Annotated in this window: 57 protein-coding genes and 7 tRNA genes (1 of these 64 cut by a window edge); 33 read left to right on the plus strand and 31 right to left on the minus strand. The window is 43.1% G+C overall.

Going from position 1 to position 56,689, the window contains the following annotated elements:
• Positions 1-150: 150 nt before the first annotated feature.
• The 10 genes from HZC34_00925 to HZC34_00970 form a co-directional block, all read right to left on the minus strand.
• A complete protein-coding gene (locus HZC34_00925) occupies positions 151-480 on the minus strand; it encodes a transposase (GenBank protein MBI5700399.1) in 330 nt (109 codons plus the stop codon).
• A gap of 22 nt (positions 481-502) precedes the next feature.
• Entirely contained in the window at positions 503-898 is a 396-nt protein-coding gene (locus HZC34_00930; protein ID MBI5700400.1) for a hypothetical protein, read from the minus strand.
• A 12-nt stretch (positions 899-910) separates the two neighbouring features.
• Positions 911-983: transfer RNA gene (locus HZC34_00935), tRNA-Thr, on the minus strand.
• 69 nt (positions 984-1,052) lie between these two features.
• Positions 1,053-2,519, minus strand: coding sequence for a tetratricopeptide repeat protein (locus HZC34_00940; GenBank protein ID MBI5700401.1), 1,467 nt, complete (start codon positions 2,517-2,519; stop codon positions 1,053-1,055).
• A gap of 13 nt (positions 2,520-2,532) precedes the next feature.
• Positions 2,533-3,123, minus strand: a complete 591-nt coding sequence (locus HZC34_00945) for a hypothetical protein (GenBank protein MBI5700402.1) — start codon at positions 3,121-3,123, stop codon at positions 2,533-2,535.
• Complete coding sequence (locus HZC34_00950; protein ID MBI5700403.1) at positions 3,120-3,713, minus strand: hypothetical protein; 594 nt, start codon at positions 3,711-3,713, stop codon at positions 3,120-3,122. The genes HZC34_00945 and HZC34_00950 overlap by 4 nt, the downstream gene beginning before the upstream one ends.
• Before the next feature lie 179 nt (positions 3,714-3,892).
• Positions 3,893-3,965, minus strand: a tRNA-Phe gene (locus HZC34_00955).
• A gap of 35 nt (positions 3,966-4,000) precedes the next feature.
• Positions 4,001-4,975 (minus strand): ADP-glyceromanno-heptose 6-epimerase, encoded by a 975-nt coding sequence (gene rfaD / locus HZC34_00960; GenBank protein ID MBI5700404.1) that lies wholly within the window; start codon positions 4,973-4,975, stop codon positions 4,001-4,003.
• Between the two features lie 11 nt (positions 4,976-4,986).
• Positions 4,987-5,062 (minus strand) — tRNA-Asp (locus HZC34_00965).
• A gap of 11 nt (positions 5,063-5,073) precedes the next feature.
• Positions 5,074-5,146: transfer RNA gene (locus tag HZC34_00970), tRNA-Lys, on the minus strand.
• A gap of 147 nt (positions 5,147-5,293) precedes the next feature.
• On the opposite strand from HZC34_00970, the gene HZC34_00975 reads away from it, so the two are divergent.
• The 3 genes from HZC34_00975 to HZC34_00985 all read left to right on the plus strand — a co-directional run bounded on the left by HZC34_00975 (position 5,294) and on the right by HZC34_00985 (position 5,870).
• Positions 5,294-5,380: transfer RNA gene (locus HZC34_00975), tRNA-Ser, on the plus strand.
• A gap of 100 nt (positions 5,381-5,480) precedes the next feature.
• Positions 5,481-5,565, plus strand: a tRNA-Ser gene (locus tag HZC34_00980).
• Positions 5,566-5,796: 231 nt separating this feature from the next.
• Positions 5,797-5,870, plus strand: a tRNA-Arg gene (locus HZC34_00985).
• A 1-nt stretch (position 5,871) separates the two neighbouring features.
• Here HZC34_00985 and HZC34_00990 read toward each other — a convergent pair.
• The gene (locus HZC34_00990) at positions 5,872-7,512 is read right to left on the minus strand and encodes an S-layer homology domain-containing protein (GenBank protein MBI5700405.1); all 1,641 of its coding nucleotides are present in this window, start codon (positions 7,510-7,512) and stop codon (positions 5,872-5,874) included.
• Between the two features lie 32 nt (positions 7,513-7,544).
• Here HZC34_00990 and lepA point away from each other — a divergent pair, with 32 nt between their 5' ends.
• On the plus strand, positions 7,545-9,329 hold the full coding sequence (lepA, locus tag HZC34_00995; GenBank protein MBI5700406.1) for an elongation factor 4: 1,785 nt from the start codon (positions 7,545-7,547) through the stop codon (positions 9,327-9,329).
• 10 nt (positions 9,330-9,339) lie between these two features.
• Positions 9,340-10,521, plus strand: coding sequence for a radical SAM family heme chaperone HemW (gene hemW, locus HZC34_01000; GenBank protein MBI5700407.1), 1,182 nt, complete (start codon positions 9,340-9,342; stop codon positions 10,519-10,521).
• Positions 10,522-10,523: 2 nt separating this feature from the next.
• Here the strand turns inward: hemW and HZC34_01005 are convergent, their stop codons facing one another.
• Positions 10,524-10,811, minus strand: a complete 288-nt coding sequence (locus tag HZC34_01005) for a hypothetical protein (GenBank protein MBI5700408.1) — start codon at positions 10,809-10,811, stop codon at positions 10,524-10,526.
• A gap of 123 nt (positions 10,812-10,934) precedes the next feature.
• Here HZC34_01005 and HZC34_01010 point away from each other — a divergent pair, with 123 nt between their 5' ends.
• From HZC34_01010 to HZC34_01030, 5 genes are read left to right on the plus strand one after another with little or no spacing between them, the layout of a single operon-like run.
• Positions 10,935-11,663 carry a hypothetical protein gene (locus tag HZC34_01010; protein MBI5700409.1) on the plus strand — a complete coding sequence of 243 codons (729 nt, stop codon included), beginning with the start codon at positions 10,935-10,937 and terminating at the stop codon, positions 11,661-11,663.
• The gene (gene grpE, locus HZC34_01015) at positions 11,656-12,132 is read left to right on the plus strand and encodes a nucleotide exchange factor GrpE (protein MBI5700410.1); all 477 of its coding nucleotides are present in this window, start codon (positions 11,656-11,658) and stop codon (positions 12,130-12,132) included. Before HZC34_01010 ends, grpE begins: the two co-directional genes overlap by 8 nt.
• Positions 12,125-14,026: a molecular chaperone DnaK gene (gene dnaK / locus HZC34_01020; GenBank protein MBI5700411.1), complete on the plus strand. Its 1,902-nt coding sequence runs from the start codon at positions 12,125-12,127 to the stop codon at positions 14,024-14,026. The genes grpE and dnaK overlap by 8 nt, the downstream gene beginning before the upstream one ends.
• The gene (gene dnaJ, locus HZC34_01025) at positions 14,016-15,101 is read left to right on the plus strand and encodes a molecular chaperone DnaJ (GenBank protein MBI5700412.1); all 1,086 of its coding nucleotides are present in this window, start codon (positions 14,016-14,018) and stop codon (positions 15,099-15,101) included. Before dnaK ends, dnaJ begins: the two co-directional genes overlap by 11 nt.
• Entirely contained in the window at positions 15,085-15,837 is a 753-nt protein-coding gene (locus tag HZC34_01030; GenBank protein ID MBI5700413.1) for a 16S rRNA (uracil(1498)-N(3))-methyltransferase, read from the plus strand. The genes dnaJ and HZC34_01030 overlap by 17 nt, the downstream gene beginning before the upstream one ends.
• A gap of 126 nt (positions 15,838-15,963) precedes the next feature.
• Here the strand turns inward: HZC34_01030 and HZC34_01035 are convergent, their stop codons facing one another.
• Positions 15,964-16,686, minus strand: a complete 723-nt coding sequence (locus HZC34_01035) for a hypothetical protein (GenBank protein MBI5700414.1) — start codon at positions 16,684-16,686, stop codon at positions 15,964-15,966.
• Between the two features lie 198 nt (positions 16,687-16,884).
• Between HZC34_01035 and HZC34_01040 the strand changes: the two genes are divergently transcribed.
• Complete coding sequence (locus tag HZC34_01040; GenBank protein ID MBI5700415.1) at positions 16,885-17,694, plus strand: transposase; 810 nt, start codon at positions 16,885-16,887, stop codon at positions 17,692-17,694.
• A 136-nt stretch (positions 17,695-17,830) separates the two neighbouring features.
• Here the strand turns inward: HZC34_01040 and HZC34_01045 are convergent, their stop codons facing one another.
• Together HZC34_01045 and HZC34_01050 are read right to left on the minus strand one after the other, a co-directional pair.
• Complete coding sequence (locus HZC34_01045; protein MBI5700416.1) at positions 17,831-19,336, minus strand: hypothetical protein; 1,506 nt, start codon at positions 19,334-19,336, stop codon at positions 17,831-17,833.
• A gap of 64 nt (positions 19,337-19,400) precedes the next feature.
• Positions 19,401-21,383, minus strand: a complete 1,983-nt coding sequence (locus HZC34_01050; protein ID MBI5700417.1) for a hypothetical protein — start codon at positions 21,381-21,383, stop codon at positions 19,401-19,403.
• An 83-nt stretch (positions 21,384-21,466) separates the two neighbouring features.
• Here HZC34_01050 and HZC34_01055 point away from each other — a divergent pair, with 83 nt between their 5' ends.
• From HZC34_01055 to pyrF, 7 genes are all read left to right on the plus strand, one after another.
• Positions 21,467-23,170 (plus strand): hypothetical protein, encoded by a 1,704-nt coding sequence (locus HZC34_01055; protein ID MBI5700418.1) that lies wholly within the window; start codon positions 21,467-21,469, stop codon positions 23,168-23,170.
• Positions 23,171-23,256: 86 nt separating this feature from the next.
• On the plus strand, positions 23,257-24,069 hold the full coding sequence (locus HZC34_01060) for a hypothetical protein (protein MBI5700419.1): 813 nt from the start codon (positions 23,257-23,259) through the stop codon (positions 24,067-24,069).
• A 100-nt stretch (positions 24,070-24,169) separates the two neighbouring features.
• Complete coding sequence (locus tag HZC34_01065; protein ID MBI5700420.1) at positions 24,170-26,110, plus strand: hypothetical protein; 1,941 nt, start codon at positions 24,170-24,172, stop codon at positions 26,108-26,110.
• A complete protein-coding gene (locus tag HZC34_01070) occupies positions 26,094-27,023 on the plus strand; it encodes a glycosyltransferase family 2 protein (protein ID MBI5700421.1) in 930 nt (309 codons plus the stop codon). The genes HZC34_01065 and HZC34_01070 overlap by 17 nt, the downstream gene beginning before the upstream one ends.
• Positions 27,023-29,506, plus strand: coding sequence for a DUF2079 domain-containing protein (locus tag HZC34_01075; GenBank protein MBI5700422.1), 2,484 nt, complete (start codon positions 27,023-27,025; stop codon positions 29,504-29,506). The genes HZC34_01070 and HZC34_01075 overlap by 1 nt, the downstream gene beginning before the upstream one ends.
• A gap of 23 nt (positions 29,507-29,529) precedes the next feature.
• Positions 29,530-30,888, plus strand: a complete 1,359-nt coding sequence (locus tag HZC34_01080; GenBank protein MBI5700423.1) for a S1 RNA-binding domain-containing protein — start codon at positions 29,530-29,532, stop codon at positions 30,886-30,888.
• 8 nt (positions 30,889-30,896) lie between these two features.
• Positions 30,897-31,670, plus strand: coding sequence for an orotidine-5'-phosphate decarboxylase (gene pyrF, locus HZC34_01085; GenBank protein ID MBI5700424.1), 774 nt, complete (start codon positions 30,897-30,899; stop codon positions 31,668-31,670).
• A gap of 1 nt (position 31,671) precedes the next feature.
• Here pyrF and queF read toward each other — a convergent pair whose 3' ends face one another.
• From queF to trpB, 4 genes are read right to left on the minus strand one after another with little or no spacing between them, the layout of a single operon-like run.
• The gene (gene queF / locus HZC34_01090; protein MBI5700425.1) at positions 31,672-32,061 is read right to left on the minus strand and encodes an NADPH-dependent 7-cyano-7-deazaguanine reductase QueF; all 390 of its coding nucleotides are present in this window, start codon (positions 32,059-32,061) and stop codon (positions 31,672-31,674) included.
• A 14-nt stretch (positions 32,062-32,075) separates the two neighbouring features.
• Entirely contained in the window at positions 32,076-32,612 is a 537-nt protein-coding gene (locus HZC34_01095; GenBank protein MBI5700426.1) for an HDIG domain-containing protein, read from the minus strand.
• The gene (locus tag HZC34_01100) at positions 32,602-33,372 is read right to left on the minus strand and encodes a tryptophan synthase subunit alpha (protein ID MBI5700427.1); all 771 of its coding nucleotides are present in this window, start codon (positions 33,370-33,372) and stop codon (positions 32,602-32,604) included. Before HZC34_01100 ends, HZC34_01095 begins: the two co-directional genes overlap by 11 nt.
• Positions 33,347-34,504 (minus strand): tryptophan synthase subunit beta, encoded by a 1,158-nt coding sequence (trpB, locus tag HZC34_01105; protein ID MBI5700428.1) that lies wholly within the window; start codon positions 34,502-34,504, stop codon positions 33,347-33,349. Before trpB ends, HZC34_01100 begins: the two co-directional genes overlap by 26 nt.
• Positions 34,505-34,572: 68 nt before the next feature.
• Between trpB and HZC34_01110 the strand changes: the two genes are divergently transcribed.
• From HZC34_01110 to HZC34_01130, 5 genes are all read left to right on the plus strand, one after another.
• The gene (locus tag HZC34_01110) at positions 34,573-34,944 is read left to right on the plus strand and encodes an S-adenosylmethionine decarboxylase (protein ID MBI5700429.1); all 372 of its coding nucleotides are present in this window, start codon (positions 34,573-34,575) and stop codon (positions 34,942-34,944) included.
• Positions 34,922-35,743: an agmatinase gene (speB, locus tag HZC34_01115; GenBank protein ID MBI5700430.1), complete on the plus strand. Its 822-nt coding sequence runs from the start codon at positions 34,922-34,924 to the stop codon at positions 35,741-35,743. The genes HZC34_01110 and speB overlap by 23 nt, the downstream gene beginning before the upstream one ends.
• A 1-nt stretch (position 35,744) precedes the next feature.
• The gene (locus HZC34_01120; protein ID MBI5700431.1) at positions 35,745-36,449 is read left to right on the plus strand and encodes an rRNA pseudouridine synthase; all 705 of its coding nucleotides are present in this window, start codon (positions 35,745-35,747) and stop codon (positions 36,447-36,449) included.
• A gap of 100 nt (positions 36,450-36,549) precedes the next feature.
• Positions 36,550-37,086 (plus strand): L,D-transpeptidase, encoded by a 537-nt coding sequence (locus HZC34_01125; protein ID MBI5700432.1) that lies wholly within the window; start codon positions 36,550-36,552, stop codon positions 37,084-37,086.
• Between the two features lie 105 nt (positions 37,087-37,191).
• Positions 37,192-38,460: an ATP-binding protein gene (locus HZC34_01130; protein ID MBI5700433.1), complete on the plus strand. Its 1,269-nt coding sequence runs from the start codon at positions 37,192-37,194 to the stop codon at positions 38,458-38,460.
• 20 nt (positions 38,461-38,480) lie between these two features.
• Here the strand turns inward: HZC34_01130 and HZC34_01135 are convergent, their stop codons facing one another.
• Genes HZC34_01135 through rsmH form a run of 3 tightly spaced genes read right to left on the minus strand, consistent with a single transcriptional unit; the run spans position 38,481 to position 41,035 of the window.
• Positions 38,481-39,908, minus strand: a complete 1,428-nt coding sequence (locus HZC34_01135) for a glutamate--tRNA ligase (GenBank protein MBI5700434.1) — start codon at positions 39,906-39,908, stop codon at positions 38,481-38,483.
• Positions 39,909-40,169: a hypothetical protein gene (locus HZC34_01140; protein ID MBI5700435.1), complete on the minus strand. Its 261-nt coding sequence runs from the start codon at positions 40,167-40,169 to the stop codon at positions 39,909-39,911.
• Entirely contained in the window at positions 40,166-41,035 is an 870-nt protein-coding gene (rsmH, locus tag HZC34_01145; GenBank protein MBI5700436.1) for a 16S rRNA (cytosine(1402)-N(4))-methyltransferase RsmH, read from the minus strand. The genes HZC34_01140 and rsmH overlap by 4 nt, the downstream gene beginning before the upstream one ends.
• A 36-nt stretch (positions 41,036-41,071) precedes the next feature.
• Between rsmH and trpC the strand changes: the two genes are divergently transcribed.
• Complete coding sequence (gene trpC / locus HZC34_01150; protein MBI5700437.1) at positions 41,072-41,851, plus strand: indole-3-glycerol phosphate synthase TrpC; 780 nt, start codon at positions 41,072-41,074, stop codon at positions 41,849-41,851.
• A gap of 198 nt (positions 41,852-42,049) precedes the next feature.
• On the opposite strand, the gene HZC34_01155 is transcribed toward trpC, so the two are convergent.
• Positions 42,050-43,243, minus strand: coding sequence for a hypothetical protein (locus HZC34_01155; GenBank protein ID MBI5700438.1), 1,194 nt, complete (start codon positions 43,241-43,243; stop codon positions 42,050-42,052).
• An 85-nt stretch (positions 43,244-43,328) separates the two neighbouring features.
• Between HZC34_01155 and HZC34_01160 the strand changes: the two genes are divergently transcribed.
• The 4 genes from HZC34_01160 to ruvA are packed head-to-tail and all read left to right on the plus strand — an operon-like array spanning position 43,329 to position 48,545.
• The gene (locus tag HZC34_01160) at positions 43,329-44,312 is read left to right on the plus strand and encodes a 6-bladed beta-propeller (GenBank protein ID MBI5700439.1); all 984 of its coding nucleotides are present in this window, start codon (positions 43,329-43,331) and stop codon (positions 44,310-44,312) included.
• A gap of 7 nt (positions 44,313-44,319) precedes the next feature.
• The gene (locus HZC34_01165; GenBank protein ID MBI5700440.1) at positions 44,320-47,409 is read left to right on the plus strand and encodes a hypothetical protein; all 3,090 of its coding nucleotides are present in this window, start codon (positions 44,320-44,322) and stop codon (positions 47,407-47,409) included.
• 12 nt (positions 47,410-47,421) lie between these two features.
• Positions 47,422-47,898 carry a crossover junction endodeoxyribonuclease RuvC gene (gene ruvC / locus HZC34_01170; protein ID MBI5700441.1) on the plus strand — a complete coding sequence of 159 codons (477 nt, stop codon included), beginning with the start codon at positions 47,422-47,424 and terminating at the stop codon, positions 47,896-47,898.
• Positions 47,899-47,948: 50 nt separating this feature from the next.
• Positions 47,949-48,545 (plus strand): Holliday junction branch migration protein RuvA, encoded by a 597-nt coding sequence (ruvA, locus tag HZC34_01175; GenBank protein ID MBI5700442.1) that lies wholly within the window; start codon positions 47,949-47,951, stop codon positions 48,543-48,545.
• Positions 48,546-48,602: 57 nt separating this feature from the next.
• On the opposite strand, the gene HZC34_01180 is transcribed toward ruvA, so the two are convergent.
• The 5 genes from HZC34_01180 to mdh form a co-directional block, all read right to left on the minus strand.
• On the minus strand, positions 48,603-49,118 hold the full coding sequence (locus tag HZC34_01180; GenBank protein MBI5700443.1) for a YqeG family HAD IIIA-type phosphatase: 516 nt from the start codon (positions 49,116-49,118) through the stop codon (positions 48,603-48,605).
• Between the two features lie 77 nt (positions 49,119-49,195).
• Positions 49,196-49,414 carry a hypothetical protein gene (locus tag HZC34_01185; GenBank protein MBI5700444.1) on the minus strand — a complete coding sequence of 73 codons (219 nt, stop codon included), beginning with the start codon at positions 49,412-49,414 and terminating at the stop codon, positions 49,196-49,198.
• A gap of 89 nt (positions 49,415-49,503) precedes the next feature.
• A complete protein-coding gene (locus HZC34_01190; GenBank protein ID MBI5700445.1) occupies positions 49,504-50,064 on the minus strand; it encodes a fumarate hydratase C-terminal domain-containing protein in 561 nt (186 codons plus the stop codon).
• 8 nt (positions 50,065-50,072) lie between these two features.
• Positions 50,073-50,909 carry a fumarate hydratase gene (locus HZC34_01195; protein ID MBI5700446.1) on the minus strand — a complete coding sequence of 279 codons (837 nt, stop codon included), beginning with the start codon at positions 50,907-50,909 and terminating at the stop codon, positions 50,073-50,075.
• A 215-nt stretch (positions 50,910-51,124) separates the two neighbouring features.
• Positions 51,125-52,048, minus strand: a complete 924-nt coding sequence (gene mdh, locus HZC34_01200) for a malate dehydrogenase (GenBank protein ID MBI5700447.1) — start codon at positions 52,046-52,048, stop codon at positions 51,125-51,127.
• Between the two features lie 140 nt (positions 52,049-52,188).
• On the opposite strand from mdh, the gene HZC34_01205 reads away from it, so the two are divergent.
• From HZC34_01205 to HZC34_01220, 4 genes are all read left to right on the plus strand, one after another.
• Entirely contained in the window at positions 52,189-53,322 is a 1,134-nt protein-coding gene (locus HZC34_01205) for an ATP-binding protein (GenBank protein MBI5700448.1), read from the plus strand.
• Positions 53,323-53,500: 178 nt separating this feature from the next.
• Positions 53,501-53,674 (plus strand): hypothetical protein, encoded by a 174-nt coding sequence (locus HZC34_01210; GenBank protein ID MBI5700449.1) that lies wholly within the window; start codon positions 53,501-53,503, stop codon positions 53,672-53,674.
• A gap of 6 nt (positions 53,675-53,680) precedes the next feature.
• Entirely contained in the window at positions 53,681-53,881 is a 201-nt protein-coding gene (locus HZC34_01215; GenBank protein ID MBI5700450.1) for a transposase, read from the plus strand.
• Complete coding sequence (locus HZC34_01220) at positions 53,811-54,086, plus strand: transposase (GenBank protein ID MBI5700451.1); 276 nt, start codon at positions 53,811-53,813, stop codon at positions 54,084-54,086. The genes HZC34_01215 and HZC34_01220 overlap by 71 nt, the downstream gene beginning before the upstream one ends.
• A 242-nt stretch (positions 54,087-54,328) precedes the next feature.
• Here the strand turns inward: HZC34_01220 and HZC34_01225 are convergent, their stop codons facing one another.
• The 3 genes from HZC34_01225 to HZC34_01235 form a co-directional block, all read right to left on the minus strand.
• Positions 54,329-54,910 (minus strand): SUMF1/EgtB/PvdO family nonheme iron enzyme, encoded by a 582-nt coding sequence (locus tag HZC34_01225; protein ID MBI5700452.1) that lies wholly within the window; start codon positions 54,908-54,910, stop codon positions 54,329-54,331.
• A gap of 277 nt (positions 54,911-55,187) precedes the next feature.
• Positions 55,188-55,619, minus strand: coding sequence for a DUF86 domain-containing protein (locus HZC34_01230; GenBank protein MBI5700453.1), 432 nt, complete (start codon positions 55,617-55,619; stop codon positions 55,188-55,190).
• 1 nt (position 55,620) lies between these two features.
• Complete coding sequence (locus tag HZC34_01235) at positions 55,621-56,055, minus strand: nucleotidyltransferase domain-containing protein (GenBank protein ID MBI5700454.1); 435 nt, start codon at positions 56,053-56,055, stop codon at positions 55,621-55,623.
• Between the two features lie 446 nt (positions 56,056-56,501).
• Here HZC34_01235 and HZC34_01240 point away from each other — a divergent pair, with 446 nt between their 5' ends.
• Positions 56,502-56,689, plus strand: partial view of a hypothetical protein gene (locus HZC34_01240; protein ID MBI5700455.1) — the 5' portion only. The gene runs 4 nt beyond the window's last position; only the first 188 of its 192 coding nucleotides appear in the window; its start codon is at positions 56,502-56,504; its stop codon lies beyond the right edge, outside the window.

Below are 56,689 nucleotides of genomic sequence, written 5' to 3' on the forward strand. Positions count from 1 at the left end.
GCAGTCAGCCGCGGGCTGCCATAGAACGGGGTTCGGGTATATTGCTCGTCAATCAGATTTATTAACAACTGGTTATATTCGTTTTCCGGTTGCAATTCGTAGTAATAGGTGGACCGGTTCAGATCCAGCAATTCACATTGCTCCCTGATGCTAAGCTCCGGATGATTGTTTCGCACCATGATTATCCTGTCCCTCACGTCCCGGCCGGATAGACCGTTTTTTTTGTAATTCATTCTCGACTTTTAGTCTGCCGATCTGCGCGTAAAGATCGGCAAGCTCCTGTTCGTGGCTTTCTTCCATTGGTTTGGCGCCCCGGGCAAAAAAATCTTTCATCCCTACCAGCGCTCGCCGTTTCCAAGCGGCAATCTGTGTGCCGTGCACTTTATACTCCGAAGATATTTCCGCAATGGATTTGTCTCCCTTTATCGCCTCCAGCGCCACCCGCACCTTGAATTCCCAATCAAACTTCTTTCGTATCATTGTTTTTTCCTCCCTCAAAATTTTACCAGTTTTTATATCTTAACTGGTGGTCCAGTTTTTTTTGATTATTTTTTGGGCCAGAAACCCTCAGATTAATTGTCGCGGTATTTCTAATGCTCTTTAATGGGATGAAATATATTATATCATTTTCCGGATTATAAGCTGCCACAAAATCAAGTTCATTTTTATTATACTTTACAACTTTCCAATTATTGGCGCTTCTAAGAGGAACTGTCAGATGGCCCATTTTAGGAGCGACGTATTTAACTTGAATTTTTACGAACAATCCGTTCTTTTCTGCAACCAGATCGTATCTTTGATTTTCTCCCCATGGGATTAGGACATTAAAGCCTTTTTGAATTAAAAAAGCCGCTACTTTAATTTCCGCTAAATTTCCTTTTTCTTTTGTTAATCCCATAAAAAAACATTTAGCCGACGGTCGGAATTGAACCGACAACCTGCGCATTACGAATGCGCTGCTCTACCAACTGAGCTACGTCGGCATTGCGACTCGCTTCGTTCGCTCAATGCTCCACAAAAAAATTAGACATCAGTCGGCTCGATCGCGGCCTCTACCAACGATTCATCAGAAGCTTCGAATTTTCGGACATCGCAACTATACTACGCTTATCGGTATCGACTTTCCAATCAAAATTTTCTGTTTCGGTCTTTCCGTTGCGCTCCTGCCTGCAAACATATCTTACGATAAAATCTTTGCCTTGCTTATTAACATGCCATCCGTCCTCTGATATCTTCGTGCCCAAAGACCGCGTTAACGCAAGAACCGATTTTACTGCCGATTGAACCATCGTCCCTTTCGAAGTCTTGGAGTTTTGCACAAGCACGACAGAATCCTTGACAAAATCGTTTGCAATTTTCGTATCAAGCGGTATTTTTGCCGCAACTTCAGTATATTGCCTAAGATTTTTTTCGGATGCAACAGGCACAGAGTCCTTAGCAAGCCCAAGAAGCGCCTTAACCTCGCGATTCTCCGGGTCAACCCTCAATGCTTCGGTGTATGCCAAATATGCGTCGCCAATTAATCCCATCTTATTATATGTTTCGCCAAGCTTGACCCATGCGGAAAGCATTGTTGGGACCAGGTCAAGGGACCTCTTGAAATGCGCTATTGCACTATTGTAATATCCCAGATTGTAGTTGTTAACTGCGCGATTAAAATAGTTGCGAGAGATAACATACGCAAGGTCGCGGGCTCCAGGGTGCGACGGGTCGGCCCGCAAAACTTCTCTAAGTTGGATAGCCGCGTCATCTTCTTTTCCAAGTTTTTTGTATGTGCTTGCCAGGTAAAAGTGCGCTTTGACATTGGACGGGTCCAAAGCTATCGATTGCAAATAATAATTTTCAGCCTGCTTATATTTTTTTTCCAAAAATGACTTATAACCGAGCAAGTTTAGCTGTTCAGTAGGCTCTTCAACCCTTGAGGCTTCAACCCATCCCTCCCTGCTGTCCGAAAGAACAACACGATAGAAAGGCGCCTTAAATAGAGCCAAGACTTTAACGCCGGGAAGAAGCTGGCGGACTATTTCGCCCTCATCCATCACGGAGGCGGTCTTCAGCACAGAAACCGCATATGAAGGGGAGCTCGCGTAAACTGATCGGCCCTTTACAACCGCAAAATCAAGAGTGCGAGTGATCTTCCCGCAGCTCTTTCCCTCAATTATTATTTTTGCGATATGAACCCCGGTGGATATTTTTTCGGGGGTCTTGAAAACTTTGCTCCAGTTCGTCCCATTGTCGGAGATAAGCTCAATTCTCTCGCTTACTGAATTATAATCGAATTCCGCAACCACTTTCTTGACTTTTGACGTAAGTTTCACTTCGACAAATACTTCCTGGCCTTTTTCAATATTTTTTGGATATAATGCCGCTTCAACCCAAGCGATCGACAATCCCTCGATAGGTTCTGTAGGCCCTGCCTTGAGGCTCACGCCCGCAAAATCCATATCCTCAAATGAAACTGCAAATGCGGCAGGGGCAGCCAAAAGCAAAAGCCCTAATACCAAAAATATTTTTTTCATCTATCCACTCCCTTTAATATGTAAATATCAAATTATCAATTGTTAGGCCAACGCTGCCTTTCTCGGACGAAGCAACACAGATCAATTGTATTTTGGATATCTTCCCGCCTTTTTTCGAATGAAATAAAGCCTGGTTGTTCCGATCGAGCCTAAATGAAGAAAACGGTATTGAGAACCTTGAAAACCCTTCACCCAACACAGGGACTTCGGCTATCCATTTTGCTTCTTCCGTTGATTGTTCTGATTTCTTCTCAAAAAGCTCAATTTTTAGCTTGCCCAAGCTTTCGGTGCCGTAGACATCTATTGAAAATCTAGAATACTCTACCGCATCAACATCGAGGATCGTCCCTATGCCGCCAACGTACCAATTGTCGGCTGCACCCGCGATCTTTAATGATTTATCCCCGCAAGAATCACCTATCGAGTCTTTGTCCTGTTTTGCCGGGTTATCTACAGCGGATGCTTTTATATTATCAAACACATACCATTTGGAAAATGTCCCGTCCTCGAAATTGTCGACCATGTAGAACGTCAAAAGCGCATTCGCCGCAGCAAAAGACAAAATGACCGTCAAAACCCAAAGGATCCCAATTGATTTTTTCATTTTCTCCTCTTTTTCGAACTAGCTCTGGAAGCCCCGGGCTTTTTCCTTGATAATATCTTTTTTTTATGATCTTTTGAAGAAGTTTTCTTCTGCTTTAGATCGGTTTCATTTTTGGTGGCGGTCGGCGCATCTGATAGGATCGGGACTTCAAGAGGTTTTTTCAGCTCAAGGGTCATCTGCTTTAATAAATCCTCGCCATTGATCCTTTCTTGTACAGATTTTTCCAGGCTGTAAATTTGCGCCCTTAAAGTTTCCGTCTCTACGTTCTTGCGGCTGATCACGGATTTTAATTCTGCCGCCTCAGATTTAAGCAGATCGATCTCGGAATTATCAAATTCCATTTTTGGTTCCTCTTTTTTGCATTGCGACTTTTTGAAAACTTCATAAGCTTTTGCAAGCGACAGGGTGCTTAGTGATAAAGCAAAAAAACCAAAAACAAGAAAGCTCCAATCAGTTTGGGGAGATTGTTTCTTTAAGACCTCGGCCAAGTCAGGCGCATGGGTCTTAGCAAAAACGCTTGCCGCAGAAACAAGGATCATAATTGAAGCAATTGCGATCGATCTTACCCGGATCTTTGAAAATTTTTCCATTATTCACTCCTTAGTTTTCTAAGATAACAACAACAATAACAAGGACAGGAATGCCTCAGGGCGTCCTACTTCGCTAAAGCTTCGTAGGACTTTCCTGTTAACAATATTTAAAAAACTTTCTCTTCAACTGGCTAAATAAATTCTCCGAAGCCCCGAGCGAAGCGAGGGGCGAAGGAGAATGCCTCAGGGCGGAATTGAACCGCCGACACAGCGCTTTTCAGGCGCTTGCTCTACCAACTGAGCTACCGAGGCTTACATCAAAATGATATGCATGATAATAGAAAATTTTACAGTATTGCGAAGCTTTTTTCAAGGTAATTATTAACATAGTCGGAAACAGAATCTTCAAGAGGCGTAAAGCGGCTTGTAATGCCACTTTTTTTCAATTTTGAAAGGTCGGCTTGAGTAAAATATTGGTATTTGTCCCTTATATTTTCCGGCATTTCTATATATTCTATATTAACTGGCATCTTTAGTGCTGCAAATATTGCGGAAGCCAGATCGTTCCATGTTCTCGCTTTCCCTGTGCCGATATTATATATCCCTGACACGTTTCTTTTCCTGTAGAATTCATACATAATATTTACAACATCTTTCACATAAACAAAATCCCGCTTTTGTTCCCCGTCCTTATAATCCGGCCTGTACGATTTGAAAAGACGGATCTTTGAATCTCTTTTAATTTGTTCGTATGCTTTTACAATTAATGAGCGCATATCCTCTTTGTGATATTCGTTCGGCCCAAAGACATTGAAATATCTATAACCCACAACTTTACCAACTAGTTTGTTTTTGATAAGCCATATATCGAATATATGTTTTGAGTAGCCATAAAGGTTCAAAGGTTTTAATTTTAACGTCAGATCGTCATCGTCGGAATACCCGAGGCTCCCATCGCCATAAGTCGCGGCGGAGCTCGCATAATGGAACGGGATATTATTATCGAAAGCGAGTTTCGCCAAAGTTTTTGAATACTCAAAATTATTCGACATCAAATAATCAAGATTGATTTCTGTAGTTGATGAGCATGCGCCAATATGAAAAATAGCACTTTTACTATCTAATTTAAATTTCCCGCTTTCAACCAATTTTATAAACTCGTCTTTCTCAATATAATCGGTGAATTTTTTATTCGAAAGATTTTTCTTCTTAAGCGGGGAATTTATGTGATCAACTACAAGGATGTCGGTTTCGCCTTCGGAATTTAATTTCCAAAGAAAGCAATTGCCGATAAATCCAGCGCCGCCTGTGAGTATGATCATAATATATTAAACGGGCCCGAAGGGATTTGAACCCTCGATCTTCTGCGTGACAGGCAGACGTGTTAAACCGGGCTACACTACGGGCCCCCGTAAAAAATTGAGCCGCGTGGGACTCGAACCCACCACCACTTGCTTAAAAGGCAAGTGCTCTACCAGATGAGCTAGCGGCTCGCGAAGATTTAATTGTACCAAAATACCCTTAATTAGACAAGAAAAAGCTTATGATATATAATAAAAATGACCAACGATGTAAATTATAATATATACAATAGTTGGGATTTGGAAATCGGGATTTGGATTTTACGAGTCTTACGAGTTGGAGGGATGGCCGAGTGGTTGATGGCGCTAGTCTTGAAAACTAGTATACCTGAAAGGGTATCGAGGGTTCAAATCCTTCTCCCTCCGTTTAAAAAGTCATACGGTTGAGGTTGCGTTATGAGAAACGGCAAGCGTGATGCGTTATACGTTTCACCCGATGCAACCGCATGACGCATGACTCTTTCAAGGAGGAGTACCCAAGTGGTTCAAGGGGACGGTTTGCTAAACCGTTAGCGGCTTTGCCGGCGCGAGTTCAAATCTCGCCTCCTCCGTTTTTCAATACAATTTAGGAGGGAAATATTATGAACAAGAGAACTGGTTTATTTATAGTTTTTGCGATCGTCATGCTCTCAATTGCCCTATCGCTTGCATTTATCGATAAAGCGGCCGCGGATAGCCTGATCTGCATGGACCGTATGGACAGGATCGATTCTTATTATGACCAGAGATATTGGAACCAGACTTTATACCAGCCATGGAACAATCCAAATATCTATTATTACGCGCCTGTAGCTCAGATGGATAGAGCGTCTGTCTACGAAACAGAAGGCCAGGTGTTCGAATCACCTCAGGCGCAATTATTTTTTGAGGAGTTCTTTGATCTTTTCTTTTGCAAATTCAGTTTTGCTCAATACTTCCGCCGCTTCGGCCCTGGTGAAAGATTTCTCGGGTTCAAAATTATACCCGCTTAAATATTCAAGAAGGCCTGCCTGCTTTGCCGCGGTGATAAATCTTGCGGCCCAATGGTTTTGGGTGATATCCGGAAACGGATTTGTAGAAATCGATGAGGGCTCCATAAGGCCGGCAAACTTAGAAAAGACAACTATCGCCTCCGCTCGAACCACCTCTTTCCAAGGCCTGAATTTCAGGTCAGGGTAGCCCGAAATATATTTTCGTTTCAGCGCCATATCGATATATGGAGCAGCCCAGTGATCGATATTGACATCAGGAAATAGGTCCTGGTCGGGTTTTGCAGCTTCAAACCCTTTAGCTTTAACAAGAAGAGCCGCGAGTTCAGCACGTGTTAGAGGCTGTTCCGGATGGAAAGAATTATCCGGATAACCTGCCATGATTCCCAGTGCAGCCAGGTATTCTATCGAGTCTTTCGCCCAATAATCTTCGTCAATATCATTAAAATGCTTCAATCCTTTGGCTTCTTTTAATTCAGTTTTGAATATTCTCTCGACTTTCTCTTTAATTATTTCTTTCAATTTTTTGGGTTCCTTTTCTGCCTGGAACCCGATCGAAAAGAAATGCGCGATATTGTCCGTGAGGTCCCCATATTGGTGGTATGCGTAATCAAAACTGAACCCGCGGTGCTTGAGGGTCACGCCGCCAGTCATGTTATTGTCGATCCCAATGCCTGATTCTGTAGCCTTTGGCTTTTGGTCAAGGCCTGCCCTTAAAGCAAGCCACGGATTAAGCCAATACTCGAGCCCCGCATGCCAAACCCCCGGCCTGGGATGCAGCGGCATCATTTCAAGATCGAGATTAAATAATAATTTTTGGTCGCGGAAAGCACGGAACCCGTCATCGCCCAGTACATTAAATGAACTGCCAACCTTAACAACTGCAGGGATCGCTTCTTCAAAGCCGCTCTTCCATGAAAATTTGCCGCCGAAGGTCGTCGGCAAAATATTCTGCAGCATGATGCCCGCAGAAATAGCATTCCTCGGCTTCCATTTTATCCCAAAATCAAGATCAGTGCCAAGACCCGTTCCGCCTTCAAGAGACCCTGTGGTTTGAGAGAACCCCTGGGTGAATACTTTTATATTTGTTCCATAAGATAAATTACTGGTTAGGTTGTTCGCAAATGATAAATAATATATTGCAGAAGAATAATCGGTTGCCCCGTACTGGTTTATAACCACCTCGGTTGTAGTTACTGAAAGCGTCGTAAGCGGGATCCCGGATGTCCCCGCATTAATATAGCCAAAACCCAAAGTCCCGAATGACACAGGGTTTGTGATCCCAAGGGATATGTATGAAATTTCATTCAACAGCTTGCCTGACATCGAAATGATGTTCATTTCAGAATTTTCGCAGAGGCCTGCCGGGTTTAAAAATATTGCGGACGCATCGCCTGCAAATCCGGCATAAGCTTTCCCTAAGCCTAAAGGCCGGGCGCCGACGCCGATCTCGCCGATGTCGGCCGATATCGCCCACGAAAACGAGCATATTAAAACAATAAATACCAGAAGAAACAAAAATTTCTTCATTCTGCCGCAATTATATATGATAAAATCATCACATGTCCACCGAAAAGATAAGAAATTTTTCAATAATCGCACATATTGACCACGGCAAATCGACCCTCGCCGACCGCCTTCTGGAATATACAGGGACGATCGAAAAAAGGCAGATGAAAGAACAGGTGCTCGATACGATGGATCTTGAGCGCGAACGCGGCATTACTATCAAGGCCCAAGCGATACGCATCGAATATAACGGGTATATTTTAAATCTTATAGATACGCCTGGGCATGTAGATTTTTCTTATGAAGTTTCAAGATCGCTTGCCGCATGCGAAGGAGCTATTTTGATCGTTGACGCGACGCAAGGCATCGAGGCCCAAACCTTAGCCAACGCCTATCTCGCGATAAATAATAATTTAACGATAATTCCCGTCATAAACAAGATCGACCTTCAGAATGCCGAAGTCGACAAAGCTTTAGAAGAATTGAAAAATGTTTTTGGGTTCAAAAAAGAAGAAGCAATATTGGCCTCCGCAAAAGAAGGTATTGGCATAAAAGAAATACTCGATGCCGTGATTGAAAGGGTCCCCCCGCCGGTTGGAGACGAAAATGCGCCCCTCCAGGCATTGATATTCGATTCACATTACGATATTTATCGCGGTGTAGTTGCGTATGTGAGGATCGTGAACGGAACTTTCAAGACGGGATCGCGCATACGGATGATGGGATCCGACTTGGATTATGAAGTTTTAGAGCTTGGGACGTTAAAGATTGGCCTTGTAAAAAGAGATTCATTAAGCGCGGGTGAAGTCGGATATTTTATTTCTGGTGTACGCAATGTGAGAGATTGCCGTGTTGGAGATACCGTGACCGACAAAAGCCGCCCTGCTTACAAGCCTTTGCCGGGATATAAGCCTATTAAGCCCATGGTCTATTGCGGAATATTCCCTGTAAATGCAGGAGATTTCGAACACCTGCAGGATTCGCTCGAAAAATTACAGTTAAACGATGCGGCATTGTTTTACGAAAAAGAAACCTCATCGGCTCTTGGCTTCGGGTTCCGATGCGGATTCTTGGGCCTTCTGCATTTGGAGATAATCCAAGAAAGATTGGAGAGGGAATATGATCTCGACCTGATCGCGACCGCTCCAAACGTTATTTACAAGATCAATTTCAAGAACAAAGAACCGATTTTTATTGATAATCCCGCCGATTTCCCAGACCCGTCAATCATAGATTCCATAGAAGAGCCTTATTGCAAATTAACTCTCTTTACCCCAAGCCAATATGTCGGGCCTCTTATGGAAATTACTAATGACAAACGCGGGCAATTCAAGGGTATGGAATATCTTGATCCGACAAGGGTAATGCTTAACTATGAGATCCCTTTGTCGGAATTGATATCGGAATATCACGATCAGATGAAATCATCATCTCGAGGATATGCGTCGCTCGACTATGAACTGACCGGATACAAAGTTTCCGACTTGGTTAAAATGGATATAATGCTTAATGCGGAGCCTGTCGATGCTCTTTCGACGATAGTTCATCGCGAAAAAGCTTATTCAAAAGGAAAACTGCTCGTTGAAAAATTAAAAGAAGTGATCCCTCGCCACCAATTCCAGATCCCTGTCCAGGCATCGATCGGAAGCAAAATTATCGCGCGCGAAAATATTGCCGCAATGAGGAAAGATGTTTTGGCCAAATGCTACGGCGGGGACATTACTCGAAAACGAAAACTTTTGGAGAAACAGAAAGCCGGTAAGAAGAGAATGAAGCGCATAGGATCCGTAGATGTTCCGCAAGAAGCGTTTATGGCTGTGCTGCGCCTGGGGAAATGACCAAATCCCAATGACCAATGACCAACATGGTATAAATTCTATATATATACACATTCCTTTCTGCAAGCAAAAGTGCTCGTATTGCGATTTTGTTTCGTATGCGGGAAAAGATGATCTAATAGATAAATATGTCGATGCTCTTTGCGAAGAGATCTCCACCCCCTCTTCTTTTCTCCTCCTTGGTAAGGGGGAGAATGCCGAGCAGAGCGAGGCAAGTGGGGGCACCATCTACTTTGGCGGCGGAACCCCCACTCTACTCAAACCAAAGCATTTTGAAAAGATAATCAAAGCCCTCACCCCTTCGCTTCGCTCTTCCCCTCTCCCATTGGGAGAGGGGTTAGGGGTGAGGGCACTTGAGGTCACAATAGAAACCAATCCCGGCACGGTCGACAAAGAATATCTTGTTGAATTAAGAAAACTTGGTATCAATAGAATTTCGTTCGGCGCGCAGAGCTTCAACGAAAAACATTTGAAACTTTTAGGCCGAATCCACGATTCTAAACAAATTTTTAATGCGGTCGAAGACGCGCGGGCGGCTGGATTTGATAATTTGAGCCTTGATCTCATCTTTGCGATCCCAGATCAAACTCTTGATGAATGGAAAGAAGATCTAAGAGCCGCCACGTCGCTTTGTCCCGAGCATGTTTCTACCTACAATCTACAGATCGAACTTGGGACTCCACTTTTTGATCGCGTCTCGCATCACGCATTACGCATTACGTCGGAAGACCTCGATGCTGATATGTACGAATACTCAATAGAACAGCTTACAGCAAACGGCTTTCGGCATTATGAGATCTCAAATTTCGCGAAACCTGGTTTTGAATGCCAACATAATATCAATTATTGGAAAATGAGGAATTGGATCGGTATTGGCGCCGGGGCGCACTCTCATGTAAACGGGAACAGGTGGAATAATACTGGATCGGTAGAAGAATACATCTCTACCCCCTCTTGTCTCGCAAAGCTCGACATTCTCCCCCTTGATAAGGGGGAGAAAAAAAGTGGGGGTGAAGTCATTTTCATGGGACTTAGGCTTCTTGAAGGGTTAGACATATCAAAGTTCGAGGGTTTCGAATCCGAAGTAACTGACTTAAGAAAAGACGGCTTGCTTGAAGAATCCGATAACAAGATACGGCTTACCAAGAAAGGCCTATTCCTCGGAAACCTCGTTTTCGAAAAGTTCGTATAGCCCTATTTCAAAGTAAATGCCGCGGTCTTACTGGCGCTTTGCCCGCTAACTTTGTCGCGAACAATAAGCGTGATCTGGTATTTCCCCGGTTTGGAATTTTTCGCGGGAGTAAATATGCCGTATGGCGATTCGGCCATCCCGTTTTTTTCGACAGCTTCACGGCCCTCGCTTTCCGGAAGCAGGCCTTTCTTTTCAAGAATGGACTTCCCATCGGGGCCCTTAACGGTCAAATCAACATCCAAAATGTATGCGCCATCGGAGCCTTTTTTGAATTTTCCGACATTTAACATCACAATTACGACATCTTCGTTCTTGCTGAAAACAGGATTTCCTTTGTTCTGTCAACCATCAATCTTGACAAGACCGCAAAAATAATGCTAATATTAGCACTCGCAATAGGAGAGTGCTAACAAGTGACCCCTTCGGAATTATCAGAAAGAAGACAAGCGATACTTGAAGCTATTGTCCGTGATTTTGTTGACACAGCGGAACCGATCGGATCGTTTGCCATAAGCAGGCACTATTTAAAAGATGTGTCCCCTGCAACGGTGCGAAACGAGATGAAGGAGCTCGAACAAACAGGGTATATCACCCACCCCCATACTTCTTCCGGCCGCATCCCGACCGATAACGGCTACAGGTATTATGTCGATAATATCATGGAAACAAAAAATATCTCCGGCCATGATATCTCCCTTATAAAAAATGGAATAAAAAAGATAGGCAGCGGCATTGAAGATATCGCCCACGGGACGGTAAAGCTCCTTGCATCAATATTAAATTATGCAGCGGTATTTGTCTCTTTTGGAAAAAAGAAAGTCGTTCAGGCGGCGGGGATCTCTAATATGCTAAAACACCCTGAATTCCAGAAGATCGATTATGCAAGGCATGTTGTTGAAACGGTTGAAAGGGAAGACATGATCGCTCGGGCTATTTATGAATACTCAAAAGCAAGCAATATCACGATAAAGATCGGGAATGAAAATCAATATAAAGATATGAAGGACATGTCTATTGTCGTCGTAAAGTACGACCTTCAGGGAATGGAGCCTGGAGCAATCGGGATCGTAGGCCCAACCCGAATGGAGTACGCAAAAGTCAAATCGGTCCTCAATTGCATTGGAGAAACCCTTAATGGCTGAAGAAGAGAACAACAAAGAAGCTGTGAACGAAAAGACAGAACTGGATATCCTAAAGGATAAATATCTTCGCGCACTGGCCGATTTTGATAATTACAAGAAGCGCCAGGCGGTAGAACAGGAAAATTTTGTCCAGTTCGCCAATGAAAACATCATTAGGGAATTGCTTCCGATCCTGGATAATTTTTCAAGGGCGATAGTCTCGTCGAAATCCCACAAAGATGCGCTCATAAAAGGAATTGCTCTGGTAAAAAAACAATTGGAAGACACGCTTAGCAAATTCGGGGTGAAGGAAATCCAATCAATGGGGCTTTTATTTGACCCGAATATCCACGAAGCGATCTTGCAGAAAGAATCCGATCAGCCTGAAAACACAATAATCGAGGAAACACAAAAAGGATATTTATTGAACGGCCGAGTTATAAGGCCGGCAATGGTCATAGTAAGTAAAGGAGGAAAAAGTAATGGTTAAGGAAAAAATTATCGGTATCGATCTGGGTACGACAAATAGCTGTGTGGCGGTAATGATGGGCGGAGAACCGGTCGTAATCCCAAATACCGAGGGAGGACGCACGACCCCTTCCATTGTGTCGTTTTCTAAAGAAGGCGAAAGGATCGTAGGACAGGTCGCAAAACGACAAGCGATAACAAACGCGCAAAACACTATATTTTCGATAAAAAGGTTCATGGGGCGGAGGTTCAATGAGGTCGGACAAGAACTCAAGTATGTCCCTTATCAAGTGATCGAAGGGCAAAATTCCGCGGCATCGGTTAATATTTCGGGAAAAACATATTCTCCTCCGGAAATATCCGCAATGATCCTCCAAAAATTAAAGCAATCAGCGGAAGATTACCTTTCAGAAAAAGTGGCAAAAGCCGTGATCACAGTGCCTGCATATTTCAATGACGCGCAAAGGCAGGCCACCAAGGATGCCGGCACAATTGCGGGACTTGATGTAGTTAGGATCATTAACGAACCGACAGCGGCTTCCCTTGCCTACGGCCTCGACAAGAAAAAGAACGAAAAGATCGCGATCTATGATCTCGGCGGCGGGACATTTGACATCTCGATCCTCGAGATCGGCGACGGCGTTTTTGAAGTAAAGTCGACCAACGGCGACACGCATTTGGGCGGGGACGATTTCGACCAAAAGATCATCCAATGGCTCGCGGAAGAATTCAAAAAGGAAAGCGGTATCGACCTTTCGCGGGACCGAATGGCCCTGCAAAGATTAAAGGAAGCTGGAGAAAAAGCAAAGATCGAATTATCGACCGCCGTAGAAACAGAGATCAACTTGCCCTTTATTACCGCGGATGCTTCGGGGCCTAAGCATCTTGTCGTTAAACTTACACGCTCAAAACTGGAACAGATCGTCTCGGACCTTATCCAAAGATCAATAATCCCTTGCAGGCAGGCATTAACAGACGCTGGCGTCAGCGCAGCTGAAATAGACGAGGTAATCCTCGTCGGCGGCCAAACCCGCATGCCGCGCGTTCAAGAAGAGGTCAAGCAATTTTTCGGGAAGGAGCCGCATAAGGGTGTTAATCCTGACGAAGTCGTGGCAATTGGCGCCGCGATCCAGGGAGGAATACTCGCAGGCGAAGTCAAAGAACTGGTCCTGCTTGACGTGACGCCTTTAACTCTTGGGATCGAAACTTTAGGCAGCATTATGACCCCGATCATTGAGCGCAACACAACAATACCTACAAGCAAGTCGCAAGTATTTTCGACGGCGGCTGACGGGCAGACATCAGTTGAAATACACGTCTTGCAGGGAGAACGCCCAATGGCCGCGGACAACAGGACACTTGGACGGTTCCATTTGGACGGCATTCCTCCGGCGCCGCGCGGCATCCCGCAAGTCGAGGTCACATTCGATATAGACGCGAACGGGATATTGAACGTCAAAGCAAAAGACAAAGGCACGAATAAGGAACAAAAGATCACGATCACATCGTCATCCGGGCTTTCAAAAGATGACATTGAAAAGATGAAAAAAGAAGCCCAATCCAACGAAGCAGACGATAAAAAGAAAAAAGAAGAAATTGAAACGCGGAACCAGGCGGACACCATGGTATATTCCGTCGAAAAAACACTTAAAGAATCAGGGGACAAGGCGGACCCGGCGACAAAAGAAAAAGTGGAAAAAGAAGTAAATGAGATGAAAGAGGCCTTGAAAGGCGGAGATCCAGGGAAGATCAAGTCACAGCTTGAAAAAATGCAGCAGGCAGTGTATGAGATGTCGGCCCAAATATATAAAGCGCAGGAAGCTCAAAAAGGCTCGCCCTCCGAAGCTCCGACGGATGCCGGGGCGCAGGAGGGGAAAACAGTTGATGCCGAGTACGAGATGAAGGATGACAAGTAAAAAAGATTACTACGAATCCTTGGGGATCTCAAAAGGCGCTTCCGATTCCGATATCAAAAAAGCGTTCAGGAATATGGCGCGCAAGTACCACCCTGATGTGAACAAAGAATCCAGTTCTTCCGAAAAATTCAAAGAAATTAACGAGGCCTACCAGGTCTTATCCGACCCTAGAAAGCGACAGCATTACGACAATTATGGGTCTTCAGGATTTGAAGGCGGCGCTCAAGGATTTTCAGGGTTCGACTTCGGCGAAAATTTTTCTAATTTTGAGGGCTTTTCCGATATTTTTGATGTATTTTTCGGCGGCGGGCGCGGCAAGAAAAGGTCCGGCAGACAGCCTGGCGACGACCTTCGCTATGACCTTGACCTATCATTGGAAGAAGTCTTAAAAGGCATTGAAAAAGAAATAGAGATATCACACTTAACCTCATGCCAAACATGCAAAGGGTCAGGCGCAAAACCCGGGAGCAATCCTGTCAAATGTTCTCAATGCGGAGGTTCGGGGCAAATAAGGCAAATGCAAAGAACCCCGCTTGGCGCTTTTACATCTGTTGTCACCTGCCCTGCCTGCCGCGGCAGGGGCGAAACAGTTTCAACGCCATGCCCTGCATGCAGCGGATCGGGAAGGGTCAGAACAAAACACAAGATCAAAGTAAAAGTGCCGGCTGGCGTTGAAAGCGGAATAAAGCTTAGGGTTAATGGCGCGGGAGACACTGGTGTACACGGTGGAACGCCAGGCGACCTATATGTATTCTTAAATGTCAAACCTCATAATATTTTTGAGCGCGAGGGAATGAATATTTATTATAAGAAAGTGATTACCTTTGTCACAGCGGCGCTCGGATCAGAGATCGATGTCCCGACTTTAGACGGAAAAGCAACGCTTAGGATACCGGCCGGGACCCAGAATAATACAACCTTCAAATTTAAAGGGAAAGGGCTTCCAAGCCTCGAAAACCGAGGATATGGCGATCTGCTTATAATTGTTGAGATAGAAACCCCAACAAATTTAACATCCGAACAGAAAGAAATACTGGAAAAATTCGGAAAACTTCGCGGTGAGGCTCGTGCATAGGTTTTTTGTCGGGTCTGACCAAATCTCAAATAATATTATTACAATCTCCGGCAGCGACGTTAACCATATCAAGAATGTTTTAAGAATGAAGCTAGGTGATCAGATCGAAGTTTTCGACAGCAAAGAAAATTCTTACTTAGCCGAAATCACTTTATTTTCGCCGAATAACCAGCGGCTAAACGCCGCGGTTATAAAAAAACTGAACCGCCCCGATACCACATCGGGGCAGGAGCCCAACATCACCCTCGCACAATGTCTTCCTAAAGCAAAGAAAATGGATCTTATCGTCCAAAAAGCGACCGAACTTGGTGTTAATTCCATATTCCCCGTAACATCCGAAAGATCGGTCCCTAAGATCGAAGAAAAATCCGACAAGAAGATTTCACACTGGCAAAAAATAGCTAAAGAAGCATCAGAACAGAGTGGCCGCTCAAGAATTCCAAAGATCGAGCCGCTTACTAGTTTTTCTGATCTCGTCAAAACAGGTAAGAATTACGATCTAGCATTGATACCATGGGAAGGTGAAAAGACAAATAGATTAAAAGACATAGTGACAAAGAAACATAGCGGCAAAATATTAGTTGTCATAGGGCCTGAAGGTGGTTTTTCAAAAGAAGAAATATCAATCGCACAACTTGAAGGTTTAATCTCAATTAGCCTCGGAAAAAGGATATTGAGAACTGAAACTGCTGGAATAGTTCTGCTGTCTCAACTGTTTTATGAATTTGATATTTAATTTTTATTTGGTCATTGGGATTTGGCCATTGGTCATTCTTTTTTTGCTCTACAAAAAAAGGAACGAGGGCAACTCGCTCTTCATAAGTTTCCATGTTTCCTTAAGAAAAACTATGCCCTCGCTCGCTTAGAAATATATATTCTGACCTACTAACACTGAAACACTCTTTGATGAGTGTACAGGTGCAGTCGTGCCTGATTTCACAATTGAGTAACCAAGCTCTGCGTAAGTCTTTCCGCCTAAGCCGATATCGCCCTGCGCGCCAGCGTATACTTGGCCGCCGACAGTCCCTGCTTTGGAACCTGAACGTGTAACTACATAATTTAAACCTCCACCAATGAAGGTTTCAATCCCTCCCATCATATCGGCAGGTAAATTGATTACGCCGTCGAATACGACTGGAACTGCTCTCCAGGATTTGCTTGCTGAGTCGTTTCCTGTGACATAACCTGCTCCAAGTTTCCATTCGATCGCTTTATCTGACAAGCCGATCATTGGTCCTAGGCCGATCACATCCGAGAGAACTATGTTGCCTGTAACCCCCATCATACCTCCAACCAATCCAACTTCTGCTGCTGTCTTCAATCCTAGTCCCAACAATCCTGCTGGAGCCGCGGATACAGGAGCAACTTTAACTGGAGCTGGTGGCGGCGGCGGCGTTACAACTGTTGGCGCAGGAGGTGGAGGGGTAACTACTGGAGCTACCGGTGCAACCTTCTTTACCGCCTTCTTTACGACTTTTTTAACAGCCGCTTTCTTCATGCCTTTTTTAGCCGGAGCCGAAAAAGCTGGAGCAGCAGTTGTGGCCACAAATGCTAACACTACTAATAATGCAAATACTCTTTTCATTTAAATATCACCTCTCTTTGCCTAGAGTTAGGCAGATATAATCATACGTTACCCCATATTTTTGTCAAGGGGTATTTTCAATGCCCAAAACCCGATATAGGAATCAAGTAAAAAGGGGCTGTCTCCTCTGATATAATTGCAATTATTCACGATTGCGATTGCACCCAATGGGTGATAACCAAAAGGAGGCACAGCCCGATGATAAATATACAAGAAAAACTGCTCGATTTCCCAAAATCCAATCGCGGGCTAAAACCGGCTGAATATGTCATGCCTTTGGCTCTGATGTTTTGCGGCGGTGGTCGAACGATGGAAGACATCCGGGAAATCGAAATAGACAGGGGATTGCGCAAAATTTGCGGGCTGACAAAAGTCCCTGGTTCGGACGCGATCGGCCAATGGATTAGAAAAACTGAAAATCTCGCGGGGTTGAAATCTATCAACGAACGGTTGGTGAAAGAGATTATTGCGCGCAGTGGGAAAAACAATTTCACTCTGGATACGGACGCGACTTTGATCGAAACTGAAAAAGAGTGCGCGGAAATGCACTACGAAGGATTTACAGCTTTTTCCGTTTTGTTGAGTTTTCTGGCTGATCTCGGCCTGTGCGTTTGCAGTGATTATCGCAATGGCGCTGTCCATGCCGGGGTCGGGACAAAAGACCAAATTGAGCGCGCCGATGACCTGCTGAAATCTCTGGGGAAAAAGCTCAAATACTCTAGAAGCGATTCGGCCGGATACAGCGCGGACGTTTTCAACTCCTGTTCTGACAGGGGCATTATCTTTACTATCACTGCCGACCAGGACGCAGCGGTTAAGCGGCTATTTCTGGAGGGAAATTGGGCGGTGAAAACCATAGCCACCCTGCGCTGGCAGTTGATCTTCATCGCCGGCAAAGTAATTGAGCACGGCCGGCAATTATTCCTGAAAGTCGAAGACGCCTATTTTCTTCTGCTAAAAACTATTCGAGACAAGATTCGTTCGTCACTGGCGCCGGCCCCCGTCTGAAATTTTCTTCTAGTTGAAACCGCGACTTCAGTCGCAGGTTCCATTCCTATATCGGGTTTTGGGATTGTTTGGTAGAATATGCTTAATGCATGTTCGTCCCGCTTATCGGGAAATACGGTTGGCCTAGATAAAGAGCTTACATTCCTGACGGAGCCATTGTAACCCCTGATGGCAACACAAGCCCAGAACCAAGGTTTACTCCACTTGGGATCACCATGCCAGAACCAAGGTTTACTCCGCTTGGGATCACTAAGCCAGAGCCAAGGTTTACTCCGCTTGGGATCACTAAGCCAGAGCCAAGGTTTACTCCGCTTGGAATCGCTAAGCCAGAACCAAGGTTTACTCCGCTTGGAATCGCTAAGCCAGAGCCAAGGTTTACTCCGCTTGGAATCGCTAAGCCAGAGCCAAGGTTTACTCCGCTTGGAATCGACAAGCCAGATCCAAGAATTACTCCGCTTGGCATTGATAGACCAGGATTTAGGACTACTCCGCTTGGGATAGACAAGCCAGGTCCAAGAACTACTCCACTTGGCATTGATAGACCAGAATTTAGGACTACTCCGCTTGGGATAAGAAAGCCTGATCCAAAGAATATCCCGCTTGGCATAACGATGCCAGAGGGTATGCCACAACCGCTTCCAAAAAAAGCGCCCGAAGGCATTCCACTGTTATATGCAGAAGGAATCGTAAAACCGGACATAAAACTTATGCCTGAAGGAAGCGTAAACCCGCTTGGAAGGAAGCTTGCTCCCAATGGTGAATAGCTGAACACTGCCCCAACCGGGATTGGAAACCCCGTAGGAATGACAAATCCGCTGTATCCAACAGGCATCGTCATCCCTGTCGGGAATGTTGCGCCAGAAATCGCTAAAGTTGTTACGTTAGATTGAAACGATGCCAGGTCAGAAGCCCATGAGCCCAATGACGACGCGGATCCGAACTCCGTAGCAGTTTTCCCGCTTATTTGCTCATACTGGAGTTTTTGAATATCAGCTAATGTCAGGCCCGATGAGCTGTAGGCTAAAGTCGGGATATTCCCCGAAGTGATAGTTCCGATAATTGATTTAGCCTCCAAAAACATCTTTTCCATCAAAGCCAAAATACTGGCCTTTTGCGCGGCGTCAAGGGTTGAGGCCTTTGAAAACAAGTCGCCGGCTTTTGTCGCCAATTCTTCTTTTAGCTTGGCGGTGGCCATGGTTGTCCCTGCATTGATGTTTGCCTCTTCGGAATTCGAAGACAAGGTTTTTACCAAGATAGTTGTACCGCCTGTAGTCTTGCTTGCAACAAAAAGAATCTTTCCTGATGCCGGAAGATTTGTCTTGTCGATTGTAAAAGCGCCGCTTGCATTTGAAGCAACTGTCGGCGTTCCTGTGATTTGCAATTCGGTAACAGGATCGCATGCAATAATTGAAGCCCCGCTTACGGCAGTATCTGAAACCCCGTCATCCGCGGTAGCCGATGCTTTGACACCCTTGATCCCAAGGCTTGAGATAGAGGAACTTGGCACCAATATTGAACCTGAAACGGTGCTTGAAGCAAGCGTAGTTGTTGTTGTTGAAGAAGTGCTTGAAACATTTCCGCAGCTATAAACAAAGAAAGCCAACAAAACCAAAACTGCCGCCAACAAAATATTTTTATTCATAATAGACTCCTTCTTTTGCCAAGGTCTGGCACTACCGAATAGTGTATCTCATTGTTTACAAATGTCAATATGTTTTTTTGCCGGGACCAAGTTCTTTAATAATCCAAAAAATCCCAATGATCGAGAACACAATACCCAAGTAATCAATAAATGTCTTTTCATATGACAATCTTATTTCGCCCTTGCCATAGATCAGCATCAGAGAGGGCGCAACTTGATATATTTTTATCTGCCGCCCATTTTTATAAGCTTTCCATCTTGGGAAATATGAAATTTTTATCAGAACAGGGATCTCTTTATCCGACAAGATATTAAATCTCAACCGGGCGGGAGAAATGCTGTTCTCGATAATTTGAATTGAATCGTTCTTGCCCGCAAGGTTTGGGGGAAGGGTTTTGGCCTTTACTAGGATCTTTGGGTCGATCCCTTCGGCCCAGGCCTTGACCGAATTGCCCCAATTTTCTTCGGTAAATAATGGCTTCTCCATTATCTTCTCTACGAGCTCGCTTGAGCCCGTGCTGTATAAATAGAAATCGGGCTTATCGCTCCGTACTGCGACCCTTTTTACCAATTGAGCGTTATTTATGGAATATTCGCTCAACAAGAAATTAATATTGAACAAATTGAACAATTTGTTGATATTTTGAAGTCGCCAAAACAACTCCAATTTCTTTGACGGATCGTTCGGGAAAGAAAAAAGGCCCAGCATTTTTGCCTGCAGAGCCTCAAGATAAGGAACATTCCCAAGATCGCCAAAAAGCCCCTTTAGCGTAAAATTGCCGGTTTTTAGCGATATTAAATGCGACATCGCCCTTGGCGTAAGAGGGTATGAGCCTTCCAAGAGCATGAGCCTTCCATTGAGTTTCTCGAGGCCGAATTTTTCAAGGAACGGGACCTGGGCTTTTTGATAAGAAAATAGGTGGTTATAATTTATCTCGATCCTTGGATTATTATTAAGCAGAATTGAAAATTGCCAAACCATTAAGACCGCGAACGCCGCAACAAACCCGATCTTGATGTTTACATCCTTTATACTATTGAACAAAAGCTTTACAGGAAGCATCATGCCAAAGATCATAAAAAATAGAACAAAACGGTATGCGTGCATCGGAAGGCCTACCTGCCCGAAATCTATGAAAAGGAGTACGCCAAAAGATGCAAGAAGCATAAAATAAGACTTATCAAACCTTGTATCGGCATCCAATATGCTTGCGGCACCGCCGAGGACCATCAATAAGAACATGGGTATCGTCAAAAAGAAACCCATTGATAAAATAGTACTGCTATTTATCGACAAACCGGAATACGCGATAAGCGGAACAAAGAAAAAACTCGAAAGCAGGAACGTAATCGCGGAATGCTTCAACGCGAACGCTATGACTTTCTTGCTAAGGTTATTAGCGGTTAATAGTAGGCCGGCCAGGATTGCGGCAAAAGTTACCACAAAATGGGTCAATACTATTGAAGCGGCAAGCAGGGAAAGCATGGCGAAATCAATTTTAGAAATTCTTTCAATTTCTCCTTTCCCCAATTTTTCAATTTGCTCTTTAAGTTTGCCGAAATAAACCAGAAAGATCGGAAGGCCCAGCGCGTTTGTCCCAAGACCAACTATGAATTGGGAAAAAAGCGTCCCGCCGCATGCAAGCGAAAGGCCGCAAACCGGGATCATGGCCAAGAATGTAATTACCGCGGATTCATCAGGATCAAACTTAAATTTTCGTGCAAGGTAAAATAAACAGAAAGGCAAAATTGCTATTGAAGCAACTGTTGCAAATTTAAACGCAAGATCAAGCCCCAAAGGGAAACTAAATAATGCAATTATATAATGGTATATGGGGGCATAATATGTATCCTGGGGGTATCCGCAGAAAAAGAACGGGTTCCATCCGAAAGGATCGGGGAATGAGTATGTCCTTAAAAACCAAGCGGCAAAATAATGCCCTATCGCATCCCAAAACAAGAACTGATCGTATTTTATATAAGGAATTAAGACATATGAAAATAAATACGCTTCAATTGCAATAAAAACAACCGCGGCAAAAATCATGGCGTGATTATACCATAAATTATGTATTGACAAATATATTTTGGAGCATATAATGCTGTATAATATTAAATCGGGAGGGAATCATGAAAAAAATGAATAGAGTGATGTGTGGCGAATTGCGCGTGATTGGATTATATTTGGTCATTGGGATTTGGTCATTGGGATTTGCCGCGTTAGTGGCAGGTTGCGGCCAGACCACATCATCGGCCACAACAACAACAATCGCTGCAACTACTACTACAACTACTACTACAACTACTACAACGACATCAAGCACGACCACAACTACAATGGGACTCGAAACAGTTATTGCAGGAACAGCGGCAACAAGTACAACCAGCCTTTCCGTGTCAAACATAAGAAGTTCGGCTGCATCCCTAACGGGCGCAGCCGTGAAAATATATACCGGATCATCCGGAACTGACGAGATCGCTTTAGCCGGTACCGGCACTTGCGCCGCCGATGGGAGCTATTCGGTCAATGTCCCCGTGACCTCTCTTGCAAGCACTACGGCAACTTCCGGCCTTGCGGCAAATCTTATGGTTGAAATATCATTATCCGATGGGACAACGCTTGGAGCCGTCATTCCTGCAATAAGCCCAGAAGCCGGAGTTACAAACTATGCCCCTGCCTGCAACCCGGGCGGATATAAAAAATCATTAATAACCCGAACTGCTTTCAAAAAGGGCAGCGATCCAAAGAGTTTCGATTATACTGGAGGCGTTGGTAATAAATATTCTGATGACGCGGTAAAAGACTGGGATTCGACAAAAACTGCCGCAGCCGGAGATGCTTCGTACAACGCCGAAACCGCGGAATCAAGCATTGGTGCAGGGCTAGGGATCAGTTCTACCATCCTTTCACAATTAAGACAGAAAGGCATCCAATTGTTCAAGACCTATTTAGAGCCGATCATGCAGTCGGCTCATGCGACAAAAACACCTCCGAACAAGGCGCTCATAGACCTCGCGTCTTCTTCCATGGAGGCTGAAATGCTCACATATGCTACTTCACTTGGTCTAACAGCACAGCAATTGTCAGATCTTAAAGCCATGAAAGACAAGCAATTTGAAAATAAAATGAGCGAATCGGGGTCATTTACTGGCGACGCAGGGTTTGAGGAATCAAAACGCCGAATGAAAGGAGCAAAGATCGTCTCGCTATTTCTTTCACAGCATGCCGCCGCTAAAACCCTTGCAGATGTTTCTACGGCGACAAAATCAAGCTTTGCGATCGCGCAACCTGTAATATATTTGCAATTTCTTGCCACAAAAGAAACAATAGTCAACAGACTCAATGCATATGTTACAGACGGCAGCGGCATAAGCGGCGATATCGGGTCTTATCTTCGTACCGCGTTTTTTGACGCTTACCTTTTTCCCTCTGCGACCGACCAGTCGGGAGTTTCAAAAGAAGTGATCATGTTGACTTTCAAAGGCAACAGGATAATGATGTATTTCATGCAGACATTCTTTTCGACAGCCGATGCCGGGACTGTTTTCACCGCCATGGGGTCAACAATGCAGGTTGTATTTTCAAACAGGTTCTCAAATGCTTCATCCGCGTATTACATGGGCGAGCAATTCTGGAACGGAACAACGCTTGGGCATAGGCCGACCGCAGCGGAGATCCAAGCAAGGCTTGCTTTATTTGATACCGCTTTAACAGATGCAGTCGATAATAATGTTACGGTAAAAACGATATTTACCAATATTTTTAGCGCAACCACTACGACAAGCCTGTTAAAAGCATTAAGGATCATAAGCGCGCCGCCGGACGCATTTTAGTTTAATTATTTTAATTATAGGGCCCTGAAGAAATATCAGGGCCCTTATTGTTTGTGAAACCGCAATATATATAGTATAATTTTTTTATGCCAAAGAAATATTTCCCCGTGATGCTTCTATTGATGTTTTTTCTACAATCATTTTCTTTTGCCTCTTATATCAGCTTGAACACGACAACAACGGTATCCTTTGAGAACAACATGCTTTTAGTCAATGTTCGATCACAAAACAAAGGGGACGAATCCGCCCATAATGTCCAGGCGGAATTTTTTTTTATGGGCAAGAGAACTATATCCGAAAAAAAACAGGAATTAAAGGTCAATGAAAAGATAGTTTATGATGCGCCAATAAGAACAGGAGTTTTAAGCCCCGGCCAATATCCTGTGATACTGATATTGCATTATACCGATGCCAACCAATACCCCTTTTCGGCACTGTCGGCCCAAACAGTAAATATCAATTCCCCTTCGGTCATAAGCGATGTATTCGGGAAATCCCACAGCGCAAGCTTTTGGAAAGAAGGTGAATTCAAGGTCGACCTAAAGAACATGTCTGACATCCCAATAAAAGCCAAGACAACGCTTTTTGCTCCGCGGGAGCTGGATACCCAAAACAATCCGCAAGAGACAATAATTAACGGCAAAGCAGAGGTCTCCTTATCATATAAAGTCAGGAATTTTTCGGCGCTTTCGGGAAGCTCCTACCAAGTAGTTGCAATATCGGAATACGACAGCAATGATGCGCATAAAACGGCAATAACTCCGGGGACGGTCATTATTTCCGAAACAAGAACAATTGCGGGGATCGGGACCAATACTCTTATGCTTGTGCTGATTTCATTGGCAATAATATTCTTGTCCCTGCAATGGCTTCCATTTTTCAAAAGTGAAAAGAAATAACTTAATAGACCTCATAATATTGGCATTTTCTTTAATATTCATCTTCTCATATTTGGATCTCCGATATATATTTTCATTAACCACAACAACCGGCGGGGATATGGGCTCCCATTACCCAACTGCGGTCTACTTGAAAGAAGTTTTATTCCCTCATGGAAAAATAATGGGCTGGATGCAGGGGAATTATTCCGGCTTCCCTCTTTTTTACCATTATTTCCCTCTCCCATTTATATCTATTGCGCTATTAAGCTATGTGATCCCTATGCAAATATCATTTAAACTTATAACAATTCTTGGGACTTTATTATTGCCGATCTGTACATATTTTACGCTTAGGCTCATGAAATACCCCTTCCCTATCCCCTCGATCGGAGCCGTCTTTTCGATAATATTTTTATTCAACGAATCAAACTCCATGTGGGGAGGAAATATCCCAAGCACGCTGGCAGGCGAATTCTCATATAGTTTAAGCCTAGCGCTCATGGTCCTATTTATTGGCTCGATCTACTATGGGATAAATAACAACAAAAACATCATCATCAATGCTCTGCTTATTTTTCTGCTGGGATTCAGCCATGGGTTCACATTGATATTTTCATTTGTCATCTCATCGTTTTTTATCTTCACAAAGAAAATGTTCTTAAATAATTTTAAATATTTATTCAAGATATATTCTTTGGGCGGCCTCTTGCTATCCTTTTGGTTCCTACCGTTTATTAGCACGCTTCCGTTCGTGACCGAATATGTCGATAGGTGGCGCATAAATTCGATCCTAGAAGTGCTTCCAATAATAATGATGCCCCTTGTCATCTTAGGCGTAATTTCGCTCTTTATGAATATTTTCGACAGAAGGACCTGGTATTTCGCCTATTTGGTCGCGGCATGTTTTTTGCTTTATCAAATAAGCCCGTCGATCGGCCTGCTTGATATTAGGTTTGTGCCATTTATCCAATTGTTCTTATTGGCTTTTGCGGCAACTTTTCCACTCATATTTCTTGGCCAGGTCAGGTCAAAAGAAATGCTTCCGATGATTGTTTTTCTTATCGTAATACTTTGGACAGCCGCCAACACCGCATATATTAAGAACTGGGTGAAATGGAACTATGAGGGATTTGAACAGAAGGCGTCGTGGCAATTATTTTCAAATATCAATGCGCACTTATCACAAACATATGCCGGCCGTGTAGTTTATGAACACTCCCCCCTCAACAATTCGTTTGGGACGGAGCGGGCATTTGAAAACCTACCCTATTTTGCCAAAAGAAACACTCTTGAAGGCCTTTATATGCAGTCATCAATAAGCTCTCCATTTGTTTTTTATATTCAATCCGAGATATCCAAAGTCTGCTCTACCCCTTTCCCGCAATACAAATACAGCAATTTAAATCTGCCTGCGGCAATGGAACATCTTGCCCTATATAATGTAACGCAATATATTGCAAGAAGCCCCGAAGCAAAACTTCAAGCCAGATCAACCCCGGGATTAAAGCTCGAAAAGACATTCGATGATTATGAAATATACAGGCTGGCAAATAGCGATGGCCATTACGTTGTTCCTCTAAAAAATGAACCCATCCTTCTTGAGACGTCAAATTGGAAAAAAGATTTTTTTGAATGGTTCATAGATGCGAATAATTTGAACATTCCCCTGGTCTATTTAAAGTATCCGTCAATGAAAGACAAAGACAGATTCAAATACAAAGCAGTCGACCTGTCAAGGCTTATAACAAATCCGATCAAGTCCCCTAAGCCGATCATCAAGGAAGAACTTAAGGCCGAGGAGATCGATTTTACGACAAATCTCACAGGATATCCTCATATGATCAAAGTTTCATATCATCCCAACTGGAAAGTCGAGGGGGCCGACAAGATATATCTTGTATCCCCTTCTTTTATGCTGGTTTATCCGAATAAAGACCATGTCAGATTATATTTTGGAAAAACGGCATTCAATTACGTTGGCGAGGCCCTAAGCCTTATTGGGTTATCAATCATTCTTTTTTCTGTTATAATTAGCTTTATAAATGCAAGAAAATCCTAAAATATCGGTTATCGTCCCCATATATAACGAAGAAGAAAGCATTGTCGAATTTTATAACAGGCTTAAATTAGCCCTAAAGGATATTGCACACGAAATTATCATGGTCGACGACGGGTCGACAGACGCTTCGCTTGAACTGATCAAAGAACTTAATAATAAGGATCCCATGGTTAGAGCGATCAGCTTCTCAAAGAATTTTGGACATATGGCCGCCCTATCGGCCGGCCTTGATTTTGCTAAGGGCGATGCGGTGATCACAATCGATGCCGACCTCCAACACCCGCCCGAATTGATACCGGAACTTATAAAAAAATGGCAGAGCGGAACAGAGATCGTAAACACAATAAGAATAGAGACAAAAGGCGCAGGCTGCCTCAAAAACATCACGGCGAACATTTTTTACTGGGTCATGAAAAAGACCGCAAAGATCAACCTGCCGGCAAACGCGGCCGATTATCGATTGATCGACAGGAAAGCCGTCGAAGCCCTAAAAACCATCAAAGAGCGGTCGCGTTTCCTGCGCGGGCTTGTAGGATGGATTGGATTTAAGCAGGAATCAATAGAATATAAGGCGGACCGAAGGTTTGCGGGCAAAACAAAATACAGCATTGGGCGCATGTTCGCTTTTGCAGTGGACGGGATTACTTCATTTTCAACTTTTCCATTAAAATTATCGATGTATTTTGGGCTAGCGATCGCGTTTTTAAGCTTTATATATATCCTTTACGCGATCTATATTAAACTTTTTACGGACCAAGCGATCGCAGGTTGGACGTCAGTGCTTGTGGCTGTATTATTCATCGGCGGGATACAGCTTATCTTCCTTGGGATTTTAGGGGAATATTTGAGTAGGGTTTATGATGAAACAAAGCAGAGGCCTCTTTATATCGTAAGCGGGAAAGTCGGGTTTTGATGGAAAAAGAAGGCCCTACCGTTAAAAGCACTCTGGATAATTACAAAAGATTTTTCAGCTGCGCAGGGAACCTGTTCAAAAATATCGATCTCAACGATGTTCCCTTCTATTTATTATTGTTTTCAATAGCCTATTATATAGCCGCATTCTCCTTGTTCTCGATCTTCACCCATGAGAACTTTTCTTTTGGCGCCCACGATGCTGGCGTCTATGACCAGGGCATCTGGCTATTAAGCCGATTCATGTCACCCTATTGTACGCTTGGCGGGACACTGCTTTTTGGCATCCATGTATCAGGTTATTGTATCTTTCTTGCGCCTCTTTTTTGGCTATGGCCTAGCATCCATATTCTTTATGTCGCCCAAACCGTGCTGCTGGCTGTTTCGGCAATTCCGTTGTTCAAATATGCCAAAACAAAACTTAAGAATCCATTTCTTGCGCTTGTCGTCGGTTTATCGTTTTTACTGTATCCAGCCCTACAGAATATGAATTTAGAAAACTTTCATCCAGAAGTCTTGGTCGTATTCTTTTTAACTTTGGCGATATATTTCATGTTAACCGAGAATTTCAAATATTTCTTTATTTTCGCGGTTCTATCAATGTTTGGCAAGGAAGAAATGGGACTAGTCGTTGCCTTCATGGGCCTCTACCTATTGCTCTTTAAAAAAGGCAGGGCAAAAGAGGGCTTTATCGCTTTAGGCGCAGGGATAGCATGGTTCTTATTGTGTTTCAGGGTTATTATGCCACTTTCAAACCATGTTGGCTTATTTTCGACTTCAAAACCGCTCGTCTATTCCCATTGGTTCGGGGGATATGCAAATAATTTATTCAATTTTTCTTATTATTGGAGCAGTTTTTTTAATCCCCAAATAGCGGGATACTTGGGAAATTTATTTGGGCCAATTTTATATATTCCTCTGTTTAGTTCGCAAATCCTCATAATGGCATTGCCTGAATTTGCATTAAACGTGTTGAGCAACAGCGGATATTTCACTTCGATCAATTATCATTATAATTATGTGATAACGGTAGTATTTTTCTTTGCTTTGATCGAGAGCCTCTCGCTAATAACTGCATTCAAATTCAAATCCGCAAAGACTAGGGCTTGGGCAATGATATTCATCGGGGCAATGTTTTTCCTCAACAGTTACATTCAAAGCAACAAATTGAGCGGATTTCCCGTAAATAAACATTTTGCGATTATAGCCGACAGGCTTAACGGCTCGCGATCTGTCGGAGCGCTCGATAGATTTGACGGGTTAAAATTGATCCCCAAGGATAGCCCCGTTTCCGCATCATACTCCCTATTTTCACATCTAAGCCACAGGAAAGAAATATATATTTTCCCGAATCCATTCATGGAAGCATTTTGGGATAAGGATCCACGCCCAAATGTCGAGCATGCAGACTATATCGCTTTGGCTTTAGGCAATCATTCCGAAGAAGAAAAACAAGTGATAGGATTCCTCGCTAAAAGCAATTATTACAAACAAATATATAATGAAGGAGACGTGATCATATTAAAAAGAGACAGAGGCTATAAAAAGAGCTCGTATTTAGGCGCAAATTATATCCTAAACTCAAAAACAAAAGGCATCATTCCAACTCTTTTCTTTCCCGATTCTGGACTTGAGCTAAAAGACCTCCTGGGAGAATTGATCCCGACATATAACGGGATCAGCCTAGAAATATTCGGATATCTGTTCATACCCGAGACAAATGAATATCAGATCAATCTTTCAAGCGACGCGCCATCCCAAATTGAAATAGATAATAAATTCATAAGAAATACCGCTCATCTAAGCCAGGGATTCCATAAATATGCGATCAAATACATGAACAACGGGACAAGAAGATACAACTTAAAATTATTGTTAATTCCGAAAAATGGCAGTCCTTATATCATATCCGATAAAGACCTATTCTTGGAAAATGATCCGGTCCGGTTTGGAAAACATATCCAAGAATACAATGAACTCAAGAGAGAAGCGAAAGAATTTTCAGCCCAACAGCCTAATCTTATAAAAAACGGCGATTTTGAGGACATTATAGGGAACCAGGCCAAAGACTGGCAAACAGAAGGTTGGCAAGACGAAAAAACAATACGTTTATTTGAAGCTGATCGGTCGACAAATGTTTCTGGCAAGTATTCCTTAAAAATCACCCACAAAGGCTTGGCCGATTCCCGATTATTCCAGGGAATTAATGTTAAGCCTAGTGCTTATTATAAGCTTTCCGGCTGGATCAAAACAAAAAGCATTCAAAATAAGGGGGCCGGCGCTTATCTAATGCTGGAAGGGACATCTCTTAGAACGCAGCCAATCACAGGAGACAATGACTGGAAATACGTTGAAACAACGGGAAAAACAAGCAGGAACCAAAAAATATTAAGTATAATTTGCCGCATCGGCGACTACGGCGCCCCTAATGAAGGCACAGCCTATTTTGACGACGTTGCTTTTAGGGAATTGCCGAAGGAGTGATATTATGCTAAAATACATGAATTATGGCAGAAGAACTTGGAGCAACTTCATTTAATTCGGGCAAAGGCGCCTCGGGCGAATATGATGTCGATGCACTGATAGCCGGAGCCCTAAAAGAACTTGAAGAAAAGAAGCCGGTACAAAAAAGATCAGAAGAACCCGCCCTAAAAGCGACTCCAATGAAGCCATCGCGCCTTGACGCAAAAAAACCAGTCCCATCGCAGGATGAGTACGAGGGGACATTTAAGGATTTTAAAGTCGGGGCTATTGTCACTGGCGTTGTTTCAACCATGAACCAATCAGGCGTTCTAGTTGACATAGGCTACAAATCTGACGGATTCGTGCCAAACGAAGAGATCACAATCCCGCTCAAGGTCGGGGACTCTGTTCGCGTCATGATCGAAAATCTTGAAAACAAAGAAGGATATGTGGTCCTATCGAAAAAGAGCGCAGATTTCGAGATTACATGGGAAGAAGTAAACGAAGCCTTTAGGGACAAATCGGTCCTCCAGGCAAAAGTAACTGGCGCGGTTAAAGGCGGGCTTGTTGTCGATTTCCAGGGGATCAGGGGCTTCATCCCGGCCTCGCAAGTTCTAAAAGAGCCTTCTGAATCGCTCGAAAGTTTTGTCGGCAAGATGATCCCAGCAAAGATCATTGAATTAAACCGCAGACAAAGCAAAGTCATCCTGTCCCATAAGTTCGGCGTAAGCGAAAGCAAGCGCAGTGAGGCCCATAAGATTTTTGACGAGCTTGAAGCCGGGCAGGTCCGTCGCGGAATTGTCAAAAGCATCAAGAGCTTCGGGGCTTTTGTCGACCTAGGCGGGGTCGAAGGGCTTATCCACCTGACCGAACTTTCATGGAAGAGGGTAAAACACCCAAGCGACGTATTAAAAGTCGGGCAAGAGCTTGATGTTTTTGTGCTTGGGATCGACCGCGCGCACAACAGGATATCGCTCGGTTTAAAAGAGCTCCAGTCAGACCCCTGGGCGACTGTACTTGAAAAATACAAGGCGGGACAGGTAGTAAAAGTGAAGGTCCTGCGTTTGGCAAAATTCGGCGCTTTTGTCGAGCTCGAGGAAGGCCTCGAAGGGCTGATACATATTTCAGAGCTTTCAAAAGACAAGATCGATTCGCCCGATAAAGCGGTTAAGCCCGGGGACGTAGTCGAGGCGCACATATTGCGCATTATCCCGGACGAGCAAAAGATTGGATTATCCATCAAAGAAGTTCAATTATCGAAAGAAAAAGAACTGGCAGAAGAACAGAAGAAAGAAGAAAGCAAGATCACTATCGGCGAGGTGCTTGCGCAAAAAGAAAAAACAAAAGCAGAACGCGACCTGGAATTCGCGCCGGAAATTACAGAACAAGACCCCGAAGAATAAGGCCTAAAATGAAGTTTGTACAACAGCTGGACCTGACTTCACAAAAAAACAAAGGCCAATTATGTATCGGCCTCGATATCGACCTTTCAAAGATAGATAAGGATATTTTAGCGCAGGAAGACCCCATATTTGAATTCAACAAAAAAGTGATCGACGCAACCCATGACCTTGTTTGCGCATACAAGCCCAACATCGCATTTTATGAGGCTTATGGCATATATGGCATGGAAGCGCTGATGAGTACGATCGATTATATTCAAGAAAAAGAGATCCCAGTTATATTGGACGCAAAACGCGGGGACGTTGGCCACACGGCCGCGGCGTACGCGAAAGCCGTATTCGAAGTCTATAAGGCTGATGCTGTCACGGTTAATCCGTACATGGGCCACGATTCTATCGAGCCATTTTTAAATTACCACAACAAAGGCATCTTTGTCCTTTGCTTAACGAGCAATATCGGCGTATCTGACTTCCAAAAAGTCGGCGATCGCGAACCGCTATATATTTCCGTCGCAAAACATGTTAAAGAATGGAATCATTACGGCAATTGCGGATTGGTCGTTGGGGCCACAAAACCCGACGAATTGAAAGAAATTAAAAAGATCGTCGGAGATATGCCGATTCTCATTCCCGGTGTCGGCGCACAGGGTGGGAGTTTGGAACAATCCGTAAAATTTGGTGGAAGAAGAGCAATTATCAATGTTTCAAGAAATGTGATTTTTAGTGACAATCCTAGATCTGCGGCAGAAGAATTCAGAAGCAAGATCAACGCGGCTTACTAAACTATTTTCTAGGAAATCTCGCTATAACCGTAGTGCTCAATCCTCCGCGTGCCGTAAATTCGCCCAATACTTCTGCCCATTCGGGATTGCAAGCGGACACAACATCATCTAGTATCCTATTTACGACATTCTCATTAAATATCCCAAGATTTCGATAGCCAAGAAGATACATTTTAAAAGATTTGAGCTCGATACATGATTTTTTGGGCATGTAATGGATAATAATTTTACCAAAATCCGGAAGCCCTGTTTTTGGGCAAATAGAAGTAAATTCCGGCATATTGATCTCGATCTCGTATTTCTTGAAGTGGTTGGGAAATGTTTGGATAGGCGGCAGTTTCACCTGCAATCCGCTTAATGAATGTTCTTTTGTATATTTTTCGTGTTTCATTTGAAATTTGTCATTTAATACGTGCTATCCGCTCGATCAAGAAGGTCCATATAAACATCGCCTTTTATTTTACGCGTATCATGGTCTGCGACTTCTCTTATTATATCCTGATTTTCGCCAATTCTTTCGAGCATCTTAGCCCCTATCATGCCGTGATGCTTGTGGACATAATATTTCCTAAAAGATCTGCTCGCATTTTCCGGTTCGCCCTTCTGTGCCAAGAAATTATAAAGCGGCGGTATCGCCCGATGCAAAACCACAAGAATAGTTTTGTCGAAAATTGAAAGCCTGACCGCGGCCTTTCCAATATCATGAAGCAGCCCAAGCCTTATAAGCTTTCTCTGGTCGACGCTTTTCATTCCTTTGGCAAACCCCGCCATCTTTTCGGCGACAACGACTGCGTGTTTTTGTTCGAATGGCGGGAGGCTAAAGAACAAAGCAGATTCTTTGATATCAAGATATTGCCTAGCAAACGCCGTATCGCGATCGTGCATGCGCGCTGACATTGAAAAAAGGAACTGCTGTATCCTATAAATTATCCTAGATAGCATTTAATGCCTTTCTCATTTTAGAAACCAATAGTTTGGCGCCTTTGTAATTCTTTTGGCCGATCAAATTAACGATAGCCGACCCTACTATCACGCCGTCCGCAATTTGCGCCGCTTCTTTCGCCTGAATAGGATTCCCTATCCCAAAACCGATCGCAATTGGCTTGTCGGTATATTTTCTAATATTAGAAACGATATCTTTCAGATCGTGAGAAACGCTTGCCCTTTTTCCGGTCACACCTGCGACTGAAACCAAGTAAATAAATCCGGAAGAAGCGTCAGCGATCTCTTTGATGCGTTCTTCTTTCGTCGTCGGAGCAATGAGCCTAATCCTATCAATCCCTGCTCCTCCTCGCCTCTCCCTCTTAATCCCTGCTACTCCCTGATCCTCATCCGGCACAATCACGCCATCAACTCCGAACTTCCCACAATCTGAATAGAATTTGTCCGCCCCATATCTTTCAATAATGTTCTCGCTCAACATGAAAACTAAAGGGATCCGCGTTTTTTTACGAAGCTTTTTTACTAGATCGAAAACATCGGATATCGAAGTATTACTTTTTAAGGCCCTTAGGTGCGATGCTTGAATGACAGGCCCATCAGCCAGTGGATCCGAAAATGGAATGCCAAGTTCGATGATATCCGCACCGGCTAATTCAAGATCATACACAAGCTTTTCGGTAACTTCTAAATTTGGGTCCCCTGCCGTAATAAAAGGGATAAGAGCTTTACGAAGCTTAAATGCTTCCGATATTTTCGACATCTTTATCTCCTCTTCCGGATAAGCAAACAATAATTGATCTTGATCTATCAAGTTTCGGAGCTAATTTCCGCAAATATGCGATCGCATGGGACGATTCAAGAGCCGGGATGATCCCTTCAGTCCTAGATAGCGTCTTAAAGCCCCAAAGAGCATCTTTGTCATTCTCTGTCACATATTCAACACGACCGATATCTTTTAAATAACTATGCTCTGGGCCAACAGCCGAGTAATCTAGCCCTGCCGAAATTGAATGAGTATCAAATATCTGGCCTGACTTGGATTGAAGGACATATGTGCGAGCGCCATGCAATACGCCAATGGTTCCCTTGCAGAGTGAAGCGGCGCCTTCGGCTTCAACGCCTATTATCTTAACTTCAGGGTCGTTTAGAAATGGGAAAAATAGGCCGATGGAATTTGATCCGCCGCCTGTACATGCAACCAAGTAATCAGGCTCTTTCTTTTCCATTTCGAAATGCTGCCCTTTGGCTTCTTTCCCAATGACGGATTGAAAATCTCGCACGATCGTAGGATATGGATGCGGCCCGACAGCTGATCCTAAGCAGTAAAATGTATTCAGTGATTGTGCCATCCAATCTCTCAATGCTTCGTTGATCGCATCTTTTAAGGTTTTGCTGCCGGAAGAAACCGAAATAACTTTTGCGCCGAGAAGTTTCATGCGAAATACATTTAATGCTTGGCGCCTAATATCTTCTTCGCCCATATAAACGACGCATTCCATTTTAAAAAGCGCGGCTCCTGTCGCCGTCGCAACTCCATGCTGGCCAGCGCCTGTTTCGGCGATTATCCGCTTCTTCCCCATCCGTTTTGCCAAAAGCAGCTGGCCGATCACATTATTTAGTTTATGAGAGCCTGTATGGCAAAGATCTTCCCTTTTTAGGTAAATTTCCCCGCCGCCGAGCTCTTCGGTCAATCGCTTTGCAAAATATAGAGGAGTTGGCCGCCCCACGAAATGCTCAAGATAATATTCAAGATCGTTCTTGAATTCATCTTGGTCCTTATATTTTTCGTAAGCGAAAGTTAATTCGTCCAAAGCCGCGACCAGGGTTTCGGGAACAAAGCGTCCGCCGAATTTTCCAAAATAGCCTTTTTTGTCCGGAAGGTTGGTATACATAGCTTTTACTGATTTTAACAGAAATATTACAGCTTGACAAATCACCCGTTACAATTAGAATTAATTTGATGGTAACCGGAAAGATCGACCAAAATCTCGGCCTGCATATGATAATAGATTGCTACGACTGCGATGAAGCAAAATTATCAGATCCGGCTATGATAACCGAATCGCTTGATGTGTTTTCCGAAAAGATCGGGAATAAAAAGCTTATGCCGCCTTATGTCTTTAAGTTCAATGGGAACAACCCGCAGGAACATGGCATCACAGGGATCGTGCTCTTGGTCGATTCACATATAACCATCCATACTTTCCCGGGAAAAAAACACGCATTTGTCGATATATTCTCTTCGAGGGATTTTGACACCGACCATGCCGTCTCCTTTATGACCACGCTGTTTTCCGCAAAGGCCCACGATGAAAAAATTCTTAGAAATTGACAAGGGATCTTCGGAATATAACAATTCAAAATTTGTAATAATTCCCTGCCCTCATGAGAAAACGACATCTTACGGAAAAGGTACCAAGAACGGACCGAACGCAATCCTTACAGCATCCCAAAATGTCGAAAACTTCGATGAGGAACTGGAATTTGACCCATCTAAAAAGTCAGGTATCCATACTATAAAATATACATCTATCGCAAATCTGGGGGAAAAAATTTCCGCGCTTATTTCCGATAACAAAATTCCAATAATTCTCGGCGGAGAACATTCTTTAACCTCATTTGCCGTTAAAGCTGCCAAAGAAAAATATAAAGACTTATCAGTCCTACAATTTGATGCCCATGCTGATCTGCGAGACTCGTACAAAGGCAGCAAATTAAGCCACGCAAGCGCCATGAGGCGCGTTATAGAGTTGTGTCCTCTTGTCCAGGCTGGAATTAGGAACATATCGGAAGAAGAGTGGCTTTTCGCAAAAAAAGAAAACCAAATTGCAAATATCCATCTCGCACAGCATTTGGATGTCGTGAAAAAAATAATCTCTCAGCTATCTAAAAACGTATATATTACTTTCGATGTCGACGTGCTTGACCCGTCCATCATGCCATCAACGGGAACGCCGGAGCCCGGCGGCCTATTTTGGTACGAGATCTTGGATATTCTAAAAGAAGTCTGCACACAAAAGAATATTGTTGGAGCCGATTTTGTGGAACTCATGCCGATCAAAGGGATGCCCGCTCCCGATTTCACCGTTGCGAAGTTGATATATAAGCTAATAGGATATTTATCAAAATAACATGGAACGCCTTCAAAAATTCTTAGCCAATTCGGGCATTGCATCACGCCGCTCATGTGAAGAACTCATAGTCAAGGGCAAAGTCAAAGTTAACGGAAAAGTTGTTACAGAACTTGGGACAAAGATCGATCCGGAAAAAGATGCTGTTGAATACCACGGAAAAAGGATCGAGAAACCCAATAAAAAGTTATATATCAAACTCAACAAGCCCGCAGGATATATAACATCCTGCAGAAGTTTTGAAGGCGCAACGATATTCGACCTGCTCAAAGGAATAAAAAAAAGAGTTTATCCGATTGGACGGCTCGATAAGGATTCAAGCGGTCTTCTTCTACTAACAAACGATGGGGATCTGGCTTTAGAGCTATCCCATCCACGCTATGAACATGAAAAAGAATATGAGGTTGAAGCAGAATTCACATTATCGGACGGACAGATACAAACAATGCGTAATGGGATCAATTTGGTTGAAGGCAGAACGCTTCCCGCCGATATTAAAAAAACCGGAAGAAATACTTTCAAAATAATCATCCGCGAAGGCAAGAATAGACAAATTAGAAGAATGCTTAGGGCTGTGAATAATGTAGTCTCAAAGCTTAAAAGGGTTCGTATCGACAAAATAACACTCGAAAAACTCAAAGAAGGCGAATGGAAACGCCTTGATAAAGAAGAACTAACTTCTCTCGGCCTCAATTTATTGCTCTAAGCGTGAAATCTACGTCGATTTAATCCGATAAATATTTATGGAAAACAGAAACTCATTCTCAACGAACCAGCGAATAAATTTGCGGTTCCTCGTATTCCTTATGATAGCATCTAGCATTTTTGGTGGTATTTTCGGATATTTTTACAATATCGAGACCCCAAGCTATGAGAGCGTACGCCTATTGTACCTAAAACAAAAAGTTCTTGAATTCGCCGGAAAATATAATGACAAGGATGTTATTGTCGTCAGCAAAAAGGACCATTTGCTCTATTATTGTAAAAATGGAGACATTGTCACAAATGACAACTGGAATGGCTTTAAGATCACATTCCCGGTCAAAGTTTCATTAGCGAGCAAATATTATAAAACACCTGAAGGTGAAATGTTCATTGATGACAAGAACCCAAATAGCAGATATATCCTATTTTTGCACTTTAGTTATCCGGGGGCGTACGGGATCCACAGCGCGCAAACAAGATTAAGATCCTATCTTGAAGCGAACGAAAAAAAAGATCCCGATTTTGAGTTTGTCACAAAAAAGGACGATACAAGAGGCTGCGTTGCGGTGGAAAACAGGGTCATAAAGTATCTCTACGCAAAAGTTGAGCCGAAAACCCCAGTTCTAATTATGCCTTAATCTAACTTGCGCTCCGCCCCCAAAGTTGTTGACTTTCTGATTTTTGCACAGTATACTATATATAATGTGCAGAAAAGGCACTTTTTGAACAATATAAGATAAAAAATGATAAAAAACGCAATTTTAAAGCAAAAACAAGAAAAAGAAAGGCTTTTATCTCTTTCATACATCGAAAGAACTAAAATGAATGAAGCCCGGAAGTGGCTCGATTCCGATCTTATAAAAGTCGTATTGGGCCCGCGCCGTGCCGGAAAATCCGTGTTTTCATTAATGCTTTTAAAAAGCCATCCTTTCTCCTATTTTAATTTCGATGATGAGGCTGTTTCGGGAAACAATTTCAACTATGATGAGCTGCTGCAGGAGCTGTATGCCGCTTACGGAAAAACAAAATATCTCCTGTTTGACGAAATACAAAACCTTCCCAAATGGGAATTATTTGTCAGCCGCTTGCATCGGGAAGGTTACAACATGGTATTAACCGGCTCAAATGCAAACCTGTTAAGCAAAGAGTTGTCTTCTGCCCTCACAGGCAGGCATATTCCTATAGAGATACTTCCTTTCGACCTTAAAGAATACCTGCACGCCAAGCAATTTGAAGTTCCGCAAGACAATAAATTCCTCCCGGAAAAAAAAGGCCTCTTCTTGAATTTATTGGGACAATATCTTTTAAGCGGAGGCTATCCTGAAATAGCCGTTAAAGATCTTGATCCAAAAGAATATTTATCGGTTCTTTTTGATTCATTGCTTTTCAAAGATGTGGTCAAAAGGCATAAAGTCAGGTTTTCAGATCAAATAGATGCCCTGGGTTCGTATTTGATAAGTAATGTAGGTAACCAATATAGCCTCCGAAAATTAACCGCCGCATTAGGCTTTAAAAGTGGTGTTACATTGGAAAAATATGTAAGCTACCTGATCGAAGCTTATTTAATATTCTTATTGCATCGCTATTCATACAAAGCCGGGGAAAGGCTAAAGTCGCCAAAAAAAACTTATACGGTAGATAATGGATTTATAAGCGCAAAAGCGATCCAGCATTCTCCGGACAATGGAAAATTATTTGAGAACATGCTGTTTATTGAACTGGTAAGAAAAGGATTTGAGCCCAATCGAGAGCTGTTCTATTATAAGACTAGAAATGGCCGCGAAATTGATTTTGTATTAAAAAAAGGGGATGAGGTAATAGAGTTGATCCAGGTTGCATATGAATTGAATAGTTCGAGTACCAGAGAGCGGGAAATAAAGGCGCTACTCGAAGCGGGCCAAGAACTAAAGGCTGAAAAGCTAACAATCATAACCTGGGATGAGAAAAAAGAAATAACAAAAGGCGGCCAAAAAATAAGTTTTCTCCCTTTATGGGAAAAGCTGTTGTTTTGACAATAATTCCAGCATCTTACTTATAGTTTAACTGCCCTGGTCAATCTCGCTATTACTTTTTCTTTGCCTAATACCTCAACAACATCGTAGATCCCCGGCGATTCTACCCTTCCGGTCAGTGCCGCGCGGGCAGGATGAATAACAATACCAAGTTGAACATTTAGATCTTTTGCCAATTGTTTGAAGGCAATTTCTATTTCCGGCTTTGTAAACGGTTCGATTTTTTCAAGAACAGCTTTCAATTTACCCAACACCTCGCAGGCATTTTCGGCTTTAAGATATTCAAGCGCTTTAATTTCAAAATCCCAATTCTCGGTGAAAAAGTATCCGGTCAAAGGGACAATTTCGGGTATTATTTTTATCCTATCGAGGAATATTGTTACAACTTTTGTCATATATGCTAGATCTTTAACGCCAAAAGCATCAATAAGCAGAGGTTCGCACAGGTCGACAATCCGTTCAGGCAAAGCTGTCCGAATATAATGTCCATTCAGCCAATTTAATTTCTCCATATTGAACACTGCCGAGCTCTTGGTCACATGGTCCAGGTCGAATTTTTCGATCAATTGATCTCTTGTGAATACTTCTTCGTCTTTATACCCCCACCCTAGCTTTGCAAGATAATTAATAACCGCTTCCGGAAGATATCCCATATCCCTGTAGGCGATGACGGATGTCGCGCCATGGCGTTTTGAGAGCCTTGTCTTATCTTCTCCCAAGATCATCGATATGTGGGCGAATTTGGGCGGCTCAAAACTAAAAGCCTGGTATAAAAGCATTTGCCGCGGGGTATTTGAAAGATGGTCGTCTCCGCGGATGACATGCGTTATTTCCATAAGATGATCGTCGATAACCGCGGCGAAATTGTAAGTTGGAAACCCGTCGGATTTTAGTATTACGAAATCATCGAGGACATCATTATCAAATGAGATCTTTCCGCGAACAAGATCGTGAACCTCCGTCTTCTCCCCCTGCGGCATCCGGAATCTCACAACACACGGCTTATTTTCCGATAAGTTTTTGGCAACATCAACGTCGGTTAGTTTTCGGCAATTATTATCGTATTTTGGAGCCTCTTTCCTAGCTTCGGTCTCTTCTCTTTTTTTGGCTAGCTCATCGGCAGTACAAAAACAATAATAGGCTTTCTTTTCGGAGATAAGTTTATTGATATACTCTTTATATATTTCCAGCCTTTCGGTTTGAAGATACGGCCCAAAATCGCCGTCGGCTTTTGGCCCCTCGTCCCAATCAAGCCCAAGCCACTCAAGCCCATCATATATCGCTTTAACGGCCTCGCCTGTTGATCTTGTTTGGTCTGTATCTTCTATTCGAAGGATGAATTTCCCTTTATTATGCCGAGCAAAAAGCCAGTTAAAAAGGGCGGTTCGTGCGCCGCCCACATGCAGATGGCCTGTCGGGCTTGGGGCAAACCTTACGCGAACCATCATTTATTTCGCCTCCGTCGATAAAATAATATAATTCACGCGCTCGGGATAAGCCATGCCGATCTTTGACGCCAATTGTTCGATCTTGGGCAGGGCTTCTTTTTGCGCCAATATGTACGACAAATCCCTAAAGTCGCTTTTCATTTCCTTATATTTTAATTTCAAATTGGTCACCTCGTATTTCAGCGCGACGCTTTGCGTAAAAATATAGAGGTGCAGCAATACAAAAGAAAGTAAAATGCCGCCCATATAAAAATAGATCATGTTTTTTCTGCGCATCGTAATTTTGCACTTCTCGCCCTGGGATTTGCCAATATTTCTTCTTCGCTCGGCAATATCGGCTTCTTAGTGATTATCTTAAGTATACCATTTTTGTGGAGATCCCGGAAAAACCATTTAACGATCCTGTCTTCGAGTGAATGGTATGAAATAACGACGATCCTGCCGCCAGGATTAAGCTTTTCGACAGCAGCAGAAAACCCCTTCTTCAAACTTTCAAGCTCATGGTTGACTTCTATTCTTAGTGCTTGGAATATTCGAGTGACGGATTCCCGCTTCTTCCAGGTAGGGATAGCTTTTTCGATGATATCTTTTAGCTGAAAAGTGGTTTTAATCGGGTTCGCGTCACGCGTCTGCCATATCGCATTGCTTACCCTCTTAGAAAACCTCTCTTCCCCATATTCAAAAAAAATACGCGTAAGTTCTTCTTTCGAGTACCCGTTCACGACGCTGTAAGCCGTAAGCTGTGAGCCTTTATCCATGCGCATATCGAGAGGCGCGTCAGATCTGATGCTAAATCCCCGAGATTCCTCGTTTATCTGATGGGAAGATATGCCTAGATCGAATAAAAAGCCGTCAACGGGCTTATTGATAAGTTTTCCAATATCAGAGAAATTTCCGTGAACATATTCAATGTCGCTATGTTCCTTTGTTTCTAAGTTTCTGTGTGCCTCTGCTAAAGCCTCGTTATCTTGATCTATTCCGATCAATTTGACATTTGACATTTGACATTTGACATTCTCGGCGTGCCCTCCCCCGCCGAGGGTGCAATCGACGTAAGTCCCGCCTTTTTTTAAATTGAGGGATTCTATTGTCACTATTGGCATTACGGGGTTGTGAAAATTTGACATACCTCTATTATATCGTTTTTCTGATATAATATGCTAATGATACTCGATGAAATCATAGAAAATAAAAAAGGCGAAGTTGCGGTATTGAAGGACCAGCTCAACAGGTTCATTAAGCTCCCAAATATAGAAGACCTGTTCCCGCCATTGCTCGATTTTGAGCCCGCAATAAGAAAGGACAAGATCAACCTTATCGCTGAAGTGAAGAAAGCTTCCCCGTCTTCGGGCGTTATAGTCGAAGATTTCGACCCGATCAAGATCGCTGAAACATATAAGAAATCCGGAGCAGCTGCTGTATCGGTAATAACTGACGCAAAATTCTTCCAGGGCATGCTCGCCTACCTGAAAAATATAAAAGAAACTCTTTCGATCCCGGTTTTACGCAAGGATTTCATTATCGATGAAGCCCAGATACTCGAATCGAGAATGGCTGGGTCAGATGCGGTTCTTCTTATTGCGCGGATATTAGATGCGAATCAGCTCAAGATGTTCCTTGAAAAAAGCGCATCCTACAAGCTGTCATCTTTAGTCGAGGTCCATGATGAAAAAGATGTTGAAAAAGCCCTTTCGGCCGATCCAAGGATTATTGGGATAAACAACCGCGATCTGGACACCCTTGAGGTGGATTTCAATACGTCATTCAATCTAGTATCAAAATATCCGGAATTAAGGTCAAAAGTATTGGTTTCCGAAAGCGGCATAAATTCCAGATCTCAAATAGATGAGCTTAAGTCCGCTGGTTTCTCCGCGGTTTTAATTGGAGAAAGCTTGCTCAAAAGCCGCGATGTCCCGCAAAAAATCAGAGAATTATTCGCATAAAAAAGGAACCCGATATTGCATCGGATCCCTTTTAGAGAATCTGAGACCAGTTAGCAACTCGGAAACCAGCGACTAAATCCCGATGTGGGAATCGGGACAAGCGTCGCGGTTTCCTCGTGGATTTTAGGAACCGCGAGCCGTGCCTACCGGCAGGCAGGGTTCACTCGCAGGTTCCTAACTAGTCTCAATCTACTAAAATTACTTGTTGATCTTTATTCCTGCTACGATAGTATCAATAACTCCGTCAATCTTTGCTTTTTCATCCGCGGAGAGCTTTTTTGTTTGGCCGGAGTTTTTATCTTCATATGACTTATCATAAATCCCATAAGCAATAACTATGTAACCCCCTTTTTGGGCAACATATATTGGCAAAGAAAAACCATCTCGAGATAATGGAAGCTGTGCCTTTTCGCCTGAAATGCCTGCAATATTTGCCGCTTGCCAGATTACCCTGAATTGAGTAGGATCGATCCCTTCTCCTACAGCTCCAAAGTAGGCAGGGTTGCCTCTACCACCCCCTCCACCAACAAAATATGACCATCCAAGATCAAGCCTTTGGTCCAGGTTTTTTCTTTCGTCGTAGCCAATAGCGCCGTCATATGCCTGATTTATATCATCTTTTATCGCATCATACAGGTTGGGGTAATCTGTAAACTTTGAAGCATCAAGGAGAAAGGCCTGCACGGTCACATCGCGCCCGTCAATTTTTCCGTACACGTAAGCTGAAAAATACTGCCTTCTTTCGCCATATCCTCCGCTAACTTTCTCATCATTGCCGCTCCACGAATCATCTGGAAATGCGATGGTAAGATTCCCTTTTGAGTCAGAAACGGAAGTCAACTTTCCTTCAATAACTGTATATTTTGGAGATTGGGCGAGAACAGTTCCCGCGTTCCATATAGGGATTGTTTCTGTTTGCCAACTTGAATTCGTTTTATCCCAATATGTATTATATTTCTCGCCTGTTTTCTTGAATATCTTTAATTGAACATCGGCTGTAATTTTATCCAGCTTCTGCTTCATCGGAACATCCACGAAATCTTTTCTTCCAAAACTTCCGCCATATGGATCTTTTATATCCTGTAAAAGATCCACGGTTATTGTATTTGAATCCTTCCAATTATCCGGAAGGTCTGGCCTGTCATAATATATTGAACCCTTTATGTCAAGATGGGAAAGCGTTAAGAATACGCTAGCCTGATCGAATTTGTAGGCGCCAAGTTTTTTTGGAAGAGTGATCTTTGCCTGAAGGGATTGTATATCCGAGCTCTTGAAACTTGACGGGGCTGGCGACCCGTTCAATAATAACGTAACCGTTCCCGCAGCATGAACCGAAGACGCCAAAACGAACCCGATTAACATCGAAAACACTAAACAAAGAAACTTTTTCATATTATCCCCCCCCGATTGAATTTTGTATATATTCTACACTAGACTTGCCCTATGTCAAGAGCAATAAATATGCTATTATTAATGTATGAAGCTTCGGCTTTATATCCTATTTTTTCTTCTATTTTCAACCTCATGCGCACATGCTATGGGGACTGCGCCGCAGATCGAATCCACTCTTGAGGCAAAAGATATATCTATCATATATGTCCAAGAATTTGGCTTCCCGGGCTCCGGCGATGCCCAGTTTTATTTTCCTCAAGACGTTTATGTGGCAACGATCGGAGACATTACAACGGGCCTTGGCAACATTTTTGTGGCCGATACCGGCAATAACAGAGTACAAAGGCTCGACAGCAACGGAACCTATGCCTACCAGTTTGGGAAGTTCGGTTTTAGCGCTTCACAGTTTAATACTCCGACAGGCATTGTCGTCGACTTCAATCATTATGTATATGTCGTGGACCAAGAAAACCATAGGATACAGAAATTTGACATAAGAGGCAACCCGCTGCTGCAATTCGGAAGCTATGGAAAACAGAATGGACAATTCATCAGGCCCGCGGGGATCGCGATCGACAGCACCGGCATATTATATGTAGCAGATTCCGGCAACGACCGGATCCAAAAATTCGACGGCAGCGGCAATTTCATAGAAACAGTCGGAGGCTTTGGATTTGGAGCCGGATTTTTTGATTTGCCCGCTGATGTTGCTGTCGACTTAAACCGCGATATTTATGTCGTGGATACGGGAAACAACAGGATACAAAAATTGGATATTTTCGGTAAACCTGTCTTTTCATTCGGGAGCGCCGGTCGCGGGGCTTCCGAATTCGACAGGCCCCGGGGTATCGCAGTTGATAATAAATATATATATGTGGCCGATTTTGGGAATAATCGGATTGAAATCTTCGACAAAAAAGGACGATATATATTAGCTTATGGCAGTCGAGGTTACAAAAGCGGGGAATTCAATGGGCCCGCGGGAATTTCGCTTGGCTCAAATGGCGAGATTTATGTCGTAGATTCCGGCAACCACAGGATTGAGCAATTTAAACTCATAAGCAAATGATGTATATATGCCTTTTTGCAGGATCGCTCTTTCGTTCCTGATCCTTATTGCAATAAGCGCCCCAAAAATATTCGCTGATGAAGATCTGCGAAGATTGCCGTTCGACCGCGAATATAAAACACAGGAATTCAGCATTAGTTTTTTCCCATCATATCCGCTTGTTGTAGGTGAAAGCACAAAGATCGCGGTCAGAACCGCTCTGAAAGCCGAAAGCATTTCCTTGTCATTTGACGGGAAGAGCGTATTAGACCTAAAAAAAGAAGAGAACGCATGGCGCGCATCTTTCAATGTTGCCGATAAAGGCGAGGAAGGTTGGCGACCCCTCTATATTTACATAAAATACCAGAAGGATATTGAAAAGTCATTTTTTGACCAGCTTCTCGAACTTGTCCGGATCTCTAACGGCAAAAAATATACTACAGAGTTTATAACAAAAAGGATATGGTATCGGGCATTTAAGTCTCAAGACAGGCCGGCATCCCAAAGGTCATCGCCTAGAGCGGAACGGTCTTTGTTTAAATCCGCTTCAAAAGAAGCCTTTGGGCTCGAGCTTTCGCCGCAAACGGAATTTATATCGCAAGAAGCGCCAAGCCTCGTAATAAAAGGCAGCCGTGTGTTTTCTTTTTCACAAAAAAGCATCGAAGGGACGAAAGAGGGATTCTTGCCTGGCATTAACCGCGAAGAATCATTGAGGATAAATGTGTCGGGCGTGATCCAAAGCGCGGAAGTAAATGCGAATTTTTTCTCGACTTCGCAGATCGGAGCGACGCAAACAGCTTCAAGAGAGGAAAATGTCAGCATTCTTTTGAAAAAAGGGCCGCTTGAAGCATATTTCGGGGACTTTTCGCCGAACATCGACGACCTTGAATTTTCAAACATCAACAAAAAGCTTTCAGGTTTGCAGGTAAAAGGCGAAAACGACCGGTTCGGGTTCAAGGCAATAGCTTCGTCCCCAAAGGGACAGCCAAAAATAAAAAGGATGTACGGCGACAATACGCAGGGGCCGTATAATCTTGGCTATTCCCCTTTGGTCGTCGATTCCGAACAAGTGTACCTGGATGGGATCATTCAAAAAAGAGGGAACGATTATGAAGTCGATTACCAGGCAGGGACAATAACATTCAAATATAAGACGATAAAGAGCATATCGATCATCGAAACTTCTTTCGACCTAAGGGATACGCCCTATCAGCATTCCACGTATGTAATAAGGGGCAAGGCCTCTCCCTCCGGCAATTTGAAGCTCGGCGCGACATATATAAATGACTCGGACCTTTTGAATAATGCGGCGGTCATCTCGCAAAATGTATCGCAGGAGCCAAAAAGCCACTACATATTCGGGGTGGACGGGACATACTCCGCAGGTGACATATTAACTATCGGCGGCGAAGCGGCATATTCTGTAAAAAAACAAAATATCCTTTCGAGCAATTCTACGGATGAAACAGGGCGAGCGGGAAAGGTCACCTTATCTTCCCAAATTGGCCCGATATCTATCGCCTCAAAATACAAAAAGATCGGGGCGCAATTCCTTCCCGCATCGGAAGCCTCGCCAAAGAAAAACCTGACGGAATATTCAAACCTTCTTTCTTTTAGGCCGAATGAATTATTATTTATCTCATCAAACGCCGACGAATCAAGATATTTGCAGGAAAATGTCAATTATAGGATCTTAAACAAAGGAATGCGGGCAAAATTGTCGTTAAAAAACCTGCCGTCCGCGGAATATACATTAAGCGACATATTGGAAAGCAACGACCCAGTGACAACACAGCCGATAGACCGGCTAACGGTCAGGAATTTCCTGGAACTTCAACACTCGCTTGGGCTTGTTAAAATGAGTTTGAAAGGCGGGAAAGAAAAAAGAACGATAACGTCCCCGTCCGAAGAAGCAACAACTTATAAGACCTTAAATGCGGCCGTATCTCTGCTTCCTCAAGACTACTTTCAGGCTGCAAGCAATTTTGAGCTTAAAGAAACAAGCCTTCCAAGCGGCCTCCGCCCTATCACCAAAACATATATCGTCAATCTATCCGCATCCCCGAAAAGGGAGTACCTTATTGCTTCAACGCTTAATTATGTGGACGATGCGCAAGCAGGCATCAGCCAATCGACCGACCTATCCTTCAAAGCCGATCCGATCTCGCAATTAAAGACAACTGGAAAATACACGGTAAGCACCCTAAAAGAAACTTTTGGCTCAACTGAAGAAGGGATAAGAAAAGAAGAAGGATCGTTCAATCTTGAATTCCGCCCCCTCGATAAATTAAGGCTGCGCTATTACAACAAACCCAATCTCAAAGTATTGAGCCGGTCGCAAGGGGTCTCTTACAACAATCAAACACAGCAAATGGAAGCCAATATATTTATTTTTTCGGAAACCATGCTTGGATATTCCCTCCAATTGAACAATGGATATAATATCGACAAGAACGATTATCCCAATTATTCAAGAAAACAAAATATGCTCGACGGCTCAACTACGATATATTCGCTAAAAACCGCTCCGTTAAAATTTATGTCCTGCGAATTTAACTATATCCTGGATAACTCCAAAGCTTTGACGCTTACATCAACAAGCGAGCCGGCCTCATACAGCACAAGCAATGCCGGCAACAAAGAATTTGACGCGATCATAAAAACATCGCTTTCCGAAGTATTGGCGATCGACGGAAGCTATATAAGAAAAACTTTGAGAAGCGGATCGGGAGAGGCAATTGATAATGCGATTTCAAGTCTTGCGCAAATAGGCAGCCTCAAGCTCATATATAATTTGAACAACTGGCTTACAATAAGCCCGTCATACGCGTATTCGCAGACAACAAATTATTTGGCATCGGCTAATAATGAGATATATTCGATCCAGCCCGGATGCGGAATAATAATTAGGATCATGGACAAATTGAGGATCGACGGTGACTTCCAATATTCAAAGTCATATGCGGGAGCTGCAGCCGAAAAAACAAATTTCTCGGTCCGAGGGCGATATGATATGTCCGACATTGTGCACATAACGGCTAGGCTTGATACCGAGATCGGGAGATCCCCCGACTATAAAACCTCGGAGTTCTCGGGAATTGTTGAGATAAACCTGTGATATAATCGCCTTATGAAAACACTCGGAATCGATCCGGGAACTGCAATAATGGGTTTTGGCTTGGTAACTGATTCCGAAAGATCGCTAAAAGCTTTGGAGTTTGGCTGCATCAGGACCACAAAAGAAAACCTCCCTCACGAAAGGTTGCGTATCCTTTACGAGAAATTGGGAAAACTCCTAAAAGAACTTCGTCCCGATTGCATCGCTATCGAACGGCTCTTTTTTGCAACAAACAGCAAAACAGCGATTTCTGTCGGGGAAGCTAGAGGAGTGGCCCTTTTGGCTGCAGCGAGAGCAAAAGTTGTTGTAGCAGAATACACCCCTCTTCAAGTAAAGCTTGCGATAACAGGTTATGGGAAAGCGGATAAAAACCAAGTCGGACAGATGGTTAAGAATCTTCTCAAGCTTGAAGAAGTCCCAAAACCGGATGATACAGCCGACGCTCTTGCCATTGCCATTTGCCACCTTCACTCATATCATATAATATAGAGAGAAGATAAGGCCCTAAAGGGCCCAGGAAGTGATTGAGGGCTAAAAAAATGATTTCACATATTGTGGGAATACTAGATCAAATAGACTTAAATTCGATAACTGTCGATGTAGCAGGTATTGGCTATAAAATATTCGCAACGACAGCTCTTATAAACGAAATAGGCTCTATAGGCGATAAAGTAAAAGTTTATACCGAACAAATTGTAAGGGAAGACTCGAATTCTCTCTATGGTTTCAGGTCAAAAGAAGAAAGAAATCTATTTAACGCCCTACTTTCAGTTTCAGGAATAGGGCCTAAGAGCGCAATGTCTATCATATCAGGACTTCCGCTCGAAAAGCTTATTTCAGCGATATCCCAGGGCGATGCAACGCTATTATCATCAATTCAAGGTGTCGGATCAAAAACGGCCCAGAGAATAATAATAGAACTCAAAGAAAAAATTGGAAAAACCTATGGGATAAAGCCATCTGAAATTGGCAAAGGTATTTCTGGTGACACGACAATGATATCGGATGCGATATCCGCTTTAATAACGCTTGGATATTCGCCGCGTGAAGCGCGCGACGCGATAATGAAGCTAAATATCGAGAACGCAAAGAGTGTTGAAGAAATAATTAAATTAGCTCTGAAAAATCTGATTTAACGAACAAACCTGCGAGTAAACCCTGCCTGCCGGCAGGCACGGCTCGCGGTTTGTTTATTACAAACTTAATTGCTTCAAAACCCAATCTTCCGCCTGGCGCATAACCTTTCTGATCCATAATTTTTCAGGATTCATCGGCCTTACCATTATTGTATACATTCGAGCCCAGTTCCCGCCCAAAATATCCATAAATAACTGGTCGCCGATCACAGCCGTCTCGGAATTTATAACGCCCAGCTCTTTCATTGCGGAATTATATGAAAACGGCAAAGGCTTCATGGCATATGTCATATAAGGGATCTTAAATGTGCTCGCCACATGCTCGACGCGTTTTTCTTTTGAGCTATTAGACATCAAATAGATCGAAAAGCCTTTATCTTTTATCCCCTCGATGAACGAGAAAAGGACAGGGGAGATTTCTAGTAGTTCTTTTGGTAGAAGTGTTTCATCAAGATCCAAAATTAATGCTTTGATCCCTTTTTTCCGAAGAGTTGTGAAGTCAACTTGATATATCGAATCCAAATATTCATTTGGTCGAAAAGTTTCGAGAAAATTTTTAAAGTATTCGTTCATACAAGGTTCCTTTATATACCAGCGGCTAAACGCCGCGGTTAAAGTTAATCAAAGTAACCGCGAAGTTCATTCGCAGGTTAATTTGATTTCTCAATTTTCAACTTCAATCTTTTAATTAATTTCTTGAAATCATGGATAAAATCGGGAGAAACCAAGAACTGCAAGAATGCTTCATTGCCTTTTGGCGGCTTCGGCGTCCTCTGTGAAAGCATGCCCTGGTATGCGTCAAAAAAAGGCGCGTAAAATACAAGGTTCTGCTTTTTTACTTTTATAAAGAATTCTTTACAGTCTTTCATATATTATAAACCTGCGAATAAATTCGCGGTTAAAATAAAATCTGTAGAATTAATTCTACAGATTTTTAGGCGGAACCGAGACTTTAGTCTCAGGTTCCGTATTTTTTTCGTCCTTCCTCAAAAAGGTCTCCGCCATTGGAATCATACGCGACAATTACCGGGAATTTCGAAACTTCGAGTTTTAAGATCGCTTCTGGCCCAAGTTCGGGGAATGCGACCATCTCCGCGCTTATAACCTTCTCGCCTAGAAGCGCCGCCACTCCACCGGTTGCGATAAAATAGACAGCCCTATATTTTTCTAAAACTTTTTTAACATCGGGATTTCTTGGCCCTTTCCCTATTGTCGCTTTTATTCCTTGTGCGAGAAGCTCTTCATGAAATTTGTCCATGCGCGATGCCGTGGTAGGCCCAATTGTTGAAACCAAACTATTTTTACCCGGCGTTGGCCCCGCATAAAATATTATTTGGCCTTTCATATCGAATGGAAGAGGTTTTTTCTTCTCTATTAGTCCAATAATTCTCATATGGGCTAGATCACGAGCAACATATAGGATCCCATTGATAAAAACCCGGTCTCCAACTTTCAGTTTTGATATTTCTTCGTCTTTTAATGGAGCTTTTATAGTTATTTCCTGCCTGCCGGCAGGCATGGCTTCGCTCATAATATTATTTCTTTATACCTATTCGCATGACAACCAAAATTCACGGCAACAGGAAGACTCGCGATGTGGCATGGCGCTGTAATTATATGGACAGCAAGCGCCGTAATGTTGCCGCCAACGCCCATAGGCCCAACACCCGTTTTGTTAATTTTTTCGAGCATTTCTTTTTCAAATTCGGCTATTTCGAATGCACTATTATGGCTTTTTACCGGACGGATCAAGGATTTTTTAGCAAGATAAGCTACCGTATCGAACGATCCGCCAATTCCAACACCTACAATTATTGGAGGGCAAGCTTTTGGCCCGTTTTCTTTGACTTTTTTTACAATAAAATCGACGATCTCTTCTTTTTTTGCGGTTGGCAGGAACATTTGCACAAAACTCGCATTCTCGGCTCCCCCGCCCTTTAGCAAAACCGTAATTTTTATTTTATCCCCCGGAACAATTTCTAAATGAATATTTGCAGGCGTGTTATCATTTGTATTAACTCTGTGGAATGGATCGGACACGATTGATTTTCGGAGATCTTTGTATCCGAGGCTAACACCCTCATTGATCGATTCGGTGATATCCCCGTCCAAAATGTGCACATCCTGGCCCAATTCAACAAAAACGCATGCCATACCTGTATCTTGGCATATTGGCAGCTTCTTATGTCTTGCGATCTCTGCGTTTTTTATAATTTCAGAAATTATTTGGCGGCCAAGCGGGGATGTCTCGTGCGCTAGATCGTGGTTCAACACTTCCTCGAGGTCTTGCGGCAGGTCATACGCCGCAAGCGAACACAAGTTCGCAACGGAAGCTTTTATTTTTGAAGCGGCAATTTCTCGCATTTAAGCACTGGTATAATTATACTCCAATTATCACGAATTTGGGTTGTCACTTATTACTCTAATTGGGAGGTCTCTAATTCCTCAAATTATCACTTATTTACATAAATCCGAATTAGAGTAAATTTGCGTTAATTCGGGGGATAAGGGTATGCCTCAATTCGAATAATTGGAGATAAGTAAATTAGTGATAATAAGTGACGCCACTCCCATTCGAGTTACACAGGCAGTTTGTTGCAAAGTTTTTTTACGGCCTTAGCCGATGTTTGGAGCTGTGATAACTCGTCAGCCGTTAGATCGAGTTTAACTATTTCTTCAATGCCATTTTTCCCGAGTTTGGCTGGAACTCCGAGATAGACATCGTTTATTCCGTATTCGTCGTTCAAGTATGCGCAAACGCCTAGGACTTTCTTACTGTCTTTAACGATCGCTTCGGTCATTTCAGCGGCGGAACTTCCTGGCGCATAATATGCGGAACCTGTTTTTAAGAGTTTAACTATTTCCGCCCCACCATCTCTCGTCCTTTGAACGATTGCATTGATCTGCTCCGGAGTTAAAACTTCCGTTAATGATTTCCCATCAACAGTTGAAAGTCTTGGGATCGGAACCATAAGATCTCCATGGCTGCCCATGACTTCCGCATAAACATCTTTAAGGTCGGCATGTAGAGCTTCAGCGATGAAGAGTTTCATTCGAGCCCCGTCCAATACAGGAGCCATACCAATTACCCTATTTGGCTTAAAGCCCGAAAGCTTTAGTGCGTAATAGGTCATGGCATCCAGTGGATTTGTGACTATTATTAAAATAGCATTCGGAGAATTTTCTTTTAATGGTTTGACTATTGAAGCTAAGATCTCGGCATTTTTTGCGATAAGATCGTCGCGGGACATTCCAGGTTTCCTCGCAAGTCCAGCTGTAATAACTACAACATCGGAGCCTTTGGTATCTTTATAATCGTTTGTGCCTTTGATATTAGCGGTGAACCCATCAACGGATCCTGCCTGCATCATATCAAGGGCTTTGCCTTGAGGGAGTCCTTCAACAACGTCAATTAATACAATATCTTTGAATCCCTTTTGGGCTAAGCGATATACGCACTGCCCTCCGACATTCCCTGCGCCGACTACAGTTATTTTTGGCATAGGTGTATTTTAGCATGGATTCCTCATATTCTGCAACAGACCCATGAATTCTATTATTATTTCCATCACTTGACAAATCAATTAAATTGCATCATTATTGGAGTCAATTATTCCATTTTTAGACCATATATGGAGGGATTATGAGCAATATTAAAAGGTCTTTCGTCCCGCCCAACCAAAGCTTCTTCTTGTTTGGCCCTCGCGGAACAGGAAAATCTACATTGGTAAAAGAATTCTTTCCCAATTCTTTTTATGTTGATTTCCTTCTTCCGGATTGGTTTAGGCGCCTAAGCTCCCGCCCGGAGGAGCTCCTTGACCTATTATCAGGAAGAATTGGATCGCAAACAGTTGTTTTGGATGAAGTGCAAAGGGTGCCGGAAGTTTTGAGCGTTATTCACAAGCTAATAGAAGAAAAAAAAGGCTTTCAATTTGTACTGACCGGCTCAAGCGCAAGAAAACTTAAAAAGGCCGGCATAAATCTTTTGGGCGGGCGCGCCCTGATGAAACATCTCCATCCCTTTACCGCACCGGAGCTAAAAACTCTTTTTAATATTGATAGCGCGATCCAATTTGGCCTGGTCCCTGTTGTTTTAGCTGGAGATAACAAAGAAGAATCTTTAAAAGCTTACATTGATCTATATATCCGAGAAGAAGTTAAAATGGAAGAATTGACAAGAAATGTCGGCAATTTCTCGAGATTTCTGGAAATTGCGAGCTTTTCACATGGTTCCATATTAAATCTTAGCAATATAGCAAGGGAATGCCAAATAGGGAGAAAAACAGTTGAAAGTTACATAGATATTATCGTGGATCTTTTGATCGCGTTCAAAGTCCCGATTTTTTCGACCAAGGCAAAAAGGGTGCTTTCGAATCATCCCAAACTGTATTTCTTTGACCCGGGCGTTTTTCGCATGCTTCGCCCCCATGGCCCGCTCGATAAAAACAGCGAACTTGCCGGCCCCGCGCTTGAAGGGCTAGTAGCGCAACAATTAAGGGCTTGGATGGACTATAAAAATATGGACGCAAAACTTTTTTTCTGGAGGACTTTATCCGGGAACGAGGTTGATTTTATTGTTTATGGAGAAAACACATTTCTAGCGATCGAGGTCAAAAACACCGCCATAATCCACCCGAAAGACACAAGCGCCCTCAAAGCTTTCGGGCAAGATTATCCTGAAGCAAAACGAATATTCTTATATAGAGGGAAAGAAACATTCACGAAGGACAATATTTTATTCCAACCTTGCGAGGAATTCTTAATAAATTTGACTTAACGCCTCCCCGACATTCACGGCACCAACTACAGTTATTTTTGGCATGGGTATAGTTTGGGACCGCTGAAAAACCCCTAAAAAGAACCTGCGACTGAAAGTCGCGGTTTCTTTTTTTTCTGCTCCAGTTCTTCCTCCAAATATGAGAAAATAAAGCAACACAATATGGAGGTGTTGTTTTATGATCAAAAAAGAGACGAATCCTTCGGTAACCTCCGTGGATGTCTGGCTCTCACACACGGAAAAGAATTGGGATAGACACTGGCTAAAGAAAGTATCCGAAAAAGTTAATTGGAATAAGTTCGGCTATCGATTCGAGAAATTATATGACGAAAATAATGGCCGGCCTGCCTGACATCCGATTATCATTTTCAAAGCGCTCCTGCTGGCGCAGTGGCACGACTTAAGCGATCGAGATTTGGAAGAAGCGCTAAACGATCGGATCAGTTTCCGAAAATTCGCCGGGCTCAAGTGGGAAGAGCAAGCGCCTGATGCTTCTACCTTTGCCGTCTTTCGGGAAAGGATCCGCCATAAAAGACGGCATTCACGACAAAGGTTTTAGAAATCGGCCATTGACCCAAGTCCAGATCGCCAGAAACAAAAGCATTTCCAAACGTCGGAGCATTGTCGAGGGTGTTTTTGGTTCTTGGAAACAATTGTATGGCTGGGTTAAGACTAAGTATTACGGCCTTGAGAAAAATTATCTTGCCGCAACTCTGACCGCACTGAGTTGGAATATGAAAAAATGGGCTTTTTCATCAGCGTAGAAAATCAAGGGCGTAGTATGTCCAGAATCAGAAATTCGAAGAAAATGCCCTGATAATCAGCAGGAAAACGGCTTCGTTGGCTTAATTTTTACCCTTTATCCATTAGACGAGAACTTTTTCGCTACTTTTTCATCACTCCCATTTTATGAATTCATAGGCCGAAGTTATTACTTTAGGTACTTCCATTCTTTCCTCTCAATTTTCCGGAAGTGTAAAAGACTAAAAGTATAAAGAGTAAATTATTATATGTCCTCGACAAGACGGACCGCATCGCTGCTACAACGATCCTCTGGACCGTTGAAGTCGCGGTAGTCGCTGCCCAGGTGACGGAGAACATAAGTATCGCCAGAATATTTAGTTTCTGTCCAAGTCCAGTTGTTTCCTGACAATTGGTCTCTAGCCTTTGACCATTCATTTTCAGTTTGAACTCTGAATTTTCTGCCGGTTTGGGCGCTCAACCATTTGGCAAATTCTCTAGCATCCAATAACCTTACATAAGTTAGGGCTGTTTCCGCGGCTTTAGGCTCATCAATAAGAGCTTTAAGCTTATCGGCGTTATGGCCGATGATTTCATATCCTTTCATCACTTGTTTGAACAAACCAACAGTAACTTCAGGCTTCATAATGCTAAGCTTCTGTGAAAGGGCGATCATTTCTGGAAGTGCTATTTGTCGAGTACCGCGCAAAGCTATAAGTTCAGCCAAATTCGATAAATCGTCTCCGGCTCTTATTCTCCTAGGATCGCCTGCTAATGTTGCTCTTTGCCTTAATGCTCCCCAGTTCCTGGTTTCCCCTGCTCTTAATTTAACTTCAAAACCTGCCATTTTATTTTCCTCCTATTTACCTTTACCTCGACATCAATTCTTGGTACAATTAGAACATAAGCTCATAACCTGCGGCTGAACGCCGCGGTTATTCGTGCTTTATGCCCTCCTGATGAGACCTCTGAAAAATCAACCCATTTTCCCATGGATTATCTTTTTCTTTTTGGCCCGCATATATATCGACAGCCCCCCCGAAAATTTTACTTTTTTGAAAATATTTTTTTTAATTGGCTTGATGGCTTGTAGCATGATGAAGCACCAATTTCAACAAGTTAGTTCAGGTCAAACTTTGGGCGTTTAATATTTTCTCGATTAATCGCAGAATTAATCCCTTTTGTTCGGAAAAAGCCTTCACGGCCTGCCATTTCAAATCAAGATAGCGGTGGGCCAGCCGGTTTCTCTGCACCGCAAGCTTTGCCAAATTTTTTTGGCTTTCAAGGTCAAATCCAAATAAATCAGCCGCTTTGCTTAGCACCTCGCTGTAATTTTCAGCAGAAATCCCTTTTTCGGCCAAAAGCGTTCCGCAAACTTCGATCAGGGCTGTTAAAACATTTTCAACCGTCCTATCAACCAACTTTTGGAGTTTTATGTCTTTTTGGTACTCTTCCCATGTTCTCGCGCCGTAGTCATTTTCATATTCTTTCATTTCGTTCGCAATAAAATGCAATGAATCCCCTACTCTTCCTTTTGCGTAAGAAAACTCCGCCATATTACACCCCTTTTAATATATTTTTAGCCGCTTCAAGCTGAAGCCGGCCGCCGAAAAGATTAAAATCTTCCATATTAAACAAGGCGGCATTGTAAAGGCCGGAATAAAGCTCTCTGTTTTTCATATACAGTGGGACGCCCAAAACAATGGCATTATAATAAAGGAAAGGCTTTCTGAAATCATTGTATATCGGTATAACATCAACTTGCTTATGGGTTTCAAGCTCTAAATCAGTTGCGATATCCGCCGCCATATCGGCGGTTTCCTTGTCGGACATTGCTCCGTTGGGAAAAACGACGGCGATGTCAATATCGGATTCCTTTTTAACAAAACCTCTTGCGAATGACCCAAAAAGAAAAGCCGAATTTATGCCGCATCTTTCAGAATTTTTCTTAAAGTACTTTTTTAGCTTGGAAAGGACCTCGAATTCTTTCATTGTAAAGATATTATACTTTAAAACCATCCATGTTTCACTATGAATTTATATTCCGAAATAAAAAATAGCCCTTATCTGCATAAAATTTTTCAAATATCCTTCAGATAATAATCTGGAAAGTTTCTATGTCGCTGTGTTCCTATGTCACTGAGTTTCTGTGTCTTAAGACACAGAAACAAAGAAGCATAGCGACAAAGAGACAAAGTGCAATTTTTTATTTTAAGGAGAAAACAATAATGTTAAGAGAACTTTTTAGCCCCCTGTTATAATTGGACTAACTGGAAAGAGAGTTTTAAGGGGGTTCAGGGAATGACGCACAGGAAATGGACGGCGGAGGAAAAAATGTCAGTTGTGCTGGAGATGTTTAGGCAGGCGCGACCGGTAACGCACGCGCAGGCGTACAAATGGCGGGATGAGGCGCTGGCCGCGCAAAACCGGGAGATCCAATTGACCACGGTGTTGGAGCCGCAGATCTCGCTCTTGTTGGTGCTCGGGTTGAAGAAGGAGGCCTTCTCGCTGTCATTTATGCAAATAGCGTTGGGAGTGCAAGGATAGCTGAATCTCGCATCAGAAATGCTTATACAATTGGCGATGAGCAAATTATACCTCCCGAATTGATCAATAAGATTATTTT

This window comes from Candidatus Saganbacteria bacterium (assembly GCA_016223245.1).
GTDB lineage: Bacteria > Margulisbacteria > WOR-1 > XYC2-FULL-46-14 > XYC2-FULL-37-10 > JACRPL01.

Bases quoted from the DNA above. Each gene is read 5' to 3' on its own strand.
- HZC34_00925 (MBI5700399.1), bottom strand. From the start codon at position 480: ATGATACGAAAGAAGTTTGATTGGGAATTCAAGGTGCGGGTGGCGCTG.
- HZC34_00930 (MBI5700400.1), bottom strand. From the start codon at position 898: ATGGGATTAACAAAAGAAAAAGGAAATTTAGCGGAAATTAAAGTAGCG.
- HZC34_00940 (MBI5700401.1), bottom strand. From the start codon at position 2,519: ATGAAAAAAATATTTTTGGTATTAGGGCTTTTGCTTTTGGCTGCCCCT.
- HZC34_00945 (MBI5700402.1), bottom strand. From the start codon at position 3,123: ATGAAAAAATCAATTGGGATCCTTTGGGTTTTGACGGTCATTTTGTCT.
- HZC34_00950 (MBI5700403.1), bottom strand. From the start codon at position 3,713: ATGGAAAAATTTTCAAAGATCCGGGTAAGATCGATCGCAATTGCTTCA.
- rfaD (MBI5700404.1), bottom strand. From the start codon at position 4,975: ATGATCATACTCACAGGCGGCGCTGGATTTATCGGCAATTGCTTTCTT.
- HZC34_00990 (MBI5700405.1), bottom strand. From the start codon at position 7,512: ATGAAGAAATTTTTGTTTCTTCTGGTATTTATTGTTTTAATATGCTCG.
- lepA (MBI5700406.1), top strand. From the start codon at position 7,545: ATGTCCACCGAAAAGATAAGAAATTTTTCAATAATCGCACATATTGAC.
- hemW (MBI5700407.1), top strand. From the start codon at position 9,340: ATGACCAATGACCAACATGGTATAAATTCTATATATATACACATTCCT.
- HZC34_01005 (MBI5700408.1), bottom strand. From the start codon at position 10,811: ATGTTAAATGTCGGAAAATTCAAAAAAGGCTCCGATGGCGCATACATT.
- grpE (MBI5700410.1), top strand. From the start codon at position 11,656: ATGGCTGAAGAAGAGAACAACAAAGAAGCTGTGAACGAAAAGACAGAA.
- dnaK (MBI5700411.1), top strand. From the start codon at position 12,125: ATGGTTAAGGAAAAAATTATCGGTATCGATCTGGGTACGACAAATAGC.
- dnaJ (MBI5700412.1), top strand. From the start codon at position 14,016: ATGACAAGTAAAAAAGATTACTACGAATCCTTGGGGATCTCAAAAGGC.
- HZC34_01035 (MBI5700414.1), bottom strand. From the start codon at position 16,686: ATGAAAAGAGTATTTGCATTATTAGTAGTGTTAGCATTTGTGGCCACA.
- HZC34_01040 (MBI5700415.1), top strand. From the start codon at position 16,885: ATGATAAATATACAAGAAAAACTGCTCGATTTCCCAAAATCCAATCGC.
- HZC34_01045 (MBI5700416.1), bottom strand. From the start codon at position 19,336: ATGAATAAAAATATTTTGTTGGCGGCAGTTTTGGTTTTGTTGGCTTTC.
- HZC34_01050 (MBI5700417.1), bottom strand. From the start codon at position 21,383: ATGATTTTTGCCGCGGTTGTTTTTATTGCAATTGAAGCGTATTTATTT.
- HZC34_01055 (MBI5700418.1), top strand. From the start codon at position 21,467: ATGAAAAAAATGAATAGAGTGATGTGTGGCGAATTGCGCGTGATTGGA.
- HZC34_01060 (MBI5700419.1), top strand. From the start codon at position 23,257: ATGCCAAAGAAATATTTCCCCGTGATGCTTCTATTGATGTTTTTTCTA.
- HZC34_01065 (MBI5700420.1), top strand. From the start codon at position 24,170: ATGGGCTCCCATTACCCAACTGCGGTCTACTTGAAAGAAGTTTTATTC.
- HZC34_01070 (MBI5700421.1), top strand. From the start codon at position 26,094: ATGCAAGAAAATCCTAAAATATCGGTTATCGTCCCCATATATAACGAA.
- HZC34_01075 (MBI5700422.1), top strand. From the start codon at position 27,023: ATGGAAAAAGAAGGCCCTACCGTTAAAAGCACTCTGGATAATTACAAA.
- HZC34_01080 (MBI5700423.1), top strand. From the start codon at position 29,530: ATGGCAGAAGAACTTGGAGCAACTTCATTTAATTCGGGCAAAGGCGCC.
- pyrF (MBI5700424.1), top strand. From the start codon at position 30,897: ATGAAGTTTGTACAACAGCTGGACCTGACTTCACAAAAAAACAAAGGC.
- queF (MBI5700425.1), bottom strand. From the start codon at position 32,061: ATGAAACACGAAAAATATACAAAAGAACATTCATTAAGCGGATTGCAG.
- HZC34_01095 (MBI5700426.1), bottom strand. From the start codon at position 32,612: ATGCTATCTAGGATAATTTATAGGATACAGCAGTTCCTTTTTTCAATG.
- HZC34_01100 (MBI5700427.1), bottom strand. From the start codon at position 33,372: ATGTCGAAAATATCGGAAGCATTTAAGCTTCGTAAAGCTCTTATCCCT.
- trpB (MBI5700428.1), bottom strand. From the start codon at position 34,504: ATGTATACCAACCTTCCGGACAAAAAAGGCTATTTTGGAAAATTCGGC.
- HZC34_01110 (MBI5700429.1), top strand. From the start codon at position 34,573: ATGGTAACCGGAAAGATCGACCAAAATCTCGGCCTGCATATGATAATA.
- speB (MBI5700430.1), top strand. From the start codon at position 34,922: ATGAAAAAATTCTTAGAAATTGACAAGGGATCTTCGGAATATAACAAT.
- HZC34_01120 (MBI5700431.1), top strand. From the start codon at position 35,745: ATGGAACGCCTTCAAAAATTCTTAGCCAATTCGGGCATTGCATCACGC.
- HZC34_01125 (MBI5700432.1), top strand. From the start codon at position 36,550: ATGATAGCATCTAGCATTTTTGGTGGTATTTTCGGATATTTTTACAAT.
- HZC34_01130 (MBI5700433.1), top strand. From the start codon at position 37,192: ATGATAAAAAACGCAATTTTAAAGCAAAAACAAGAAAAAGAAAGGCTT.
- HZC34_01135 (MBI5700434.1), bottom strand. From the start codon at position 39,908: ATGATGGTTCGCGTAAGGTTTGCCCCAAGCCCGACAGGCCATCTGCAT.
- HZC34_01140 (MBI5700435.1), bottom strand. From the start codon at position 40,169: ATGATCTATTTTTATATGGGCGGCATTTTACTTTCTTTTGTATTGCTG.
- rsmH (MBI5700436.1), bottom strand. From the start codon at position 41,035: ATGTCAAATTTTCACAACCCCGTAATGCCAATAGTGACAATAGAATCC.
- trpC (MBI5700437.1), top strand. From the start codon at position 41,072: ATGATACTCGATGAAATCATAGAAAATAAAAAAGGCGAAGTTGCGGTA.
- HZC34_01155 (MBI5700438.1), bottom strand. From the start codon at position 43,243: ATGAAAAAGTTTCTTTGTTTAGTGTTTTCGATGTTAATCGGGTTCGTT.
- HZC34_01160 (MBI5700439.1), top strand. From the start codon at position 43,329: ATGAAGCTTCGGCTTTATATCCTATTTTTTCTTCTATTTTCAACCTCA.
- HZC34_01165 (MBI5700440.1), top strand. From the start codon at position 44,320: ATGCCTTTTTGCAGGATCGCTCTTTCGTTCCTGATCCTTATTGCAATA.
- ruvC (MBI5700441.1), top strand. From the start codon at position 47,422: ATGAAAACACTCGGAATCGATCCGGGAACTGCAATAATGGGTTTTGGC.
- ruvA (MBI5700442.1), top strand. From the start codon at position 47,949: ATGATTTCACATATTGTGGGAATACTAGATCAAATAGACTTAAATTCG.
- HZC34_01180 (MBI5700443.1), bottom strand. From the start codon at position 49,118: ATGAACGAATACTTTAAAAATTTTCTCGAAACTTTTCGACCAAATGAA.
- HZC34_01185 (MBI5700444.1), bottom strand. From the start codon at position 49,414: ATGAAAGACTGTAAAGAATTCTTTATAAAAGTAAAAAAGCAGAACCTT.
- HZC34_01190 (MBI5700445.1), bottom strand. From the start codon at position 50,064: ATGCCTGCCGGCAGGCAGGAAATAACTATAAAAGCTCCATTAAAAGAC.
- HZC34_01195 (MBI5700446.1), bottom strand. From the start codon at position 50,909: ATGCGAGAAATTGCCGCTTCAAAAATAAAAGCTTCCGTTGCGAACTTG.
- mdh (MBI5700447.1), bottom strand. From the start codon at position 52,048: ATGCCAAAAATAACTGTAGTCGGCGCAGGGAATGTCGGAGGGCAGTGC.
- HZC34_01205 (MBI5700448.1), top strand. From the start codon at position 52,189: ATGAGCAATATTAAAAGGTCTTTCGTCCCGCCCAACCAAAGCTTCTTC.
- HZC34_01210 (MBI5700449.1), top strand. From the start codon at position 53,501: ATGATCAAAAAAGAGACGAATCCTTCGGTAACCTCCGTGGATGTCTGG.
- HZC34_01220 (MBI5700451.1), top strand. From the start codon at position 53,811: ATGCTTCTACCTTTGCCGTCTTTCGGGAAAGGATCCGCCATAAAAGAC.
- HZC34_01225 (MBI5700452.1), bottom strand. From the start codon at position 54,910: ATGGCAGGTTTTGAAGTTAAATTAAGAGCAGGGGAAACCAGGAACTGG.
- HZC34_01230 (MBI5700453.1), bottom strand. From the start codon at position 55,619: ATGGCGGAGTTTTCTTACGCAAAAGGAAGAGTAGGGGATTCATTGCAT.
- HZC34_01235 (MBI5700454.1), bottom strand. From the start codon at position 56,055: ATGAAAGAATTCGAGGTCCTTTCCAAGCTAAAAAAGTACTTTAAGAAA.